The sequence below is a fragment of the Micromonospora sp. DT227 genome (genome assembly GCF_049841835.1).
Taxonomy (GTDB): Bacteria; Actinomycetota; Actinomycetes; order Mycobacteriales; family Micromonosporaceae; genus Micromonospora.
Map to the genome: position 1 here is coordinate 1,168,413 of NZ_JBNCLA010000001.1, position 52,756 is coordinate 1,221,168.

Below are 52,756 nucleotides of genomic sequence, written 5' to 3' on the forward strand. Positions count from 1 at the left end.
GGAGGAAGATCCTCTCGCCGCCGCCGATCGCCGCCCACTGCGTAACCATTTTGCCGGAGCTGCGCCCGTACCACACCGAAACCAGATCAGCCTGACCCCGCCGGTCGTCTTCGGCCCGCTCCCGCCGCTCGTCCTCTGCCCGTTGGTCACGTCCCGACTCGATCTTGTAGACGCGAAAGCTGACGACGCCCGCGAGTAGGGCCAGGCCGAGAGTGGCGATGTTCGCGAGGGAGCCGATCCAGGTCGCAAGGTCACCCAGCTCGGCTCGGGTCATCCAGACGGCCAGGCGCGCGGAGATCGGCAGCACAGGCGGCAGGTCAGGGAGCGGCAGCACAGGCTGAGGGTACGGAGCACACACCACCTCCGGGGTCTCTGTCAGCCGTAGCAGACGCACACCCGCCTGCCTGGCCACACGAACCGCCGTGGTCTGGGGGTGAGCGTGCCGACTGCTGACGGGAACCTCACGGCCGCCGAAGTCGCACAGCTCTACGCGCTGGTCGACACGCTTTCGAACATCCGGGAGCAGCTCACCATCCTCGCGGTGAGCGGAGCGCTCGCCCCGCTACGCGGCTTCACCGGCTGGTACGACCCCACCGCGGTCGACCTCGCCATGTTGCAGGTCCTCCGCGTCGTGCAACCCGCGCAGCGGCGCATGGCCGAGGTTACCGACGCGTACCTCGCCCGGGCCATGACGACGATGACGGGCCGCGCCCACCGGCCGGTCGGCGCCGTTGACGTCACGAAGCTGCGGCGCGCGCTGACTACTGAGCTGGCCGAGGTGCTGGACCGGCCGCCCGTCGAGTTGGTGCCCGACGGTGACCTTCCGCTGGACCGGGTGTTCCGGGACCCGGACCGCCCGACGCGCGGCCAGGGCGACCAAGAGCCGGCCGGGGACGGTCCTGCCCGGCCCGCCGGCGACCGCACTGTCAACACCGGCATGGTCCGCCCCGGTGACCCGCTCAGCCCAGCCCGGCAGCTCGCCGACCGGCGGCCCGCAGGACAGACCCCTGCGCCGGCGCCGACCTTGCGGGCCGTTGACCCGCTCGTCGCTTACAGCCGGGTGGCCGCGCAATACCGGTTCCGGGTGAGCGAGGGCGACTCCGAGGACGTCGCCCGTCGGCGAGCGCTGCAACGCGCGCAGGCCATGGCCCAGACCGACATCGCTCTGGCGCAGCGCGCGCAGGAGCACGAGGTGCTCGTCCAGTTCGACCCGAACGAGGTCATCGGATGGCGACGCATCCTGCGCCCGGAGCTTTCCGAATCCGGGCCGTGTGGTCTGTGCATCGTGGCGGCGGACCGCCGTTACCACCTGGCGGAGCTGAAGCCGCTGCACGACAACTGCAAGTGCGCGGTCCTGCCGATCCTGCGCATGAGCGACCCGGGCCTGAAGCTCAACGCCGACGACCTGGGCCGGCTGTACGCCGCGGCGGCGGGCGGAGATGGCCGGTCGACCGCCGGCCGTCGACTCAACCGTGTGCGGGCCATGATCACCGAAGACGGTGAGCTTGGGCCGATCCTCGTCAACGGGCCGAAGAACCCGCGAGGGAAGGGCCGCCGGGGACCTCGGGCAGCCGCCGCCGCGACGCGCCGGCAGGCGTACGAGCCGTTCACCCCGGACGATCTGCCCAGCCTGGAGATGGGTCTGGAAGACATGATCGACCGTTTCCAGGCAGGGGCCAGGCACTACGGCCCCCTCGTCGAGTACCGCCGCAAGCTGATCGCGGAACTACGGGCCGAAGCCGCCGCCGGCCGCTGAGCCCAATTCACAGACCAGGGTCGACCCGACGTGAGGGGATGCACGTCGGGTCGACCCTTCTGCATCCCCACGCATCCCCGGCTTGGAGTTGCCATGTCCCTCGTGGACCACGCGCGGCGGGAGCTGGAGTTGTCCGGCCAGTTCGCCGAAGACCCCGCGTTCGCCCAGACGATCGTCGCGGCTGTCGCCGCGTTCGCCTCCTACGGCCACTCCGGTGGATCCGCCGGCGTCGGTGTCGAGCAGCTACGGACCCTGCTCGGGTTCGGCACGCTCAGCGCGCTCACCGACGATCCCGACGAGTGGACGCTCGTGCCCACCGCTGAGCCGCTGTGGCAGTCGGTGCGCAACCCGGAGGCGTTCTCCACCGACCACGGCAAGACCCACTACCTGCTCAGCGAGCGGCAGAACGGCCGCGACGTGGTCCGTCGCAGCGTCATGTCCCGCGGCCAGGTCGAGAAGCTGCGGCTGCGAAGCCGAGGCATCGGTGCGCCCGGCGACGGTCCGGCGCCGACGCCCGTGCGATGGGCGGTGACCGACTGATGCGCGTCCAGATCCTCTCGCTGCCCGACGACTTCGTCGACGGCACCTCCGTCAACCGGTTCGCGCTCATCGTCGACGAGCACCCCGACGTGAGCGATGCGAGCGACCGCAAGCAGGTCGCCGAGGACTGGGCGGAGTTCGCGCGGGAGATCGGCGGCAAGGGCGCTTTCGTGACCCCGGCCCGCGTCGACGTCGTGGAGCACACGGCGACCGCGGACATGGTGACCGAGATCGTGCAGCAGCTCGACGAGATGATCGGCCGTCGCGTCGACGAACACGCGGAGGCCCGCAGGGCCGACGTCCAGTTCCGGCCCCCGGGCGGTATGACGAAGGCGCAGTACCTGCAAGCCCTCGCCGAGCGGGGCCCCCGGGAGGGCGGCCGGTGAGTATCTACGCCTTCACGATCAACCACCGTGACCGCGAGGATCCTGTGCCCGGCACGTGGGCACACCGCGGGTTCTGGCTGCACCGGGTACCCCGGCTGATGCTCGGCTGCCGGCTGCTCGGCCACCAGCCGGTGGTCGACGGCACGAAGACGGCCCACGGACGGCCTGGTTCCCGGTGGGTGGTGTGCGACCGATGCGGCGTGCGTCCCGACCCGCAGGGCAGCCTCGACCCGACCCGGTGGGACATCGGCGACCGCTACGCCGGCCCCTTCGGCGGCCCGCCGCCGGCCGATCCTGACGCGAAGTTCGCGTTCATCAAGACCGAACCGCGGATCCCCGGCCCGTTCCCGGCCGCGCCGACCGGCACCCTCGGCGGCGAGTTCTACGCCGGCCGGGGCGGGCTCCCGGACCTCGGGTTCTCCCTGAAGGTCGGCAACGGCGGCTCCGAACAGACCCTCGCCGTCAGCGTTCACCTCTGGTGGCTGTCGCTGTACCTGCACACCGAGCGGTTCGGCACCTGGGTGCAACGTCGCCTCAACCCGGTCGACTACGAGTCGAAGGTCATCTCGATCAAGGCGCACAGCGGACACCTGTGGTGGAAGCTGTGGGCCCGCCGCGACGGCTGGTCCGGCACCGACCCGGGTTGGCGCGACCGGTCGGTGCAGATCGACCCGCGGACCATCCTGCTCGGCCCGAAGCGGTACGCGTACACCAACCACGGCGCCCCGGTCACCGCCGCCGTGCACATGCCCCACGGCGACCAGCACACCGTGCAACTGCAACTCCAGCGGCAGGCGTACGGCCGCCGCCGGGGCCGCAAGCAGATGGCCTGGTCCGTTGACTGGGACGCCCCACGAGGCATCCCGACCCGGCACGAGGGGCGCGGCCGGATCACCGGCAGCGCCGTGCAGGTATCGGAGGCAGCCGTCGCCGGCGGCGTCTGGCCGGCCGTCGCCGCCGCCCGGATCGCCGAGCGGCTGACCACCGAACGCGCCCGCAACGACTGGCAACCGGCCGCTCAAGCCGCCTGACCAGGACGTTCGCGCCAGCCCCCCGCCCATCGAGGCGGGTTTTTTCATGCCCGCCACGGGCCTTCCGCCTACCCGCCATGGGGAGACCATGCACACCAACCTGCCCACCCACCCGCGTACCGGACTGACTGCGCTGGGCTTCCGCAAGCCCCGCGCCGGCGAGGACGGACCGCAGCCGATCTGGCCCGTCAGGGGCGGATCCCAGCCGACCGGCGAGCCCGCGCCGACGTCGACGCCGCCGGCCGCGCCCCCGGCCCCCGCGCCGCAGCCGATCCCCACGCCCTCGCAGGTCTTCCCACCAGCCGGGGCCGGGCAGCCGGCCGCCGCCGGGCAGCAGCCCGATCCATCCAAGGCGGCCACCAGCACGCCGTGGCGGGAGCTGCCCCTGGAGGAGCAGGTCGACTACTGGCGCGCGAAGGCCCGCCGCCACGAGGACCGGCAGCTCGCCGCCCTCGGTCTGCGCCCCGGCGAGCTGGACCAGCTTCGCGCCCAGGCCACCACCGGCCAGCAGAACTACCAGAGCGAGCTCGACGCCGCCGAGCAGCGCGGTCGAGCTGCCGCACAGGCCGACTTCGGTCTCCAACTCGCAGACGCCCGCCTCCGCATGGCAATCGGAGAGCGGATGACGACCGAGCAGGTCGATGGCCTGCTCACTCACCTCAACCTCGGTCAGTTCCTGACCGCGCAGCACCAGGTGGACGCCGACAAGGTGTCCCAGTTCGTCGCGCTGCTGCCCACCGCGCCGGCCGCCGCGCCCGCGCAGGAAACGAATCCCGCCCCCGCGCCCGCCACGGGCGCTCCCGCCGCCGCACCGCCCGCCACGGGCGCCCCCGGCCAGCGGGTCGACATGGGCCAGGGACGGACGAGCAGCGCCAAGCCGAGCGGCCTGGAGGCCGGCCGGCTCCTCGCCCAGCAGCGGTTCGGCACCGCCAAGCAGGCCTAACCCGCCCGCGCCGCTGGGACACCCAGCATTCGAAAGGACGACGTCCACCATGGACATCTCGCTCCGTACGACGGAGTTCTTCGTCGAGGACCAGTCGTGGCTCGGTAGCCGCGACGGCACCGACGTCACGCAGGGGATGACCCTGCACCTGCCCTCGTTCAACGCCAACATCCACTACCCGAAGGGCTACATCCCCTCGGGCATCGTCGTCGCCCGGATCACCTCCGGCCCCGGCGCCGGCATGCACGGCCCGTACGCCGGCAGCACCTCGGAGAGCCAGACGGTCACCGTCACCGGCGGCCCGACGGGCGGAACCTTCACCCTCACCTTCAACGGCGAGACCACCGGCGCAATCGCGTTCAACGCGACCGCCGACGCCGTCAAGGCCGCCCTCGCCGCGCTGCCGAGCGTGAACGCGAGCGATCTCGCGGTCAGCGGCGGGCCCGGCCCGAACACGCCGTACGTGGTCGCGTTCCGCGGCCAGTTCGCCGGCCAGAACGTGGCGCAGATGACCGCCTCCGGCGCCAGCCTCACCGGCGGCACCACTCCGAGCGTCACCGTCACCACCACCACGGCCGGTGGCTCGGCCGCCGCGAGCGGCCTGGACGTGCCCGACGGCTTCCTGCTCACCAGCAAGGCCGTCAAGACCGCCAACATCGGCGCCCCGCTGCACTGGCGCGGCGTCATCCGTGTCAGCCGGCTGCCCGCCGCCAGCGGGTTCGACGACAACGCCCGCCGCGCGCTGGGCGCCAAGTTCCGGTTCGAGGACTGAGGGAGGGCTGAATCATGATCGTTGACGACTACGTCGAGCCGGCCGTCCTGACCGGTTACGTGCGGGAGGTTCCCGCTCCCGCGTTCCTGACGCTGGACCGGTGGCTCCCGAACGTCTACATCGCCGACATCGAAGCGGCGATCACGCAGATGGAGCAGACCAACAGGGTCGCCAAGTTCCGCGCCTACGACGCTGAAACCGAAGTCGGCCAGCGCGATTCGTGGCGTCGGTCGGCCATCCGCATCCCCCCGCTCGGCTTGAAGCTGCCGATCATGGAGGAGGAGCGCCTGAAGCTGGAGCGCTCCCGGACGGGCGGCAACAACTACGACGCCTACGTGCAGGCGATCTACAACGACGGCGCGAACATCGCCCGCTACGTCTACAACCGCCTCGAACTGGCCCGTGGAGACGTGCTTTCCGACTGGGTTTTCCGGCTCCAGGGCGAGGGCCGGCAGTACCTGGAGGCCGACTTCGGCATGCCGGTCGGCCACAACAAGGCCGCGGGCGTGCCGTGGTCCAACCACGCCAGCTCCAGCCCGCTGACCGACCTCACCGCGTGGGTGAAGGACTACGTCGACGCCAACGGCTTCAGGCCCGCCTACATGCAGACCTCCAGCACGGTCATCAGCAACATGCTGCTGTCCGAGGAGATCCGCCGGCTGGTCGGCAGCCTCGCCGGCGTGCCGTCCATGGTCACCGAGGACCAGCTCAACCAGGTGCTGAAGGCCCACCGCCTGCCGCAGTTGGTCGAGTACGACACCCGCCTGTCGGTGGACGGCGTGGACACCCGGGTCATCGCCGAGGACGTGGTGATCTTCCTGCCGCCGGAGTCCGCGCCGCTCGGCCGGACCGTCTGGGGCATCACCGCCGAGGCGCTGGAGCTGACCCAGGGGCAGAACCCGTCCCTGGAGTTCGAGCAGCTCCCCGGCTTGGTCGGCGTCGTGCTCAAGGAGGGCGATCCGGTCCGTACGTGGACGAAGGTCGGCGCCACCGCCATGCCGCTGATCGACTTCCCGAAGCGGCTCATGGTCGCGGACGTCCTGTAGGAGGTGCCGTGACCGACAAGTCCCGCCGCCTCGCCGCGTACGTGCACGTCGACGGCAAGCGGTACGGCCCGGAGGACGACGTTCCGCCCGAGGTCGCCGAGAAGATCACCAACCCGAAGGTGTGGGCGGACGGCGACGAGCCGTCGGCCCACACCTCGGCGCGGCCCCGCCGCAGCTCGTCCGGGCCGCGGCTGGCCAGCTACGTCCACGTCGGTGGGCGCCGGTTCGGGCCGGAGGATGAGGTGCCGGCGGACGTCGCCGCCCTCATCACCAACCCGAAGGCGTGGGAGGGCGGCACGCTGCCCACCCATGTCGAGGGCGGCACCACGGCCCGCACCTCGGAGGCACCGGCCCCGGGGAACCCGCCGAGCCAGGCCGCCCGGGAGTCCGAGCTGACTCCCGACGAGGTCCAGGCCCACGCCGGCGACGACGCCAGCGACGACGCCAGCGAGGGCGACAGCGCAGCGGACGGCGACAAGCCCGCCCGGATCCCGGCCCCCCGCCGGTCCGGCAAGGGCTCCGGCGTCGACGCGTGGGCCGCGTTCGCCGCGACGCAGGGCGTCGAGGTCGAGGCCGACGCCAGCCGCGACGAGATCATCGCCGCCTGCGAGCAGGCCGGCGTGATCGAGGCCGACGGCAAGTGAGATCGCGCCACCCGGGCCCGCCACCGTGCGGGCCCGGGTGGTCTCCACCCAGCGAGCCGGTGAGGCCGCACGCGCTCCGCGGAGAGACCCATGGCAGAGACCGTTACCAACCGGGGCAAGTACCGGGCGCTGGCCGCCCTGCTCGCCAGCCTCGGCGCCAACGCCCAGATGATCGTGTTCACCGGAACCCAGACGGGCGTCAACAACCCGGACATCAACACCGTCGCGGACCTGGACGCCGTGGCCAGCGTCAACATCCACGGCGAGCGCCTGTCGCTCGCTGGCGGCGCGGTCGCCGAGGACGACGCCGCCGACCGCGCCTCGCTGGACTACGCGAACCTCACCTACGCGGCAGCTCCCGGCGTCACCGCCCAGGGCGTCGCGCTGATCGACGGCTCGGGCGCGAACGACTCCGCCCGCGACGTTCTGATCGTCTTCACGACCAGCTTCCCGCAGCCGATGGACGGCGGGCTCAACGTGAACATCGCCGACCTGCTGCGCGCGAGCTAACCGGCGGAGGCCGCCGTGGCTGTCTCGTTCGTCGCTGCGTCGTCGGGCACGAGCGCGGCATCCACCAGCACCGCGTTCGCCACCGCTCTGCCGGCCGGCTGGGCGGCAGGCGACGTCGCGGTCTTGGTGGGCCACGTGTCGGCCACCACCCTGACCATGGCCGCCCCCTCGGGGTGGAGCCCGGTGCCCGGCATCACCAACCCCGTCAACGAGGGCGCGAACTCGCGGATCTACGCCTGGTACCGGCTGCTGCAAACCGCCGACGCCGCGCCGACCATTACCAACAGCGGCGCGATGACCGGCGGCTGGGAGATGGCCGCGTACCGAGGTGCCGACCCGGTCTCTCCGATCGGCCAAGCCTCAGTGTCCACGGCCGCAGCGGCTACCTCGGCGGCGCTGCCCACGCTGGCCGGGGTCGCGGCGGGCGCGGCCCTGCACGGCTTCGCGCACGCCCGGGTCGCCGCTGGCAGCACGGGGCCGACCGGCCTGACCTGGAACGCCGCGTACACCGAGTCGACGGACACTGCGACGTCGCGGCCCACCACCAACGCGAACATCGCCGTCGCCAACGCGCGCCTTCTGGTCGCCGCCGGCGGCAGCTACGGTGGCGAAGCGGTGACGGTGGCCAACGCGGTCGCCTCGTCGATGATCGCCGGGCTGATCGAGATCAAGCCCGCCGTCACCCATGCGACGGTCGACCTCAGCCCGGCCGCGCTCACCCTGACGGCCCCGCCGGTCACGCCGGTCCCGCAACCGGTCACCGTCGCGCTCACACCGGCAGCACTGGCCCTGTCCGCGCCGCCGGTCACCCCCGTACCGCAGCCGGTCACCGTCACCCTCGCTCCCGCCGGGATCGCCCTCACCGCTGCACCGGTCACGCCGGCCCCGGGCCCGGTGACGGTCAACTTGGTCCCGGCCGGGCTGGTACTGACTGCCGCGCCAGTGTCACCGGCACCGGGCCGGGTGACTGTGGCCCTAACTCCGGCCAGCGTCGCCCTGACCGCGCCGCCGGTCAGCCCGGTTCCCGGGCCGGTCGCCGTGGCGCTCGCCCCCGCCGCGATCACGCTGACCGCCCCACCCGTCGACTCCGCGCCGCGCCCGGTGGCCGTCACCCTGACGCCGGCCACGATCACACTGGCCGCGCCGCCAGTGACGACGGGTTTGCCGGCCGCCACGGTGACGCTGGCACCAGCCGGCGTGACCCTGTCCGCGCCGCCGGTCACACCCATGCCCGGCCCGGTCACGGTCACGCTACGGCCGGCGGACCTCACCTTGACCGCGCCGCCGGTCGCCGCGCAGCCGCAGCCGGTCACGGTCGACCTGGCCCCGGTCGGCCTCGACCTGGCCGCCGTGCCGGTACGCGCTGAGCCTGTCGCCGTCACGGTCGTCCTCAACCCGGTGGCGGTCGACCTCACCGCCGTTCCCGTCGTCCCGACAACGGAGCAGATCCACGCCGGCCCGCACTCGGTAGCGGCCGTCGCGCCGTCGCGCCAGATCACCGCTCAGGAGCCGCCAACCTGGGTCACGGCCACCACCGCAGCGACGAGCGTGAGGAGGTCGGCATGAGCTTGGTGACCGTCGGCGACGCCCTGGAGTTGACTTTCACTACCACGCCCGGCGCCGACGTCACCGTCTGCTGGATCAACCCGGCCGGCGACATCGTGCAGCAGGACCTGCCCGTTTCCGAAGCGTCCGGCACGCCCGGCGCGTACCCGGTGACGCTCCTGCCATCCAGCCCGGGCGTGTGGGAAGCAAGGTTCACCGCCTCCGGCACCGTCACCGCCAGCGACTCCTACTACGTGCGGGCACGAGCGGTCGGCGGCCCGCCGCCGCTGGCCACGATCGGCGAGGTCCAGGGGATGTTCCGGCCGCTCACCGACGCGGAACAGGGACTGACGAAAGAACTGCTCCGTCGCGCCTCACACATGCTGCGCACCAACCTGCCGCGGTTCGCCGAACGCGTAGCCGCAGGCCAGCTCGACCCGGACACGCTGGGCCACGCCGTCATCAACATGGTGCTCAGGGTCCTGCGCAATCCGGGCGGACTGCGCGCCGAGACGGTCGGTCCGTTCTCGCGGACGTTCGACATCGGCTCGGCGGCCGGCTTGCTCGTCGTCACCGACGCCGAGGTGGCCATGCTCAGCCCGAACACGTCGCAGGCTGCGGCCGTCGCCGCCACAGCGGTCGGCACGATCCGCGCCAGCCCCGGCAGCCTCATGACCGGTTGGTTGCACGACGACCGGCGTGGTCGACGAGCCGGTGAACGGCTGTGACGTCCAGCGGCAACACCGAAACGGTGGTCATCATCCGGCCGCCGGCTCGGGACCAGTTCGGCGACCCGACTCCGGGGGAAACGGCGCGGTTCGCCGTCGCTGGCTGCCTGTTCGCGCCCGGGCCGAGCGTGGAAAACCTGACCGGCGCGAACCAGGTCACAGCCGACGGAACGATCTACGCCCCGCCGGCCACGGACGTACGCGCCAACGACCAGGTCCTCGTGCGCGGCGACCTCTACGAGGTGGACGGCAAGCCCCAGGACTGGGGGACCTCCGGCGTCGTGATCGTGCTCCGGCTCGTAACCGGCTGAAAGGCGGTGAGCCGATGCGCGTCCGCTTCAAGGGATTCCAGCTCAATAAGCCCGAGATCGCTCGGATGGCCGTCGGCCCCGAGGTGCACCGCGTGTGCCGACAGGTCGGCCAGTCCGGCAAGCGGTTCGCCGAGCGGATCGCGCCCCGCAGCGCCGAAACCAAGGACAAGGACCACGAGCACTACGCGGACCAGTTCGTGCTCATCGACGTGCTGGTCACCGACATCGGTGATCCGCCGATGGCCCGCCGCGGCGTGCACCTGGCGAACCTGTCGCCCAAGGCGAAACTCATCGAGGTTGGTGCCACCCACAGGGCCGGCGACGGCGAGGCGCGTGGCTTCTTGGTGCTGCACCGCACCGCCGAGCACCTCGGCAGCTTCGACGGCCGGCGTCACCCGAGGTCGATCGCCCGCCGAGCCGCGAGGCGTAGGCGGTCGCGGTGACGCAGCCGTGGAGCCGGTTCCCCGACGTGCAGGCCGCGCTGCTGCTGATCCTCGGATCCCTCGCCGGCGGGCCCGGCCACACCGGCATCGCGACACCCGAAGACCTGCTCGCCGCAGTGCCGTTCGTGCGCGTACGACGCCTGGGCGGCAACAGCGACCTGCTGCACGACTGGGCAACCGTCGAGGTCGACGTCTTCGACACCACCTACCGGGGCGGTGAGGAGTTGGCCGAGCGGGTCCGGCAGATGTTGACCGGCGCCAAGCACCGCGCCGGCCCTGCCGTTCTCGACTCCGTCACCTGCCAGGTCAGCCCGACCGAGCTGCCCTGGGGTCCCGGCGTCCGGCGCTTCAGCGCCACATACCGCGTCGTGTCCCGCCGCTACCGCGTCGCCGGGTAGCGCACCCGCGCCCAAGCCCACCCCCTCCCCGCTGGCCCTCGCCTGTCGGGGCTTTTCCCATGCCTCGACCTAGAAAGGGGTCGTTGTGTCCTACGCCGCGCTTCGCGACAAGAAGCAGGAGTTGGTGCGAAAGGCGAGGGACGGATCCGTCTTCGTCGCCGAGTCCACCGCCAATCCCATCACCGACCTGACCGCCGGCGCCACCGCCGACCTCGCCCCGCTGCCGACCGGCTACGAGGACCTCGGCTGGACCAGCACCGACGGATCCAGCTACGGCCGCGAGACCGAGTCCTCGCAGGTGCGCGCCTTCGGCAGCACCGAGCCCATCCGGGAGGACGTCACCAACGACACGGTGACCATGTCCTGCACGGCGCTGGAAACGAAGCTGTTGACCATCGGCATGTACACCGGCGCCGACATCGCCGGCCTGAAGGCCAAGGCCGTCACCGGTGAGCTGAGCATCGAGAAGCCCACCCTGCCGAACCCCCGCTACTACCACGTGCTGGGTTTGTTCGTCGACGAGTCGTCGGACGGCGAGATCTACATCGCCCGATACATGCCGAACGCCAGGATCACGGACTTCGCGGAGCAGTCCTACGGCGAAGGCGACGACCCGATCTCGTACGGCTTCACCTTCACCGGCTTCGAGTCGTCCGCCCTCGGCTACAGCCACCGCTGGATCTTCGCCGGGCCCGGCTGGCTCGCGCTTCTCGACCAGATGGGCATCGACCAGGCCACCGCCTGACCCCACCGCATGACCAGGGCCGCAGCGACGCCGCGGCCCTTCTTCGTGCCCGCGAAACGTCGGGGCGGCCCGCCTGGGGGTGGGCTCGGGCCGCCCCGATCTTCCTCAGCCCACCCGCCCGCAAGGAGACAGCCATGCCCAAGGCCACCACCGACTACGGCGTCTGGACCCGCAGGCACCCGACCTCCGGCGAGGAACAGCGGCGCACCGCCCACTCGCCCGCCGACGCCGTGCGGCTCAAGTTCGACGGCTGGGTCCAGGACACCGCCAAGAGCGCCAAGAGCAGCACGACGACGACGGCGACGAAGCCCGCCTCCAGCAGCAACTGACCGACCCGATCAGCACGAAGGAGCCCACCCCAGCCATGACCACCGACGACACCACCACGCCGAACCCCGCAGGCCCCGACGTCTCCCTCGACCTCGACTCCCTGGAGCGCGAGGGCACGAAGGCGCCATTCACCTTCCAGCACCTCGGCAAGCGGTACATGATGTCCGACCCGCAGGAGGTCGACTGGCAGCGACTCATGATCGCCATGAAGGACCCGGTCTACTTCATGTCGCTCGTCCTGCCGGCCGACGACCGTGAGCAGTTCTTCAACGCGGACCTGCCGACCTGGAAGCTCAACAAGCTGATGGCGGCCTACACCAAGCACTACGGGCTGCCCACCCCGGGGGAAGCCGCCGGCTCGCCAGCCTGATCTCCAGGTACGGGCGAGCCATCCGAGCCGACCTGCGTCGGGTCTACAAGGTCGACCTCACCACCGAGTGGCAGGCCCGCCGCTGGTCGGCGCTGCTCGACTACATCGACGCGCTGCCCCGCAACTCCGCGTACGTCGAGGCCATCAGCAACGACGAGGAATGGGCCGCCGAGGTGCTGCGCAGCGATGCGCTCAAGCGCAAGCCGCAGCAGCGGATGGCCGACTACTCCGCTGAGGTGGAGCGACTGTCCGACCTGGTCGACCTGATCCGGGAACTGATCAACGCCACGATCGCCGCCCGGGGAGTTCCTCCGCGCAAGTTCGCCCCGACGCCGCGTCCAGTCACCGCCATCGACCGCGTGCGCCGCCGGCAGCGCGACGTGCAGCACCGCAGCCTCGTGGCCCGGCTGCTGCCCCACAAGGCCACCACGGGCACCTCACCGGCCGCGTAGCCCTCACCCCCCAACAGCGCGAAGGGGGTGACTGGTGTACGAGGTCGGCAACGCGTTCATCCAGATCATCCCGTCCTTCGAAAACATCGAGAAGTACCTCGCCAAGGGCGCGAAGGACATCGCCGACCAGATCGGCAAGGCCGTCGGCGATGCCCTGCCCGAGGGGTTCGAGGACGGGGCGAAGAAGGGCGCCGAGCAAGCCGAGAAGCAGGCCCGCACCGGCGGGCGGAAGGCCGCCGAGTCGTACGCCGGCCACTTCTCCGACATCCTTCAGAAGCGGATGCAGGCCGTCGCCAAGGCCCTGCCCGTGCTGAACATCGACGGCGACGTCACCCCGTTCGAGCAGCGGCTGTCCGAGGCCCGCAAGCGGGTCGTCGATCTGGCCAGCAAGCCGCTTCCGCTCGACATCGACGCCGCCGACGCGCTGCGGGACGTCGAGCGGCTGCGCGACGAGCTGCGGCAGTTGCGCGCCCAGACCAACGACAACCGGCTCCGGCTGGACTTGGACGTCGCCACCGCGCAGGTCGACAAGTTCCTCGCCGAGGCGCACACGGTCACCGAGCGGCTCGGCCGGGACTTCTCCGGCGCCTTCGACCGCATCCTGCAAGACGGCCTCGGCAAGGCGATCAAGCACCTGCCCGAAGCCGAGATCCGCGTCGATGTCGAGACCGACGAGGGACGGCTGGCCGAGCTGCGCCAGATCCTGCGGGGCCTGTCCCAGCAGACCGTCGGCATCGACATCAGCGAGCAGGACGCCATGACCGTCTTGCGTGGCGTCCGCCGCGAGCTGGAAGACCTGTCCCGCTACGCGGAGAGCATCCGGCTGCGTGTCAACGCCGACCAGGCGCTGAGCGCGGTCGACGCGACCATGGCGAAGCTGGTCACCGAGGCGGAGAAGCAGGCCGCCAAGGAAGCCGAGGAAGAGCGGAAGCGCCGCGAGAAGCAGGCCGAGCAGGAACGCAAGGAACGCATCAAGGCCGCCGAGCGGGAACGCGCCGAGCTGGCCCGGGCCGACCGGGAGGACGCCCAGCGTCGCGAGCGTGAGGCCGAGCGGTACTGGCGGGAGCAGACCCGCCTCGCCGAGCAGTACCTGCGGGAGCGGCGCCGACTCCAGGACAAGGCCGCCCAGGACGAGAAGCGGACCGCCGACGCGGCCCATCGGGAGCAGCAACGCCGCGACCGCGAAGCCGCGCGCGTGGCCGAGGAAGAGTTCTCCAGGACCTTCGCCGGCCGGATCAGTAAGCACCTGGAGAAGGCGTACTCGTCCCTGCCGGACATCGACCTCAACGTCAACGCCTCGAACGCCGACTTCGCACTGAAGTCGATCCGCGACGAGCTGCGTGACCTGAGCCAGGCCCGCATCGGCGTCGACATCGACGCCGCCGAAGCGCAGGCGCGGATCGCGTTCATCAAGAACGAGCTGATCGAGCTGGCCAGGTCGAACCCGACGATCGACGTGCACGCCGACGCCGTCGCCGCAGCCACCGAACTCGCCGCGGTCGAGCGCATCGCCACGCGACTCGACGGCGACGACGTGACCGTCAGGGTCCACTCCACCGGTGCCGACGAGGTGCGGCGAGTGGGTCAGGAGGCTTCGGTCTCCCTGTCGCGCCTCGAACAGCTTATTGCTGTCGGTGTCTCGCTCGGTACCTCACTGGTACCGGCCGCCGCCGCGGTGGCCAGCGCGATCGGTTTCATCGGCACGGCCGCGGCGAGCAGCGCGATCGGCGTCGGCGTCATGGCGCTGGGCTTCAGCGGCATCGGCGACGCCGTCAAGGCGATGCAGCAGCTCGACCAGGACCAGCAGAAGTCCGAAGCGTCCCTCTCGCGGGCCAACGCCCAGCGCGTCAACGCCGTTGAGGCCATCGAATCCGCCGAGCGGTCGTTGGCCAACACCCGGGCGAACAACGCCGAAGCGGCACGTCGCGCCGCCCGCGCCGTGGCCGAGGCCGAGGCTGCCGTCGGGGAAGCCCGCAGGCAGGCCGCCGAGTCGGTCAGGCAGGCCGTCGAGCGGGAGGACGACTCCGAACGGGCCTACATCCGCACGCAGGTCGACGCGCGGGAGGCGCGGGAAGGGCTGACGCGCGCGTACCGCGACGCGGTCAACGCGCTCGCCGAGCTGGACTCCGCCGTCAAGCGGAATGCGATCGAGCAGCGGCAGGCCAACCTCGACGTCACCAAGGCGAAGAAGGAACTCGACGCTGTCTTGGCCAACCCGAGGGCGTCGGAAGCCGAGCGCGAGCAGGCGCAGATCACCTACGACCGGCGGATCCAGCAGATCCAGGACCTCCAGCGGGAGGGCCGCCGGCTCGCCGCCGAGCAGGCCGAGGCCAACAAGAAGGGAGTCGAAGGCTCCGACCAGGTCGTGGCCGCGCGCCGCCGCATCGCCGACGCGGACGAGCGGGTCGCCACCGCGCAGCGCGCGCTGGAGCGGGCTCGCGATGACGTCGTTCGGGCGCAGGTCGACGGACAACGGCGCATCGCCGACGCGCAGGGGCGCGTCAGCGAGGCGCAGGCGGCCCAGCAGAACCAGGCCCGTCAGGCGGCGAATTCTCTCGCCGAGGCGCAGCGGTCCCTGGCCGCCGCGCACCGGCAAGCGGAGCAGGCGGCCGTGCGGCAAGGCGTTGCCGGCGGTGAGGCGCTGGACAACCTCAACGACGCGATGCGGATGCTGTCGCCCGAGGCCCAGAATTTCGCGAAGTTCCTGTTCGGGCTGCGGGACGAAGTCCTGTCGCTGCGCAACGCCGCCAGCGCCAACATGCTGCCCGGCGTCCAGCGGTCCATCGAGACGTTGCTGCCGTACCTGCCCAGGGCCGAGGACTTCATCGGTCGGGTGGCCGCGGCGATCGGCGGCATGTTCGAGGAGACCACCCGTTTCCTCTCGACGGACGCCACCTGGCGTCGGTTCTTCGGCTTCCTGGACAAGGAGACCGTTCCGACGCTGGAGCGGCTGTACCGGATGGGCCGCAACGTCGCGACGGGCCTGGCCGGGCTGTTCCTGGCCTTCACCCCGTTCAACGACGACATCGGTGGGGGACTCGAACGGCTGACACAGCGGTTCGCGGCGTGGGCGACCACCCTGGAGCACAACCAGGGATTTCAGCAGTTCCTGGCCTACATCCGGGAAAACGGGCCGCGGGTCGTCGAGCTGATCGGTCAGCTCGTCGAGTTCGCCGCCCGGTTCGTGGCGGCAGCCGCCCCTACGGGCACCCTGGTCGTGGCGGCATTCACGACGCTCGCCCGGGTGCTCAACACGCTCCCGACCTGGGCCTTGGAGATCCTGGTCGGCCTGATGGCGGCCTGGAGCGCCGGACTGCTGCTGCTGAACGCTCGTACGCGGCTGCTCGCGATCAACGCCTCGCTCACCAACAGGGTGCTCGGGGAAACCGCCAAGACCACGGCCGCGAGCCAGGCGGCCACAGCGGCGCTGAGTGGCACCACGTTGAAGGCGACGGACCACACCGGACGCTTCGGGCAGGCTCTCAACCGGGCCAAGACGGCGGCCGGCTCCATGCGAGTTGGCGTCGGCAACCTTGCAGGGCTGCTCGGCGGGCCGTGGGGGCTGGCGATCGCCGGTGCCACGATCGCGGCTTCCTACTTCTCCCAGAAGTCGGCGGAACAGCAGCAGCGCGTTGACGACCTGACGCAGGCGCTGCATCTTCTCGGTCGGGCCTACCGGGAGACGAAGGACCTGTCCAGCGATGCTGTCCGGTCCGTTATCGATCAGAGTGCCGAGCTTCAGCGGCTCATCAACCGCTCGCAGGAATACGGCATCAGCGTCGAGTCGATCGCCCGCGCCACCGCAGGTGAGCGGGACGCCCAGCGGCAGGTCATCGAGGCGCTCCGGGAGAAGTCGAAAGCACTGATCCCGCTGGCCGACGACACATCTACGGGCATCAAGTTCACGGACAAGGCCACCGAGGCTCAGATCCGGCAGGGCATGGAGCTGCGTCGGTTCGCCGCCGCGCTGGAGAAGCAATTCGGTGAGCTGGCCGCGTCCACCGAGGCCCAGAAGGCGCTGGCCGATGCGCAGGAACGGGCTGCTCGGGCGACGCCACGGCTGACAGCCGAGCAGTTCGCGCTCAACGAGAAGCTCGGGGCCAACCAGGAGCGGATCGCCGTCCTGAAGCGGCTCGTCGACACCTTCGGCGACTCGCAGGCTACGGCTGCGGCGAAGGCCGACGCGTTGCGCGCAGCCATCGAAAACCAGACCGGCGCCGCGAAGAACTCGATCGAGGCGCAGGAGGCTCTCAACCGAGCGAACCTCAACCTCCGCAACACGGTCGAAGCAGGGCGGAAGGCGGGCCTGGCGAACAAGGACGCCCTCAGCGCCCAGACGCAGGAGGCGTTCAACAACCGGGACGCGCTCGAAGAGGCTGCCACTGCCGTCCGCGAGCGCTACCTGGCGGACATCGCCGGTGGCGTCGAGATGAAGAAGGCCACCTCCGACTACCAGAAGCGGATCGAGAAGCTGTACGCCGACGTCAAGGCGATGGGCCTGGACGAGAAGCAGGCCCGCGATCTGATCAAGGTCTACGGCGAGGTCGATCCCAAGGTCACCACCATCTACGAGACCAAGGGCTTCGACCAGGTCTTCGACGAGTTGGAGAAGCTGCAAGTCGCCCAGTTCGCGCTGAAGAACGGCCTCGATCCGAAGCGGGCGTGGAAGGACTACACCCAGAACAAGGCCCAGGCCGCAGCCAAGGGCTGGGGCGATGGCTACGGCGTCAACGTGTCCGCCTTCGCTCGCGGCGGCGGCGTGTGGGGGCCTGGCACGGGAACGTCCGACTCCATTCCTGCCTGGCTGTCCAACGGCGAGTTCGTCCAGCCGGCCGCGTCGGTCGACTACTACGGCCAAGGCCTGATGGAGGCCATGCGCCGGCGGCTGTTGCCCCGGGACATGTTCCCGGGGTTCGCCAAGGGCGGGGCTGTGTACCCGTTCACGGTCGAGACGCGGATGACCCACATCCCGACCATGGATGAGGTTCGAGCCGTCGCCCTGTCGGCGGCGACCGCCGGAGGCGCCCGGAGCAGCGGCGGCATCGGCTCGGCCGACATGATGCGGATCCTGCGCCGGGTGTTCCCGGGACTGCCGCTCTACAGCGGCTACCGGCCCGGTTCGCGGACTGCATCGGGCAACCGGTCGTACCACTCCATGATCGCGGCCGACGGCGACGAAGGTCGTGCGGTGGACCTGCCTCCGAGGCAGGACGTCTTCAACTACATCCACGACCACTTCTTCGACGGCACCCGCGAGCTGATCTGGCTCGGCGACAAGTACAGGAACATCTGGAACGGCCAGCACCACACGTACAGCGACTCGCTGCTACGCAACCACGGTGTCGACGGTATGCCCAACGCGCACCTGCACTGGGCATACGACCAGGGCGGATACCTGCCGCCCGGAGTCACGACGGTCTACAACGGGACCGGCCGGCCAGAGCCCGTCTTCACCGACAGCCAGTGGTCGCAGATCAGCCAGCTCCTGGCCGGCAGGGGCAGCGACACGGCAGCTCGATCGGAGATCCACAACCACTTCGAGTTCGCCAACAGCACCCTCGACGAATCGCGGCTGACCGCGATGAACCGGCGGCAAGACGCGCTGAACCGCCTCGACCGCCCGAACTGGTAGGAAGCCCCGCCCCGCACGTCGGGGCGGGGCTTCCCGCATCCACGCCCGAAGGGTGGTGAGCGGTGCCGATCCTTGCTGCGGCCGGACAGGTCATCGTCCCGGATGTCGTCGAGTCACCGCGGCCTCCGACGTCGGCGCGCGCCAGCGTCGGAACGGTCCGGATGACGTGGATCGACTCGACCGGCCGCGAGTGGGCGTTGACCAACACCTCCGAGGAGCTGGGCTGGTTCACCATGCCCGGCCCGGCCGGATGGGGTGCCACGCCGATCGAACTGGTCACCGACCCACGGCCGCGCGGCGGCGAGATGGTCCGGTTCATCCGCTCGAAGCCGCGGCGTCTGCAATGGCCGCTGTACATCGGCGGACGCAACCAGATCGAGTACACCGAACGGCGCCGCCGAATCACCCGCGCGATCACCATGACCACCCAGCGGATGGTTCCCGGCTGGATCAAGGTCGCCCGATCCGACGGCAGCGCCCGCCTCATCGCCTGCTTCTACGAATCCGGCCTGGAAGGGGAAGCCGGCCAGGACTGGCTGTCCAGCCGCAACATCGTCCAGCTCTACTGCCCGGACGGCTACTGGCAGGACGCCGAGTCGGTCACGGTCGAGCGCACGTTCGCCCCCCAGAACAGCGCGTTCCTCAGCCCGTTCTTCAACATCACCTCGTCGCGCGTCATCTCCGGCAACGAGGGTGCGCCGCCGACGACGATCGACAACGCGGGCGACGTCGAGGCGTGGCCGGTCTGGACCCTGACAGGCCCGCTGACGAAGATCACCGCCACGAACTTCACGGTCGGGTCCCGGTTCGCATTGACCTACAGCCTGGCCGCCGGCCAACAGGCCACCATCACCACCGAGCCACCCACGGTGCGCGGGCCAGGAGATAGCAACCTCGCCCGCTACATCGACTGGTTTAACGAGGACGGCACGGAGCTGTGGCCCTTGCTCGACGGGCCCAACGAAATCTCCTTCGTCGTCTCCGGCGCCGGGGACGGCACCAAGGTAGAGCTGTCGTTCACCCCGCGGTACGAGACCGCTTGACCGGCCGGGCGGGGGTGACCGCCTGTGACCTACCGCGTCGGCGCGACGCCGCCGAAGAACGCGTTCCCCGCCTGGGAGCCACGCGTGCCGGTCAACCAGTGGCTGAGGATCTTCCCGAACTCCGACGGGACTCTGCCGGCCTGGGACGACTTTCGCTTCGACTACTGCCGGCGCCGCGACGCGATCCCGTTCTGCTCCACGAAAATCGACGGCGACTCGACCAAGCTGTCGGCGCTGCGGCAACGGCTGATCAACATGCCGTCGTGGATGACCGTGCTCTACCTGACCGACCGCCACGAGCCCGAGGGCGACCTGTCGCCGTCGGCGTACAAGGCGAACTTCAACGCCTTCGCCGACATGGTCGAAGGGCTGCCCGCCGGCGTCCGCTCCCGAGTGCGGTATGGGCACGTACTGACCAGGCAATGGGCTGAGAACGTGTCCGGTCGCAGCTACAGCGTCCACGACACCGGACGCGGCGACTACCTCGGCATCGACATGTACACCAACGCCTACGGCGCGGACGGGAAGGTCGCCACCTCCTACCCGGACCCGGCCGCGTTCCTCAGCGGCGTCAAGGCATACCGCTTCAACTCCGGCGACACCCGGCCGCGGGTCTTCCCGGAGATGGGCGCCGTGGGCCTGCCATGGGACACCACCGGCAGCGCCCGGGCCGGCTGGCTGCAAGGCGTCGCCGACCAGCTCGACACCTGGTCGAAGGCCGCCCAGGGCTGGCGATTCGACGGCTTCATCTGGTGGAACCAGGACTGGAACGGCACGTCGATCTCCGGGATCGGCACGCTACGCGCCTTCCAACTCGACCACCGGCACGGCGGCAGCGGCACGAACGGCGACCCGTACAAGTACGTCGTCCTGGCCGGCAACCCACCGCCGCCCCTGGCCACCTTCAACTCGATCGCCGCTACCCACTACTCCAGTCAGGTGCCGCCCCCGGCCAACGATCCCGCGCCGGCGCCGGAAACACCGCCCCCGGCCGACACCGGGCAGCCGCCACCGCCACCGCCGCCATCGAGCTTGCCCGTCACCGGGCCCGCTGCGGCACGCTTGCTGCGGGCCGACTACACGATCCTGGTCACCGACGCCAACTGCCAGGTCATCGGTGACCCGCTGCACGGCTGGACCAGCCTCCAAGCCACCAAGCGGTGGAAAGAACCGGGATCCGGGCAGGTCACCATCCCCGCGTACCGGTACGTCCGCGAGCAGCTTGTGCCGGGGTGCCGCATCGTCATCCTCCGCCGCGTCCTCGGACGCCAGCACGTCCTGATCGCCGGCCCGATGGAAAGCAAGCTGCGCGAACGGGCAGACGATGGCGAGAAGGGGGGCGTCGGGGTCCTGACGATCAGCTTCGCCGAGGACATGGCGTGGCTCGGCGCGCGGCTGGCCTACCCGGATCCGTCCAAGACGCCGGAGCAGCAGACCACCGACTACTGGACCTACACCGGCAACCCTGAGCTGGGGATGCTGCAACTGGTCGCCACGCAGGCCGGACCGAACGCGCTGCCCGCGCGGCGCGTGCCGCGGCTCGTCGTGGCGACCTTCTCGGGCATCAGCGGCACCGGCACCGTGAAGCTCGGCCCTACCTCCGACGTCGCTCCCCGCGAGCGGCTGGAGAAGGTAACCGACGTCCTGCGCCGCATGGCCACCCTCGGCAACGGGGCGGGCCAGCCGGACGACTCGCTGGGCTTCCGCACCAGGCAGGTCGGCGACCAGGTGCTGTTCGAGGTGGTCCGTTCCCGGGACCTCTCCCGTGAGGCGTTCTTCTCCTTCGGCAAGGGCAACCTCAAGTTCTACAGCTTCGAAGAGGCAGCGCCGAAGTTGACCCACCCCATCGTCGGCGGGCAGGCCGACGCGGACGCCGGCGCCGACCGGTTCATCCGGGAGCTGCCCACCACGGACTCGGCGCAGCTCGCCTGGGGACGCTTCGAGGGCTACGTCCCTCGGCCCGGCACCACACCCCTCGCCGAGATGCAGGACGCCGCGACGCAGGCGCTGGAGGAGAACGGCCAGTCGGGGCGGCTGGCGTCGAACGCCGCCGACACCGTCGACCAGCGATACGGAATCCACTACGACGTCGGCGACCTGGTGTCCATCGAGCTGGACCTCGGCGAGTACGTCACCGCGCCCGTGCAAACGGTCTCCCTTCAGGCATGGCCGACCGCCGGCGAGGTTGTCGGCACAACCATCGGCGACCAGTCCGCTCGCTACGACTCCGCCTGGATCCGACGCATGCGCGAGCTGGACCGCCGCGTGGGCTACCTGGAGCGCCGCGGGCTCACCCGATAGCCACTACGTACGACATGGGGGTGGCCCGTCGTGGCCGAGACTTCCTACCCGGTCGCTGGCGGCGGAGCCGTCACCGACGCCGCCTACGAACTGCTCATGGCCGAGATCACGGGCTCCGGCCTGCTCGGTTCCCCGTCGGTCAGCTCGTTGATGTACGCGGACTCCACCGGCCGGCAGATCAAGCTGCGCGCGTTGCGGCAGGCGATCATCCGCGGCTTCCGCTGGCAGACCGACGCCAACGGACTGACCGTGCCGGTGCCCGCGAACACGAGCGGATTCCCTCGGCTGGACCTGGGCGTCCTCCGGCTCGACCGATCCGACTTCAGCGCCCGGTTCCTGCTGAAGCAGGGTGCGCCATCGGCCAACCCGGTACCGCCGTCGGTGGAGCAGAACACCCTCGCCGACGGCGTCTGGGAGATTCCGGTCGGCACTGTCCGGGTGGCGTCGACCAACTCGACGCAGGCCAACAGCGGCCTGCCGTCGATCGCCGCAGCGGACGTGACACCGCTGGACTACTTCATCGCGCCGCCAGGGATCGTCACGCACTCGACGCGGATGCCGCCGCCGAAGCCTGGGCAGATCGTCACGCAGTGGGACAAGGGCCGAACGCTGGCCGCGTACGGCGAGAAGTACCACCTCATCGGAGAGGACGGCGCTGAGCTGTCCGTCACGGTCAAGTCCGGCTGGGACAACGCCCGGGTGATGCTGACGCGCCGCAACGGATTCGTCTACATGCAGGCCATCCTCTACCGCAACACACCCGGCAGGTCGACGGCGGCCAGCACCGACATCGTGCTGTTCAACCTCCCGACCGACTACCGGCCGCCGAACGGGGTCATCGCCTACCTGTCCGGCGCCCACCAGGACTCATTCGCGCGGTTCTATCTCAATCCGTCGACCGGCGACGTGGGCATCCTCGGCTACGCCAACGCGCTGCTGGACAACCAGTTCGTGATCATCCACCCGGTCAGCTGGCCCGCTCGGTACTGACCAGCAGCTGCTGACCCGCGGACCACCCCGACATCCCCTTCCTCAGCCCGGACCGCTCGCCGGTCCGGGCTTTTCCATGCGCTCCTTACGAGAGGGATGCACTGAATGACCCGCTTCTGGTTCGGCGGCAGCTTGACCGACTGGACCTTCACCTCCCAGGACAGCATCGAGGGCATTCCCGGCCTGGTCCAGGCAGCCGGCGGCATCCAGGTGACGTTCTGGGACCAGGAGACCAACGGCACCCGGTACGAGGACCTGGTCGACGCCGCGAACAACCCGATCACCTTCGTGGTCTCGTCCGACGGCACCGACGGCCGCGCCGCCGGCACCATCGCCCCATTCCTCGGCCCGGACAACGTGCCCGCCATGTGGGCCGAGGCCGCGGGCGGACCGCGCCTGCTCATCAACGGCTGGACCGGCGCCGCACTGATGGACGTCATCGCCCGCGCCGGCGGCATCGAATCCGCGCTCGCGGCCCACGTCGCCGCGAACAACCCCCACCGCACAGGGCTGGCCGACGCCGCCGACATGGCGGTCCCGGCACCGGACGCCCGGGTCGTCGGCCAGGTCGTCGGCGTGGTCCCCGGAGGCGGCTTCGGACTGCTCACCCCCGCCCAGACCTCCGGCGCGATCCTGCTGAACCCGCCCAAGAGCGGCGGCACCTACGTCGGCAACGTGGCACAGCCGCCGGACCCCGCGCAGGGCCAGAACGGCAACCCGTGGCTGCGGATGCAGGCGATCTACTCGGGCGACGACAACCTGCCCGACATGGTGCAGTGGGGGTCCACGACCCCCGGCGGCGTGTGGGTCAAGACCGGCTGGCAGAACGGCAACGGAGAAGGCCGCGACGCGCCCAGCACCGCCAACCGCGTGGCCCGCCGAGTCTTCGAGTACGCCCAGGGCTCGGGTGGACCGAGCACCGGCCGCTTCTTCGAGCTGAGCACCAACCCGAGCCAAGCCGCTCAGCGCGAGGCGCTGTTCGGCGCGTACGGCACCGGCCACGCGTCGCAGCCCGGCTGGATGGTCGCCACCCGGGTCCTGGCAGGTATGCAGGGCGTCCGGGCCGGCGGGAACTACAACGGCCTGTCGCCGATCAACTTCCGCGGCGTACGGACCAGCGCCGGCGCGCCCACCACCGGTACGTGGATCACCAACGACGCCGTCATCGACTCCAACGGCGCGCTGTGGGTGTGCACCGAGGCCGGCGCCCCCGGTACCTGGGTCACCGCCGCAGGCGGCGCGGGCGGGGCGCCGACGATCACGAACACCTGGTACCAGGAGACCGGCGCGGTCGGAACCGGCCAGTACCGGTTCTACAACCCGACCACCTCGACGCTCACCCTGCGGAGCTTCGTCGCCAGCGCCGGCGGCACCGCCCCAGCGGGCGGCGACTTCGTGATCAACCCGCGTCTCGACGGCGCCGCCGTCTACGCCAGCGCCAACCGGCCGCGGATCACCTCCGGCTCCCGCACCTCCGGCCTGGCCACCACGCTCGCCACGACCGCGTGGCCGGCGGGCTCTTACCTCACGGTCGACATCGACGCCGTCGGCAGCACCGCGCCCACCAAGGTGTCCATCCAGATGGTGGCGAGCTGATGCCCATCTCCAGGGTCGACGACCAGGAAATCATGCCGCCCGGCGCTCAGTCCGGCTGCACCGTTCCCGGGTTGAGCGGCGTCGTCGACGGCGACTTCGTCGTGCACCTGTTCGCGATGCTTCACACCTCGGCCACGGTCACCGAACCGGTGCCCGGGCTGGCCACGCGCGGCGACGCCTCCAGCGGCAGCAACCTGTCCGCCCGGCTCCGCTCCCGCAGGGCCGCGTCCGAGCCTGCCAGCTACGACTGGCTCACCAACGCCACACCGAAGCAAGGCGCGTGGGCCGGCGCGTACCGCGGCGTCGACCCGACCGCACCGGTCGCCGCGGCGCAGATGGTCGCCGGCGTGGCCGGCACCGTCCAGACCACCCCGCCCGTGGACGTCCCCGCCGGCGGCTGGTTGGTCTACGGCGTGGCCAGCCGCCACATTCCCGGCGCCGCCGGGATCGCGAACTGGTCCAGCAGCACGGTGGGCGAAGCTCGGCGAGCGAGCCTGGCCACCAACGCGGGCTCCGCCGACCTCACCATGTCCGTCTTCGACTCCGCCGGATCCCTGTCGGCGGCCACCGGGCTCACCCGCACGCTGACCAGCTCCATGACCGAACAGAACGCCGTGGTGTTCGCGATCGTCTTGCGCCCGGCCGCGGCCCTGGCCACGCCGTTCGCCGAGCCCACACCGGGCATGCCCGTCTTCTGACCGCCCGCCACGGAAGTCACCACCATGCCTCTTTCCACCGGTACGACAGGAGTTCCCGTGACCGTCCGCGTCGAGTTCGACAAGACCAGCTACTCGCCCATCGAGCCGATCAAGTTCCAGGTCGTCATCGAGGGCGAGCCGACGATGGTGACCAAGACCGTCACCGTCAACGGCACCGTCACGCTGCCGGGGGCGACCACCCAGGACGTCTCGGGCATCACCACCGTCGTCGACAAGACGGTCTACGGCCCGTTCACCGCCGACGGATATGACGTCGTCCAGGACCCGGCTGACCCGTCCCGCTACACGGCGACGCCCGTCGCCCGCTGACCGACCCCGTCCACCAGGCCGTCCACCCACTCGGGTGGGCGGCCCTTTTCGTACCCATCGGAAGGAGCCTGCCGTGTCCGAGCAGGAGCTTGACGAGCCGAACATCGTCATCACGGCCGGCGTCGAGGAGGACCCCGAGACCGTCACCGGCGAGCCGGTCGACGAGGCGCAGGTGCTCGGCGACGCCGTCCACCTCGCCGACCCGGCCGAGCACCAGGAGGTGGCCTGAGATGGCCACGCCGTGGGTGCTGGTCGGGTGGGCAGAGCAATTCCGCGTCGAGCTGAACGCGGTCGCTCCACGTCGAGACAAGGCCAGCGACGGGTCCGTGGGAAACCTCGCCCACCAGCAGTACCCGTCCGGCCACAACCCGGACGAATCGGGGAACGCCGAGCGTGGCGACGCCGACAACATCAACGAGGTCCGGGCCATCGACGTCGACGTCGACCTGCGGGTGCCCCGCCTCACGGCCGCGATGATCGTCGCCTACCTGGTCGGCCGCTGCCGCGCCGGCAAGGAGAAGCGGCTGATCTACATCATCTACAACCGGACGATCTGGTCGGCGGCGTCCGGCTGGGCCGCCCGCAAGTACAGCGGCAGCAACCCCCACGACAAGCACTTCCACTTGTCCGGACACCCCGACGGCGACGACGATCGCCGTCCGTTCGGCCTGGCCACCATCGTGGGCAAGACGCCCACTCCGCCGGCCGCCCCGCCCAAGCCGGCCGCACTCGGCTCGCGGCTGCTCTCGCAGGGCACCCGGGGCCAGGACGTCAAGGACGCCCAGGAACTGCTCAACCGGCGCGGCGCGAAGCTCACCGTCGACGGCGACTTCGGCCCCGCCACGGACAAGGCGCTGCGTGCGTTCCAGCGCAGCCACTGGCTCACGGCCGACGGGGTCATCGGCCCGGCCACCCTCGGCGCGCTGCGCACCAACCTGGGCGGCCGGACGCTCAAGCGCGGCATGTCCGGCGCCGACGTCGGCGAACTCCAGCGGCTGCTCACCAAGCGGGGCGCGAAGCTGACCGTCGACAACGACTTCGGCGCCAAGACCGAGGCGGCCGTCCGGTCCTTCCAGAAGACCCGCCGGCTGGGTGCCGACGGGCAGGCCGGACCGAAGACGGTCGGCGCGCTGAGGGGCTGACGGGCGTGGTCTCGATCGACTGGCCGCGCCTGCCCACCGTCCCCGCGATCCGCTGGCGCACCATCGTGACCGTTCTGCTGGCCAAGGCCGCCTGGGACGTGGTGGGTCTACTCGCCGGGGACATCGCCTACCAGGCCCCGAGCTACGACGTACTGCGCAGCCTCCCGCCCGTCGGCGGCATGAGGCTGCGCGGCGTCGTGCTCGGCGCCTTGACCGTCATGGCGTTCACAGCCGCGTACCGCATCGGCCGCACCAGCAATGGCCGCTCCCTGCGTATCTGCCTATGGCTGCTCGCGATCTGGTACATGACCTGGGCCGCTGGCTTGGTGTCCTCCTGGATCTACCACTCGCGGATCCTGTCGTGGAGCGCACCAGCTTCCGTGCTCGTCGTCGCGCTGCTGGCCATCATCGCGGCACGAGCCACCCCTCGGCAGGTTGGAGGTGACTGAGTGTGGAACGCCCTCGTCGCCGCGCGGACGTACGGCGATGCCGGCGCCGCGCTGGTGATCGCCGCAGTCGCGGCAGAGGCGGCCGGGTCACAACCACCGGTCGAGCTGCTGTGGGTAGGTCAGGCCGTGACGCTGCTCGTCGCGCTGGCAACGGGCTGGTTCGCGTTGCGTTCGAAGAAGACCGAGGTCACCGACGGCCGGCAGGCCCGATTCGAACAGCGGATCGACGACGAGCTGGATGACCAGCGGGCTCTGACCCGCCAGTGGCAGGACGCCTGGGACGTCGAGCACCGCAAGGTGCTGCGGTACGAGTCCTACCTCCTGCGCCACGGGATCGACCTGGACACCGGGCAGAGGGGGACCAGCAATGCTCCATGAGGGCAAGCGGAGGCGGCTGTCGCCCGTCCTGGCCGACGAACCGATCATCGGCCAGGACCTCACCCGCCGCGTGCGTGTGATCCTCCTCGCCGTGGTCACCGCGTTCGTACTGACCAACATCACCTCCTACCTGATCGGGCAGGCGGTCAGGGCCGACGCCGACAGAGACAGCCGGGCGCGCCTCGCCGCCCTGGAGCGGGACTTCGCGGCCGACCTCGAATCCCGACGCAAGGCCAGGGACAAGGACGTCGCCCGGCAGGACGCCGAGTTGCGGCAGCTCCGCGCTGACGCCTGCACCCTCGCCGACCGGATCAACCCGCGCGACGCCGCGGTGCAGGACCTGCGCCGACGCTACGGCTGCGCCGGCGGCGGACGGCCCGCGAGCACCGCAAGCGCGACACCGAACACGCCCCGTGCCACACCGGGACCCCGTCGGACCGGCGGCAACCGCCCCGGCCAGCCCGGCGCGCAGCCCGGCCCCGCGCCCCGGCCGCCCGCCGGCACGACCGCGCCCCGCCCGCCGGCCTCGTCCACTCCGAAGCCGCCACCACCGCCGTCCACGTCGCCGCCTCCGGCACCGGACGGCGGACTGATCTGCCTGCCGCTGCTCGGCTGCCTGCTGTAGCGCACGAGCGGCCGGCGCAAACCTCTCTCTCTTCGGCCCGGCCGCACACGGCGCGGGCCGTTCTTCTTGACTCCTGGAGGCCCTATGGCCGCGCCCGTGATCACCTCCACCTCCCTCAACAAGACCGTCTACCCGCCCGGCGAGACGATCGTCGCCTCGATCGCCACCACCGGCACCGAGTCGGCGCAGATGGAACTCGTCGTCAGCCTGCGCAACAAGGCGACGGGGGAGACCTCCTTGCCGGCCCGCGTCGGCTTCGCCCTTCACGCTCCCCGCGTCGGCATGTCCACCGCACCCGGCAAGCCGACCGAGAAGATGCTGACCACGTACCCGCGCGTGCGCTACATGCGCGACTTCGGCAAGGACACCGACCGGGACAAGCTCCCCGAGCTGCCCGCCCACGGCTCGGGCAAGATGGCCGCCCCCGCGGACTGCGCGGTGCACGTCAGTTGGAAGGACAACGTCGAGCAGCTCACCGGCTGGCTCGACGCGCTGACGCGACCGGTGTACCTGACCTGGTACCACGAGCCCATGGGCGACGTCGCGCCGGCGACGTATCGGGTGACCGCCGCCCGTGTGTCGAAGATCGTCGCCGCGCACCGCAACCGGCAGTTGGTGCTCGGCCACGGCCCGATCGTCACCCGCTACTGGCTGGACGAGGGCCGCGGCAACCCCACCGACTGGTGGTACCCGGGTGCCACGCACTACGGCATCGACTGCTACTCGCGTGACACCGCCACCTACTGGGGCCCGGACCGCATGTTCGGCGTCGCCTTCGGCAAGGTCCGCGCGGCGCTGCCCGGAGTCCGGCTGCTCGTTCCCGAGTACGGCCTGACCCGGACCGTCTCCGACACCACCGGCGCCGGCCGGGCCACCGCGATCCGCGAGCACGTCACGTGGCTGCGCCAGCAGCCCGACGTGGACGCGGTCGCCTACTGGAACAACTGGGCCGAGTACGAGATCAGCAGCTACCCGCTGGAGTCGAAGGCCTGGCGCGACAGCCAGATGGCCTAGCCGCCGTCCCGGAACCACTCGCCGCCGCGGCGGACCCACCCCGGCTGTTGGGGCTGCTGGTCGGGGCCGAGCACTGCGGGGACCTCCCGCCATCCATCGCGGTCAGCCATCAGGTTGCCGGCCACCGTCCGGGCGTCCGCCTCATCCGGGTAGGCGCGGGCCACGCCCGCGCGGTCGGCGTACCACCGGCCGTCCGGCAGCTCGCCGACCTCGATGTGCACGCAGTCCGATCCCGACGCGTGCCCCCACCGCCACCGCTGGACCCGGCGCAGCCCGGGGTGCTCCCACGTCCGGATCGGCTCGCCGCGCTCCACGTCCACGCCACCAACGTACGTCGAGAGGAACCCATGACCCCGACCGTCGGCCGCATCGTCCACTACGTCAGCTACGGCACCCCGGGTGGTGAGTACAAGAGCGAATGCCGCGCCGCCGTCGTCACCGAGGTCAACGGCGACACCGTCGGGTTGGCCGTGCTCAACCCGGGTGGTCTCTTCTTCCACCCCCTCGCCAGCGGCGGCTGCGAACGCCACGACGGCGACCCGTCCGCCACCCCCGGTGCCCCCAAGACGCCCTCGTACAACGGCGGCACCTGGCACTGGCCCGAACGAGCCTGACCCTAACGCGACCCGCCCCGCCCCGCCTCAACCCTCATCGACAAGGAGCACCGTGCCCAGGATCTTCGGTCGCGACCCCGCGATCTTCCTCGCGGTCATCGCCGCGGCGATCAAGCTGATCGCCGCGTTCTTCATCAACCTGACCGCCGATCAGCAGGCGGTCCTCAACACCGTAGCGGCGGCGGCCGTCGGCGTCGCGGTGGCGTTCATGGCCCGCCGCGACGGCCAGGTGGCGGCTCTGCTCGGATTCGCCCAGGCGGCGCTCGCGGCGGCGGTCGGCTTCGGCCTCGACCTGAGCGCGGAGAAGCAGGCCATCCTGCTGTCCTTCGTCGGGGTCGTCCTCGGCATGTTCGAGCGGACCCAGATCACGGCGCCCACACCGGCCGCCGGCCCCGGGCCGATCGGTGCGAACGTCGCCGTTCCGGCGGAGGACACCGCGCTGCACGAATGACCGGAATACGACTGTTCTTCGAGTAGAAGGCGGTTGATGCCGGCGGGTACGGTGCCCCGCATGACCACTCCGCCCCCCGCCGACTTCCCTGACCCTCCCGCAGTTCCGCCCCCCGCCGAAGCACCTCCGCTGGAGCCCACGCCGACGCCGACGAAGAGCAAGCTGCCGATCATCCTGGCCGCCGTGTTCGGCGCTCTCCTGCTCGTCGCCATCGCCATCGGCGGCACGCTCTACTTCGTCGGGGACCGCGACGGCCTGACGCGGGAGCAGGCCGAGCGGGAGTGCCGCACCGCGCTGGAGCGCGAGGCGCACCGGCGCACCTCGAATCTGAACGGCAGCGATCTCGGGGTGCTGAACTCGGTGACGGGGGTCGACCTCCAGGACGTCTGGGAGACCGACGAGGGATGGTCGGTCAACGGCTCGGTCAACGTCACCATGACCACGCCGATTCTGGGCCAGACGCCCACCTCGTTCGGCCTGACCTGCGACGCCGTCGCCACCGACAACGGTGTCCGCACCACGGTCAAGAACCGAGTCTGACAAACCCGCAAAGAGGCCGCTGCGTCCACCCGCCTTCGAGCGGGTGGACGCAGCGGCCTCTTTCTGTGTTTCCCGGCCGCGCTACGTCGAAAGGTGGTGCGGGCCCAGCAGCCGGCGCGTCTCACGGGCACCGACCAGTGCGAGATTGTCGATCGCCCCCGTCACCGGCGCGGTCACCTGGAACTCCAGGACGACATCGCGTCCGAAGCCAACGTAGGACATGTGGTCGTTCCAGTCGAAGGTCCAGATCTCCACGTCGTGATCGCCGTACGTGTCGTACTTGGCCATGAAGCCGTCCAACGTCACATGGGCGTTGACCTCGGCGGTGCCGACCTGAGTGCCGTCCTCGTAGCGCTCGGCGGGCGTCCAGACCAGGGTGTCCAGGTCAAGGTCGACCGCGCTGAGAGAGATCTCGTCGACGTTCCGTGGGAGTTCGACCTCGGCGAAGTCCAGGCCCGGAACATGGTAGTTGTCCTCGCCCGGCACTTCGATCTGCTCGCCCACCAACCCGTCGCAGGTCTGAGGGAGCATTTCGCGTAACAGCTCCTCCATCGACGGCGTGGTGTTGGTCAGCTCGTCGACCTCGTGGCTGATCTCCAGCTCCGAGCGGACCTCGGCCAGCGCTGTGCGGAACGAGACCTCATCGCGGTCGGCGCGCTCTCGTGCCTCGGCGTACTGCTTGTGGATCTGGCGCTCAGCCTCGGCGAGCGAGATTCCCCGCTTGGTGGCCATCGCGTGGGCGAGCCCGGAATCCTCGCGGATGACGGCCAACGCTTCCGCGTACCGGAGCCTGTATGTGGCCGCGAGCCGACTTGCCTTGGGGTTTTTGCTCATGACGGTGTCCATCCCTCCCGGGGTAGCGCCCACGCAACCACCGCCGGGCGAATAGAGGTACACCCGTCGTTGGTGATTCTTGGTCTGCGACGAGCCTTGCGAGCCCTTGTCTCTCGATGTCGCGCTGGGGCGTGGGCCACGGGCAACAGGAGGAACGGGTGGCGCAGCGCCACCGATGCCTCCAGTATAGCCGGCCGGCCGGACAGTCGCCCCGGCCGCGAGATCGGCTCGGGGGCGGCCCCTGTGAAGAGACCGCCCCCGACCGAACCCCCGGTGGGTGCGGGCGCGGCCAGCGCCCACCCGATCGAGCTCTACTCGCGCAGGAACCGGGTGACGGGCGGAGCCGCCGGCTCCTTCACCGACTCGTGGAGCATCACCTTGACCGGGTCGCCGAGCTGCGGGACGGGCACCGCTGCGCGCGGGTACGTCCAGTACCGCCGGAGGTCCACCACCGCGGTGGCCTCCAGCTCGTGCTCGTCGACAAGTTGCCGTACCGACCACCGGCGCCAGCGCATCCACCACCGGCCGCGGTAGGTGGCTTTCCAGTGGTCCCACCAGGTCGCGAACCGGGCGGTCTGGATGACCTCCCGACGGTGCCCGCGTACCCGCTCGGTGGGCAACTGCTCGGCGAGCACGCTCATCGACAACGTCATCCGCATGCCGTCGATCTGCTCGACCAGCTCCGTCCGGCCGGCGGCGTACGGGCCGAGGTCCTCGCTGATCTGGCTGCGCACCTCGTCCAGCACGATCACCTTGAAGTTGCTGGGCGTGAACGGCGTGTCCCACGGGCTCATGCCGTGTCACTCTCCGTCGGCCAGGTGCGCCAGTGCTGCCAGGCGCGAGACGGGGTGGGGCCGCGCTGCCCCTGGTAGCGCGAGCCGTACACAGCGGAGCCGTACGGGTGCTCGGACGGCGAGGACAGCCGGAAGATGCACAGCTGACCGATCTTCATGCCCGGCCAGAGCGTTATCGGCAGGTTCGCCACGTTCGACAGTTCGAGAGTGATGTGCCCGGAGAAGCCGGGGTCGATGAACCCGGCGGTGGAGTGGGTCAGCAGGCCGAGCCGGCCCAGGCTCGACTTGCCTTCCAGCCTGCCGGCGAGCGTGTGGGCGAGGGTGATGACTTCGAGCGTGGATGCCAGCACGAACTCGCCCGGATGCAGCACGAACGGCTGACCTTCCGGCACCTCCACCATCGAGGTCAGGTCGTCCTGCTGCACCGACGGGTCGATGTGCGTGTACAGGTGGTTGTTGAAGACCCGGAACAGCCGGTCCAGGCGCACGTCGATCGAGGACGGCTGCACCAGCGTGGGCTCGAACGGCTCCAGCGCGAGCGCGCCCGCCTTGATCTCGGCCATCAGGTCACGGTCAGATAGCAGCATCGGTGCTCACTCGGCGTGCGGGGTCGAGGCGACCTCGGTGCTGTCCGGCAGCGTCGAGATCACGAAGTCGGCGAAGACGTTCGGCGCGACCCGGGAGAGCTGCCGCAGGCACTCCACGGCCAGCTCGCGGATCTCCACGTCGGCGTGCTCGGTGGCGCGCATCTTCACGAAGTGCCGCCACGCCCGGTAGTTCCCGGTCACCACGATCCGGGTCTCGGTCGCGTTCGGCAACACGGCCCGGGCCGCCTGCCGGGCCTGCTTGCGACGCAGCGTCGGGTTGGGCTCGTCGGTGAAGCGGGCCTCCAACCCCTCCAGCAGATCGGTGTACGCGCGCACCGCCGCCTCGGACGCCTCGACGAACTTCTTGTGCAGCTCCGGGTCCTCGGCGATCACCGCCGGCTCGACCATGGCGGCGTCCCGCTCGGGCACGTAGCGCTGGGAGAGCTGCGAGTAGGAGAAGTGCCGGTGCCGGATCAGCTCGTGCGTGAACGACCGGGAGACGCCGCTGAAGTAGAAGCTCACCGAGCCGTGCTCCAGCACGGACAGGTGACCCACCTCCAGGATGTGCGCCAGGTAGCCGGCGTTCGTCGCGGTGACCGGGTTCGGCTTCTTCCAGCTCTGGTAGCAGGCCCGGCCGGCGAACTCGGCGAGCGCCTGCCCACCATCGGCGTCGGTCGACCAGGGCACGTCATCGGGCGGGCTGAAGTGGGTCCATGCGATGAGCTGGACGTGGGGGTGGGCGGTAAGCACGGTTCTCCTTCAGGCGGCGGAAGCGGTGGTCTTCGTCTGGACAGCTCGGGCGAGGCGAGCAGTCCAGTCGTGGTATTCGGCCTCGGTGTAGAGGCGGCCACACACGTCACACTCGATGTACGAGCTGCCGTCATGGCGCATGAGCTGGGAGACCTCGTCGCAGCCCTCCGTCTTGCACAGTGAGCCCAGGATCGCCCGGGGCAGGGGTTCGGTCTCGCCGAGCGCGCGGCGCAGCGCGGAACGCAGCTCGCGGATGTCCTGAGCGTTGTCGGCGATGCCGGGGTGTCGGTCGCATGCCTCGTCGGCGCGGTTGCGCATCCAGACCACGAGATGGGGGACGGCCGCGGCCGGGAGTCGCTGGTCGGGCCACAGAGTGTCGCGCCAGTCCCGGACGATCTCGTCCAGCACGGTGGCGGCCGACAAGTAGCCGATCTGGTCGCCGGCGGCGACCAGGATCGGGTTGCCGCCGGGGTCGAGGACTGGCCGGGCGATGTTCACGGCGTGCTCGACCTCGCGGATGTGCGTGCCGCCGGCGTCGACCACGACCTCTCGGCTGCGGACGATGACGCGCTCGGTGGTCGTCTTGGGTACGAGGGTGTCGCGAATCGTGCCGGCCCGCGCTGGCGCGAGCAAGTCGACCAGGTCTTCGTCGATCGGCAGGGTCCGCTCGCGGCTGCCGGACACCAACGGCTGACGGGACCGGGCCCGGACTGGCCCGGCGCCGCCGAGCGCGGCGAGAGGATCACCCGTCCGCCGATCGATCGGCTCGGTGAGGTCGATGTTCAGCAGCGCGTCCGTCATCTCGTCGATGTCGTCGAGGTGCCGGTCAAGGCGGTGGCGGCAGGCATCGTCGACGGGCATGCGGTGGGGCCGGCGTGGTGCAGCGTCAGGGCGGTAGACGCGGCACAGAACACAGTCGTCGGTCATTCGGATGATCTCCGTTCCCGCTGATCCGCGGTTACTGTTGCTGGAGATCAACCGCTGGGGGCGGGAGATCGCAGGGGGGAGCGATGGGCCCGGATGTCAGTCCGGGCCCGTCTCCGTTTCTGCCGGCGCGCAGGCTGGTGGTCAGGGGATCAGGTCGTCCAGGACCCGCATGATCAGCTCGAAAGTAACTGCGGTCGAGTCGCGGAGCCATCGGCCTGCCCGGCACCGGCGCGTCTGGCGAGGCCTCACCGGTGGACGCGGTTTCACCGCGCGCCCCGGGGCTGGATCGTCTTCGGCGCGCGACGGCGCGGTGCTGGGCCGGTGTTGCGGTTGCGCCGTAGCCACAGTGCCCGCTGCATCGGGTCGGTGGGCGGCTGCTCCGGATGCTCCTGCTCTTCACTGAAGCGCCGGATCAGCGCCACGAACTCGGCGTACTGGCGGCGGCTCTGCGCGCGGGTGAGTTGGTCGTGGAGTCGGCGCATCGCCCCTGCGGCCCCGCGCGCGTGCCGGTCCAGCTCGAATACGCGCGCGAGCAGCTCCGCTTGCTGGGGGGTGAGGTGGACGACCTCGGTGGAGTGGGTGCTCACCCAAGCCAGGAGGACCTGTCTGGTGGGCATGCTGTTGTCGTGCTGCGTCGAGTCCATCAGCGCTCCTCCTCCGCCTCGACTTCGGTGTGGCAGGGACGGCCCTGATGGTCCGCCCGGACGCATCGCCACGGCCGCTTGTCGGCGCGCACGACGCACTCGTCGGGATGCAGCCGGATCGGCACGAGCGAGGTGGGCAGGTAGCCGCCCCGGTTGTAGTTGGGCCGGTCAGGCACTGCGAGCCACCTCGTCGGGGAAGAAGGTGCCGCACGAGCAGAGGTGGTCGGTGCCGAACGTGCCGTCTTGCCGTTCGACGTGGCCGGCCGCCTCGATGCACAGGCAGATGCCGCCCAGCTCCCACATCAGCGGGCAGCGCGCACCGCACAACGACGGCGGTTCGACATGCTGCTCTACGTCCGGGGCGGGGCGGGCACCGCTGGCCGGTTCTGGGGCGTTGCTCACGGCTCCGACCTTCCCCGCATGACCGACTTCGGCGGGGCGATCTCGTCGGCGGCGAGACGCAACACGCCGGCGGCCAGGGCCGGTAGAACGGTGCACGAGACCACCTCGATCGGCTTGGTGGCGTCCCCTTCGACGTAGTCGCGGGGGTGCTTCTCGTGCCTGACGACGGTGACGGTGTACCAGGACTGCGTCATCGGTTCCTCTTTCGGATCGCGGCGGCGAGCAGGGCCGCGCGGGCGGAGCGGTTGCGGCCGTTGCGGATCAGCAGCGGCACCATGTAGCGGATGAAGTCGGCGAGCGCCTCGGGGCGGGTCATGCCGGCACCAGCCCTTTCCGAACGAGCGCGCGGGTGACGAAGTCCGCCCGCTCGGTGTCGACGTGCGTTCGCAGTTCGTCGTCCGGGTCGGGGCCGTCGCTGTCGGGCGTCCAGCCGCAGACGCAGACCTCGCCCGCAGCGCCGTTACCCGGGTCCGTGGGGCAGTGCGCGTAGGTGGCGAGCCACTCAACGATGCGGCGGTCGGTGGTGATGACGTACTGCTGGCCCTCGATCGTCACCTCGCTGCCCTGTACTTCCCGGACCTCGCTGGCGAGGTCCTGCAACCAGGCGGCCCGACTCTGTCCGGATGTCGCCGCCGCCGGGCCCGCTGGGACGTGGGGGATGGGTCCGGGCATCGGTGCTCCTCCGGGGAGAGTCAGGGCCAACGTGGGCTGCTCGGGCGCAGGGCTGTGGCCTGCTGCCCGGGTGGGTAGGAGCCCCGCGTCCTTCGCGCATTCAGGTCCGTAGCCGCGCGCCCGCGACTCCGGGTCGCTGAGCGGCCGATCGCACCCCCGGCAGCGCACCTCACGGGGCGCGGCCGGGGTCGGCATCAGGGGCAGCGGCTGCACGGGTCAGGCAGCCGCCTGGTTCGCTGGGGCGGTCAGGTCGACGTGGACGGTGACCCCGCCGACCTGGACCGGCTCGCCGCCGGACCGGGCGAGCTGCTCGGCGAGTTTCGGCGGGATGCCGATCGCAGTGAGGCGCACCATCGCCTCGATGACGGGCAGCTCGGTTGCTGGCCAATCTCGCCGGTTGCCGGTTCCACGGGATCCGGCAGTGGGCCGCAGCAGGCCACCGGTGGTCCAGGTGTCGAGCTTACGAGCGGTGAGCCCGGGGGTCCGTTGCAGGATCTGACTGCGGTCCATCCCGATTCCTCCTTTTACGGGGTTGTCAGAGGTCACCAGTCGGTGACGAGGTTGCGGATGGGCGGCCCGTCGAACATGACGATGCCGCCGCCGTCGAAGAGCCGTTCCACGACCGGGTCGTCGTACCGGTCGAGCAGTTCGTTGTAGGCCAGGCCCGGATCGGTCGAGGTGTTCGCGGTGACGATCGAGCGCCGCTGCTCCCGGTCCCGGATGTCGAGCAGTTCCTGGACCTGGGACCGCCACCAGTCGCTGACGTTTTCGCGGCCCAGGTCGTCCAGCAGCAGCAGGTCGCACATCGCGGCTCGCTGGAAGGCATCCGGGTCGCGCCGCGACGGCACGTGCTGGCTCGCTGGTACGTCCCGGTCCCGGTCGGCCGGCCGGCATGCCTCGTTCAGCGCCACGGCGGTGATGGACACGACCCATGCCCGCTCGGAGTGGGCGTGGTTGCAGATGGCGTATGCCGCCGTGCTCTTTCCGGTCCGCGACGATCCGGCGAGCACCAGCACCCGAGGGCCACGGTCCCACCAGGCTGACACCAGGCCGCGCGGGTTCTGCTGCGGCCGGAGCATGTCGTAGCTTGCCTTTGCGTGCTTCGACGGTCGGGCCTTCAGGTAGGCGGCGTGCCGGTTGGCGCTCTGCAACTGCTGGCGGGCCTCCGCCTCGGCGCAGTCGGTCTCGGCGTAGAGGCGGTCGCTCGCCGCGATGACCTCCGGGTCGGTGAGAGGGAGGCCAGCGAGGGCACCACGCAGGTACGGGCTCGGCTTGCTGGCTCCTTCCTTGCTGGCCACTGCCCGCAGCGCGTCAACGGCGGCAGCGCGAAGGGCTCGTCGAGGCGCGAGTTCGTCCGTCGAGCCGTCAGACCAGTTACGGGCAGCGGCTTCCATGTCGGTGCGCTGCTCGGTGGTGAGCCCGGCCAGCGGGTCCAAGGGGGCGGGGGCGGTCATGCTGCACCTTCCACGATGGGGTTGGCGACGTCGCTGGAGCGGGCGGCACGGCGGAACGGGTTCCGTGCGTCGCGTTCCTCTGGCGTTGTCGTGTCGATGTGCCGGTTCGTGCTGCGGCGCTGGCCGCGCTGCTGGGATGCCTGCCGCGCTCCTCTGACCTCGGCGAGGGCACGCTCGATCTCCCGGTGGCTCGGGATGCCGGTGTCGCAGAGCGTCAGGGCGTGTCGGATCTCGATGTCGGTGTAGTCGACTTCGAGGTACGTCTTGATCAGGTTGCCGAGCTTCACCAGGGGGTGGGTGCCGCCGACCGGTGTCCGGTTGGCGGCGCGGTAGTCGATCCACCGGCGAGCTATCCCCATCGCCTCGTCGTGGGTCGTCGGGTTTCGGCCCTCGGCCTCCGGTACTTCGCCGTCGAGCGTCGGCTGGGCCGGCCGGCCCTTCGAGGTGCTGACCCGCTTGCCCCGAGGGGTGCGCCGGGGGCCGGTCGAGCCAGCCTCGCCGTTGGCGCCGGGCCGGTCATCCGAAGGATGATCGGAATCTGTGTAACCCCTCTGAGGTAACCCCTCTTTAAAGGGCAGGCCCTCTCCGGCGGTCGGCTCTCCGGTGGCCGGAAGGCCGGACCTCGGGGCCCCGGACGCCGGATTTCCGGACGCCGGTTTCTGCTGTCCGGAAATGCCCGAATCGGTGTCGGGTGCCTCGTGGAAGTCCTCGGGATGCAGGGAGCCGTCCGGGTAGCGCAGCAGGAAGGAGCCGTCCTGCTGCTCGAACAGCGGCACGCCGGCTGCCGCCCCTCGGAAGATCTGGTACTGCTCCGCCCAAGCGGCAACCGGCGTCTCGGAGATGGCGGTACTCATTACGAACTTGCCGTCGAGAAGGCGGCACCGCTCCAGCCGGTAGTAGCCGGCGGCTGCCAACTCCCGCAGCGCGGTGCGGACGGCCGCCTCACCCTCCCGCTCAGAGTCATGGTCCTCGCCGACCTTGCCGTGGCTGGCGATCTGGGTGGACCGCACGTCCCACCCATCGGGCTTGTTCAGGAGGAAGGCCAGGATGCCAAGGGCCCGGAAGCTGATGCGGTGGTCTTCGACCGTCCGCGAGTCGATCTGGACGAAGGGGTCCTTGCGTCGCTTGCGGAGGCCACCCCGCCGGGGGTTGGTGCTCAACAGGCTCTCCTAGGTGCTGGTTCTAGGGCTGGTCAGGGCGGAATCGGCGCGGCCGGTCAGGTCGGCACCGCTCCCCGGGTTCGTTTCCGCCGCTCACGGCGGTTTTTCCCTGACTCCCCCGGGGGGAGATACATCGCTGTGTCTAGACGAAAGCTAGCACGCCGTATAGACGTGATCAAGTCAGGGTGTCTATACCGGGCCAGGTCTTCATGTCTATCCAGACGTCGATCCGGTATCCTGCCCGCTGTATAGACGGTTTGGAGGACGGCAGAATGGCCGAGCGCCGAAAGCAGCAGCCAGGCCCGGCCGAAGCAAGCCGGGCCGTGCGCGACAAGCTGGGGACGTTCAAGCTGCCCCGCGTCGAGTGGGAGCTGTTCGGCGCAAACACTGATGCCCTCGGCACCGACCGCTCCGCCGAGCTGCTCAACTTCACCCGTTGGGCCAGCCGCCACCCCGCCGGCACCACGCCGCGTCGCCCCGACCGCAGCGCCCCCACGCCGACGGTCGACCCGGACCTCCCGCCGACTCAGCTCGGCACCTTCCGCCTCACCACAGATGAGTGGACCGCCTTGCGGGACGCGGCCGACAGCCTCGACAGCAACCGGTCCGCCGAGCTGCTGAACTTCGTCCGCTGGTTTAACCACGACCCGGACGCACGCCGACTTCGCCGTACACCGACAAGAAAGGCCACAGCGTCGGACGCGCCACCAGCAGCCAGCAGCCGCCCGGCGCGCGCTGAGCAGCCGTCGACCGTCGAGGAACCGAAGGACGCCCTCGGAACGTTTCGGCTGCCCGAGCCCGAGTGGCGGCACTTCAGCGTCAGCACCAGGAGACTCGGCAGCAACCGGTCGGCTGAGCTGTTGAACCTCGTCCGCTGGGTCAACCGCGACCCGCGGGGAAGGGCACCACGCCGGCCGCCGGCCGAACCGAGCTGAGGATCCGGCCCACCGCCTCGTCGTCCAGGCCGTCATGCGACCAGCCCCCACCCGGCGTGCCGAGGGCTGTGCTGGTTCGTGCCGAGCGGGACCCCACTACCGATGCCGTTCTGCTGCCGGATCCGCAGAACGTGCCGAGCGCTCACGCCGATGCGGTCGGCGATCTCCCGGTCGTTCCACCGCAGGGCGACCCCGAGTCGTACCGCGACGATCTTCTCGGCGATGCTCAACGGTCGCGTCCCGTCCCCGTCGAGGGCCCGCTCCACCGCGACCTCGTCGACATCCGTCAGTGAACCGGTCCCGTAACAGCGGCGGACCGGTCGACGCCGCGGCGGCCGGCGCACGCACACCTGGCCACCGGGCGTACGCCACGGCGTCTGCGTCGGGCGCAGAACACCCGCCGGCGAGACCGGCAACAGCAAGCTGTCTCGGATCAGCCGACTCACCTGCCGCTGCACGGGCGCCCACGAGCGCCGCCGCAGCACCACGGCGAGCTGCCGCACGGTCGGCGGCACACCACACTCGTTGACGTGATGATCGACGGCGCAGAGGACGTCGAGGGCCAGCCGGTCTCCGGGGCTCATGCAGCGCCGAGCCGGGAGCCGAGCTGGCCCTGGGCGAGCCGTGCGGTCTTGCGCGCGATGATCAGGGCAGCGGCGGGGCCGTCGCGAGCGGTCGCGTCGTGCGGGTCCAGGTTCTCGATCAGCTTCACGCCGTCGGCCCCGCAGCGGGCATCCGGCGACCATCTTCGACACCACAGAGGGTGCACTGTTCGTTGCGGGCGAGGTGTCGGCGGCGGGCGGAGTCGGTGCCGCAGGGCAGCAGGTCGTTCGGGCCAGGCGCGTCAGTGGTGGCTGTCTTCTGGTCGGTGGCCAGGTCGGTCTGCATGGACGCTCCTATCGGCTTCGCGAATCAAGGGAGGGAATCGCGGCGGCGCGGCCCGCCGTGGTGGCCGGGCCGCGCCAGTGGTGCAGTCGGGCCGCGACTACGCGGCGATGGTGGTGTGTTCGGCCTTGCGTCGCTGGCGGACGCTGGTGGCGACGGACAGGCCGATGAAGACCAGGCCCAGGGAGCCGGTGACCCACTCCGGTGGGTGGACGCCGTACAGCTTGAGCAGCATCACGACGCCGAGGAACAGGATCGCCCAGTGGGCGCCGTGCTCCAGGTAGCGGTACTTCCCCAGCGTTCCGGCCCGGACCAGGTGCACGGTCATCGACCGCACGAACATCGCGCCGGCGCCGAGCCCGGCCATGATGACCAGCACCGACGAGGTGATCGCGAACGCACCGATCACTCCGTCGAAGGAGAAGCTCGCGTCGAGGATCTCCAGCCGGAGGAACATCACCGCGGCGGCCCCGCCGGCGAGGACGGTCATCTTCGCCTTGCCGTCCTCGCCGCCTTCGAACGCCGTCCCGAACAGGTCCAGGCCGACGTGCAGGGCGATGCCCATGATCGCGGCGGCCAGCACCATCGATCGTTGTTCGAGCGTGCCTCCGACCGTGAAGTACGCGGCGATGGCGGCGATGACCATGACGAAGATGGTCAGGTTGTCGAACCTGCCGAGCGGCGCGAGCCGCCGCTCCAGCCAGCCGATCCAGTGCACGTCCTTCTCGGCGTCCATGAAGTAGGCGATGCCGATCATCAGGAGGAACGTTCCGCCGAACGCGTCGATCATCGGGCCGGCCGCTTCGAGGTGGTGGGCGTACTCCTCGGGGTGGCTGACCGCGAGGTCGATGACCTCCACGAAGCCCAGCCCGGCGGCGAGCTGCACGATCACGATCGGCAGCACGAAGCGCACGACGAACACGGCCACGAAGATCCCGACGGTCAGGAACAGCTTCTGCCAGAACGGCGACAGGCGCGTGACGAGCTTGCTGTTGACCACCGCGTTGTCGAAGCTGAACGTGATCTCCAGGGCCGTCAGAACGACCGCCGTGAACATCGCGGCCAGGCCGGCGCCGAAGGCAACGGCACCCCACGCCACGGCGGTGACGAGCAGCGAGAACCAGTAGATGCGCAACAGCGACACCTTCGCCGGCTGCACCGCGGCCGGCTGATCGAGGACGGTGCTGGCCATCGGTGGTCAGGCCTCCCGCACCACGCCGGCGCGCTTCGCGGCCTCGATCCAGGTGTCCCACTCGTCGGCGAGCGCGTCGGCGAACTCCAGGTCGCTGACGGCAGCCGGGTCGTTGAAGAACTTCGCGTCGACGTTGTCCAGCAGCCGCCGGCCGGCGGGCAGGTCGTCCAGCTCCTGGAGGTACGGGACCTGCCGGATCGCGACGAACTTGAGGAACACGGGGTAGCGGGCCAGGTCGACCACGATATCGGTGGTCGCCGGCCGGGAGTCCGGGTTGCCGTCGGTGACGATCGTGCAGAACAGCGGCGTGTCGGTGAGGGTGGCCATGTCCCGGACGACGCGCAGCGCCTCGTGCAGCCGGGTGGTGCCCATGTCGTGCATGCCGCGCCAGATGCTGCGGTTGACCACGTCGCGGTAGGTGTCGACGGTGACCTCGACGGTGGGCAGCACACGGTGGTCGAAGGGGATGACGGGCACGGTGCCGTCGACGTCGATCTGGAGGCTGAACCCGAGCACCCGCTCGACCAGCGTCTGGACCTTGCCGTTGGAGTAGTCGTTGAGCATGGACCCGGAGTGGTCGAGCACGAGCACCGCCTGGGCGCGGATGCCGTTGAGGCCCTTCTTCGACAGGGCGAGCCCCGCCTTGTCCGCCCGCTTGGCCAGGTCGATGTGGCCGGCCTCGCGGACCTTGGAGATGTCGATCGCCGGAGCCCCGGCGGGGTCCTTGGTGAGCTTGACGGGGTGGGCGGGTGCCGGGCGGTTGGTGCGGTTCGATCCGAACAACGTGGTCTCCGATGTGGGGATGAGGTGTAACCGGGTGGGGATGGCGGGGCCGAGCCGATGCCCGGCCCCGCCGGTCAGGAGAAAGGTCAGGCGATCTTGAAGGCGTTGACGAGGCCCTCGATCTCGTTCGCGAAGCCCTCACCGAGCGCGCGGAAGTTCCACGCCCCGTTGTGGCGGTAGAGCTTGCCGAAGATCAGCGCGTTGACGCCGTTGTCGGCGTCCTCGGTGAGGTCGAACCGGGCCAGCTCGGTGCCGGTGGACTCGTCGATGACGCGCACGAAGGCGTTCTCGACCACGCCGAAGGACTGGCCACCCCGCTTGCCGGCCTCGTAGATCGTCACCGCGATCCGCAGGTCGGTGGCTTCGACGGGGAGCTTCGTCACGTCGATGAGGATCTGCTCGTCGTCGCCCGCCGACGCGCCGGTCAGCTCGTCGCCCTGGTGGACGATCGCGTCGCCGGCGGACTTGAGGTTGCCGTAGTAGACGAACCACTCCCGGCCGATGCTCACGCCGGCGTCGTTGAGGGCGATGATGCTGGCGTCGAGGTCGTAGTCCGGGCCGTCGGTCTTGCGGACGTCCCAGCCCAGGCCGACCCGGACCCGGGTGAGGGCGCCGCCGGCCTCCTTGTCGAGGTTGACCTTGCCGCCCTTGGTGAGGTTCACGGTCATTGGGTTCTCCTTCTTAGGCTCGCCGCTGATGACGAGCCCGGTGGGGGTGGTGGACAGCTGCACGCCGATGGCTTGCAGCCACTGATTCGCGGGTGTGTCCCGCAGGGGGGTCAGCTCGCACGTGTCGGCGAACTGATCTGCTCGGGAGGCGTGCACGATGCCGGCGGCCACGACCGCCGTGCCGTTGAACCGGCCGACCTGCAACCAGTCGTCGAGGCCGGCGACGGTGATCGCGTCGCCCCACTGGTTGGCCAGCCGGGCGCTGACGTACGCGTCCCGGCCGGCCATCAGCTCGACGCGGCGGGCACCGGCGGTCGCCAGGAACCGGTGCAGGAAGTACCAGCGCCGGTTGGTGACCACGAACGGCGCCGCCGGGAGGTCACCGTCGCGCAGACCGAGGTCCGCGCGTCGGGCCGGCCGCCACCACGTCGACATCTCGTGCCCCTACCGGCCGCAACTGGTGGGGTTGATCCGGCACGCCGACTCGGCGGCGATGCGCCGTTGCAGTTCGGCGAACTCCTCGTTCGACATGCCGCGCAGGTCGCCGCTCGGCGCGGGCCCGGTGCTGCTCGGCGTTCCGGGCGCACCCGGGGTGCCGGTCGGACCGTACTGGGTGCCGACGCCGTTGCCGGCGACTCCGGCGACGGTGCCGCAGCGCCAGACGCTGCCGTCGGCGCGCAGCAGGCAGGTCGGCTTGTCGCCCTTGAGGTTCCCGGTGCCGGTGGCCCGGTAGAGGATGTTCTGGCCGGTGCCGAGGGTGGCCACCCAGGAGCTTCCGCCCGTGGGAACGACCTCGTAGACGCGGAACGTCTGCCAGTTCGGGATGTCCTGGTAGTCGGCCTTGATCTTGTCGAGGATCGCGCCGGGGGACACCCACACCGGGTTCAGCTTGTGCACCGTGAGCGGGGCGAGCCCGAGCCCGGAGTGCCGGGCCGGCACGGTGGTGACCACGGAGATCGCGGTGGCCGACCCACGTCCGGTCAGCGGGGTGACGTACGTGGGCTGGCCGCTGGCGTCGAGGGTGAACTCGCTGTCGTTGCCGGAGTTGGTGTCGTCGTCCGGGGTCTCCCAACCGGCGCGGTTGAACACCCAGTCGGGGAACGAGCCGCTGCCGGCCGTCGCCTCCCGCTGCTGGGCGGCGAGGCTGAGCGGGTACGACGGGCCCGGGACCGTCGACGTGTCGGTGGTGATGGTCACCGCGCCGGTCTTGCCGTTGTAGAGCGCGACCCCGGCCGGCTTCTCGGTGACGACGAGGATGCCGACCTGCCGCTTCAGGGGCACCACCACGATCGGGGTGTCCCCGTCGCAGTAGGCGTAGGCGTCCTCGCTGGCGAACCGGACCCACCGCTGCTTCTTGGAGATCTGCCGGCCGAGGTTGTGGCTGAAGTTCCCGCTGATCCGGGCGTCCGCCCGGTCGCGGTCGAAGGAGCACTTCTTGTCGGCCTCGCCCCGGCCCTGCAACGGGATCTGCTGCGTCAGCGCCACCTCGTAGCCCGACAGCCACCCGCGCCGCTCGACCAGGGTCGCGTACCGGTCCTGGCCGGGAACGTAGGTGGTGTCGGCGATGTCGCCGGTGCTGTCGCCGAGGTTCGGCCGTGCCTGCGCCTGACCGACCTGGTACGGCGCGCGGCCGGAGAGGGCCGGCACCGGCTCGCCGGTGACCTTCATGGTCGCGATGAGGGTGCGGTCCTGGTCGTATAGGGTGTGGGCGAGCCACAGCAGGGCGACGGCGCTGCCGATGAAGCAGCCGAGCACGGCCATGCCGATCGCGGTGCGGTCGCTGGCGCCCTTGCTCATCGCGCCGCCGACGAGGGCGAAGCCGGCGGTGATGACCGCGAACACGGCGATGGCGAGCAGGGCCGGCAGGACCGGCCGCAGCTCCCACCACAGGATGGTGGTGTAGTACGGGGCCAGCCCGACGCACGCGGCGAGCAGCAGCATCACGCCGCCGAGGGTCAACCCGATCTTCGCGCGCTGGCTCACTTCGACCTCCGGGTGCCGCCGCTGGCGGGCTTCTTCGGCTTGGGCTGGGCGGGCGCGGTGTTCGTCCGGGGCACGGTCGCGCCGCTGGTCCGGGTCGACCGCGGCGCGGCGGTCGTGGCGGTGCGCAGCTCGCTGGCCTTGGTCCAGCCGCGCGGCGGGGTGCGCTGGCCCCGGCTGACCCAGGACCAGGGGACGAAGACGCCGTTGACGTAGCGACCGCAGTCGTCTTCGCGCTTGGCCAGGTCTTCGGCGTCGCAGTCCTCGGCCTGCGCGGGCGGGGCGGCGGGTTGGGGGTCCGGCGTGCCGCAGGCGACGAGCGCCGCGAGCGTGCCGGCGGCGATGAGCCGCTTCAGGGTGGGAATGGTCTGCATGGGGATGCTCTCCTCGGCGATCCGATGCGGTGCCGTCTGTATAGACAGCAAGCTAGCACATTGTCTATACAAATGACACGCTTGCGATCTATACGCAGGTCAGGGGTTGGAATGCATTCGCGAAGCTCAGAAGGCCGCGCCGGCGTCCGACCGCGACGCCATCGGCGTACGCACCGACGCGGGCCGGACCGCGCCGACGAACCGCTCCCCGATGGCGATGCGGGTCATGCCCGTGCGGCCCGAGAAGCCCAGCTCCAGCGGGCCGCGCTGGCGCACGGCGGAGCAGAAGTCGGCCAGGTTCGCGCCGGCGTAGGAGATCTCCCCGACGGCCTCCACCCGATCGTGCTCGGAGAGCTGCCGGCGCAGGTCGGGGAACTCCTCCAAGCTGCCCTCGACGTCGGCGCGCAGCGCGAGCATCCCGCCGATGCGCGGCCGGACCACCTTCAGGTGGCCGTGATCGCACTCGACCGCCAGCGGCGTGAGGCCCCGCTTCGTCGGCAGCTTGAACACCTGGACCAGCTTCTCGGCGTCCGGTCGCGGCAGCACCACCGCCCACGGCCGGTCCTTGCCGCCCCACGGGTCGACCGGCAGGCGTCCCTGGTCGCGGTCGTCGCCGGCTTCGGTGTCGTCGTGCGGGTGCCAGGAGGAGATCGCGATGCGGTTCAGGTCGGTGGACAGGGCGTGCAGCATCTTCCCGTCCCACTCCAGCCGCACGCAGTGCAGCGTCGGCAGATCGTCCTCCGGGTACGAGAACGGGATGGTGTCGGTCAGCAGGCCGGTGAAGTCGAACGTCGAGATCTGGATGACCATCGTCAGGTGCTCCCTCGTTGGGCGGGGCGGGCAGGGGACCGCGGATCAGAACGGGGGCTCTTCGTCGAAGCCCGCGCCGCCGCGGGGAGCGCTCTGCGACCACGGGTCGTCGCCGGTGCCGCCGCGTGCACCTCCGGAGCGCGACATCTTCTGCACCTTCGCCGTGGCGTGCTTCAGGCTCGGGCCGACCTCGTCGACCTCCAGCTCGATGACGGTGCGCTTCTCGCCCTCACGGGTCTCGTACGACCGCTGCCGCAGCCGGCCGGACACGATCACCCGCGCGCCGCGCTGAAGGGACTCGGCGACGTTCTCGGCCATCTGCCGCCAGGCGGTGCAGGCGAGGAACAGCGGCTCCCCGTCTTTCCACTCGTTCGCGGCCTTGTCGAAGAACCGCGGGGTTGACGCGACGCGGAACTTCGCCACGGCCGCGCCCTGCGGCGTGAAGCGCAGCTCCGGGTCGTCGGTGAGGTTGCCGATCACGGTGATCGTGGTGTCTCCGGCCATTGCGGGGTGAACTCCTTGGTGCTGGTCAGCGGCTGACGCGGATGGGCATGAGCAGGTAGCGGAAGGTGGAATCGGCAGTGCCATCGGCGTCGACGGGCCTCAACACAGCCGGCTTGAACGCGTCGACGAAGGACAGTGCCGTGGTGGGCGACCCGAGGTGACCCAGTCCGTCCAGAAGCAGGTGGGGGTTGAAACCGACGGTCAGCTCCTCGCCGGCCAGGTCGGCTTCCATGGCCTCGCTGGCACGGGCGGCTTCCGCCCCGCCGGCCTCGACGATCAGACCGCGTTCGTTGAAGGTGAGCAGGACCGGCGCAGTGCGCTCGGCGACCAGCGCCACCCGCTTGACCACCTCGATCAGCGTCGCGGTGTCGACCCGGACCTCACGGGTGGGGGACGTGGGGAACAGCGTCAGCACGGGCGGATAGTTCGCCGCGTCGAGCAACCGGCTCGTGGTCTGCCGGCCGCCGGCGGACAGACCGAGCAGCCCTTCACCGGACGTTGCGTCGGCCAACGCGAGCGCGAGCCGCCCACCGAGCGGGCCGAGCGCCTTGGCGGTGTCGTGCAAGGCCCGGGCCGGCACCAGCGCCGTCGGGTCAGTGTCAACGACCGGTTCCCAGGGCAGCTCACGCACGGCGACCCGATACCGGTCTGTCGCGAACAGCCGTAGGACCGGCCCGTCGGTCTCGACCCGCACACCGGTCAGCAGGGGAAGGGTGTCGTCACGGCCAGCCGCGACCGCGACCTGCGCGACCCCGGCCGCGAACGCCGCGGCGTTGACGTGCCCGACGGTGCCGGGCAGCGCGGGAAGCTTCGGGTAGTCCTCCGCCGGCATGGTCGGCAGCGTGAACACCGACGCCCCGCACACCAGCTTCAGTCGCGTGCCGGCCGCCGACAGCTCCACCGGCTTGCCGGGCAGCGACTTGGTGATCTCGGCGAGCAGCCGGCCCGACACCAGCGCCGTCCCGTCGGACTGCACGCTCGCGTCCATCGTCTGGCGGTTCGCGGTCTCGTAGTCGTAGCCGCACACGGTCAACTCGCCACCCTCGGCGTGCAGGAGAACACCGGCGACGACGGGAATGTGCGGACGGGCAGGAAGAGCCTTCGCCGTCCACGCGACAGCGTCGGCGAGCACGTCCCGCTCGACTCGCAGCTTCATGCGTGACTCCAATCCGGGGTGGGGCATCGACGGGCGCGCGGCCAGCGGGCATCCGCTACGGGCGACGTCGGCGAGCCGCCCGGGCGGCTCGTGTGCCGACGCAGACCAGCAGCACGGCGCAGAACTCCGGCCTGCTTCACCGACACCCGCAGCTCGGCGGCGATCACCTCGTCGGTGGCATCGGCGGCGATCAGCAGCCGCACCGCCCGGGCCCGCACCTGCGCCCGATCCGGGATCGGCACATCGGGCACCACGCACCGAGGGCACGGTCCGACCGTCCCGCCCGCGTACGCGACCTGCGGGTAGCCGCACTCGCATAGCGGCAGAGCGATGCCCCGGTCGTTGTAGGCCACGCCGGCGCGGATAACCCCGGCCGGTTCGTCGTCGGGCCGCCCGGCGACACACTCGGCGCCGCGGCGCTCAGGGCAGGATCGGCAGATCGCCAGGGCCAGCCGGCTACCGTCATCGTCGGTGTCCCACCACTCCGACGGCAGGCTGCGGCACGCCCCGACCCCCCACACGGGCACCCGCCGCACCCGCGGGCGCACGGGCATCACGCCGCCACCCCCACGAGTCGTCGCGGCTGGGGGAACGCGTCGTGCAGCTCGCCGTCGAGCAGCCGCCCGGCCGCCTTCTTGCCAACGCGGATGACGTGCGCCCACGCCCGGTCATCGGTGCCGGTGTACTCGCCGAACGACCTGGTGCTGCCCGTCACCGGGTCGACCCAACGATGCCGGTTCGGGTTCGTCCACGCATCGCCCCACGGCCACCCCACCGGGGTCTTGTGGTGCCACTCGCCGTTCTGCTTGTGGTGAAACGCCACACCCATCGCGGCGGACTGGTCCCGCAGCGACCGAAACCAGTCCGGGTGCGACGGGCGGGCCCTCGGCCCCGACTCTCCCTCGGTGATGACCCAGTCGACGCCGGGCCGCGGCTCGTCCAAGTGCCGGCGCAGGATCTCGGTGTACTGCCGGCTCTCGATGCCGTGCGCGACGGCCACCTCGGCGACCTGCTGACTTGAAGGGCGCGGCGGGGCCAGGTAGCGGCGCAGGTTGACCGGAGCGAGCAGCGGCGCGGCGGAGACGAAACGGACCGCCGCCGGGTAGCGCAGGAGCACGGGGAGCCGCTCGTCGGCGAACCTCTGCGTCTCGGCGGACACGCCCAGCCACACGTTCGCAGGCCACGCGTTGTCCCACGGCACCATCCGGCCGATGTTCTGGGGCCGCTTGGTCAGCAACATCCAGGTCAGCGCGGGGGTTTGCTCGATCAGCTCCCACAGCCGGACCCGGGCGTCGACCACAGCCGGGTGGTCCTCGAAGACGTCCGCCATCGACGCGCAGAACACCCGCACCTGCTCGCCGCTGGCCAGGGCCTTGCGGTTCCAGGTCAGCGGCCGGTGCCAGTACGCCTCGGACATCATCCGGCGCTCGCCCTTCGAGCCCCACGCGTGGATGCCCCACCGGTTGCTGTCGCGCTCGGCGTAGCAGAACCGGCACGCCAGCGACACCTTCCGGCACCCCCACCAGCAGTTGAAGGTGTGGTGCGCCCAGGAGATCGCGGTGAACTCAGCCACGTCCGGCCGCCTGGTGCGCCTCGCGAGGCCGACCGCACTGGTCAGCCTCGTCGCCCACACCCAGCCACACCGCGCACCAGGTGCCTCGGCCGCCGAACGTCGCGTCATCGCCGCCAGGCACGAACTCGTGGGCGGCTGCGCTCACCTCCGGCCCGACCAAGCCGGCGAGGTCGAACAGCGTGCCGGCGTGCCACAGGCCGCCGAGCACATCGCGGTGCGCGGCGTCGTCGTGCGGGCGCAGCACGCACGGCAGGTCCGGCACGTCTTCCCGCACGGCGTGGCACCACCGGCCGGTGGCGGCCGGCACGAGCCGACGCACCGACAGGCGCACGCCCGGCCGGTCCAAGGCCTCCGGGTCCTCCCCGGGGAAGACCTTGGCCAGCCGGTCGAAATCGACCAGCCGGGCATCGTCGGCCAGCGCGCCGGCCGTCTTCAACGCGTCCTCGGTCGAGCGGAGCAACTTCGACGCGTCGGGGTAGGTGGTCGGCCAAATCTGGCGGCCCTTGGGCGCCGACGTCGGCTTGGCCATCGTGAACACCATCCGGCCGACCAGCGGCCCATCCAACGGAAACGCCATCCGCTGCTCGCGGGGCATCCGGTGGATCGCATCGCGCGCCGCGGCGTCGACCAGGGCCCGCCACGGCTTGACCTTCTTCGACGACTCGACCATGACGATCCGGCCGGTCTTCGGGTTGCGGCCCTTCGGCGTCTTGGAGCCCTGCGGACCCGGGATGCCGTACACCACGACTCGCAGGCACAGCATCCGGTCGACGGCCGGCGCGACTGGTTCAGTCATGGCTGTACTCAGTGAGGGTGATGCCGGTGCGCCGGATCCGGACGTGGCAGTGGTCGCCGAAGGCGTCCAGCAGCACGTCGTCGAAGTGCCCCGACTGGATCGCGATGGACAGGTCCCGCAGCCGGTCGTAACGGGCCTCGTCGGGACCCACGTACGCGCCGTACTCGTACTGGCTGCTCTGGCGGTTGTACCTGCTGGGCCGCTCACCCAGCGTCGGGTGGTTACTGAACTCCAGCTCGAAGGTGTCGTCCTCGGCGTCCCAGTCGTCATCGGCGGCCGGCGGATTGTCGCTGGTGGTGCGGAACCACGGCTCGCCCGCGCCGAACTCGCACTTGTCGCCGTCGTTGAAGTACGGGGTGTACTGCCGCCACCCGAACTCGACGACGGTCGGGTCGTCGACGACCGCGCGGATCAGCGGCTCCAGCGCGGCCAGCGGACGCTGCTCCTTGCGGTCGATGCTCCGGTTGATCTCCCCGTCGATCGGGATGCCGAGGAAGTTGTGGGTCGGGGTGGTCATGCGCTCTCGGCTCCTTCAGAGGCGGGGATGCTGGTCAGCAGGTGGGACAGGGGAACCTCGCGGCGGCGGGCGCCGGACATCCACGGCTGGATCGGCATGCCGCCGATGTAGTCGGCGGGGCTGGGTAGCCAGCCGAGGTCCTCCAGGACGTGCTGCTCGGCGATGAGCCGCACCGGCACGTCGACGGACCCGTGGGTGCGGGCGACGCTGATGGTGCGGCCGAACACCTGCTGGCACAGCCACACGCCGGTGGTGTGGTGGTACAGCGAGCGATGCCGGACGTCGCCGATGATCTGCTTGGACGAGTCGATGAACTCGTGGATGGCGATGTAGTCCTCGGGCCGGCCGCCCCACTTGCGGGCGGTGGAGACGGCGTGGTGCCAGCTGTTCATGCCGTCAGCCCCTCGGTGCCGTCGGGCCAGACGATGCGCGGCTCCACCCGGGTCACCCGCCCGTCGTGGACCTCGACCCGCCAGATGTCGCCGGGCTCGTCGCCCGTGCACGTGGGCCGTCCGGTGAAGGTGCGCCCGTCCCCGAAGAGGTCGACGATCTTCTGGACATGGTCGAGGAGGTTGTAGGCGGAGTACGGGTCCGGCATGGCCCCGGTGATCGCGACAGCGACGCGCCGCACGGTCGAGCCGTCGCCGGCCTCGGGGACCTGCTCGACCACGCGCAGCACGCAGTCCATGTCCACGACCCGCGGGTGCGGCGGACCGACGAAGCGGCTGCCGCCGAGGATCGACCACGGGATCGGCGGGCTGATCTGGATGGCCCCGGTGACGCGGGTGCTGTAGCCCATATCAGGCCGCCTCCGCGCACGGGACGGGCAGCGACCGCCACCCGCCGGCGTTGTCCAGCAGCACCAGCTCGGGCCGGTGCCGAGTCAGGACCGGGGTGGCCAGCGCGTCCTGGTTCTCGCGCAGCAGCCAGCCCACCGCCTCGACCTCGTTCCGGACCTCACCGACGGGGTTGGTGACCCGCTCGTGGTGGTGCCGGCACGCGCCGAGCAGCCACCCGGCCTGGTTGATGCGCTCCCGGGCGGTGCCGTGACGGCCGCCGTTCTTCCGGTTGAGCCGGTGATGGATGTCCACCGCGGCGCGCCGGCAGCCCGGCCACTCGCACCGGCCGCCGCACCGGGCCACGACCAGCGCCCGCACCTCCGGCGTCGGGCCGGTGTACTTCGGCCGGGCGGGGGTGCGTAGCGCCCGGCCGCCGGTGCGGCGGATCGCCGCGGAACGCCGCAGCGAGGACCCGCCGGTCAGCGGCGACCGGATGCCGAACGTGGACGTGACCGGCTGGCCGGTGGCTTCGAGTGCCGCCCGCCGCTTCGCCGAGATCGGCTTGGGGCCCTTACCGCGCTGCATCGCCGGTCCCGGTCTCGTCGTTGGGCACCCGCGCCGGGGTCGGCCAGTCCTCCGCGCTGCCGTCGGCTGCCGGCTGTGGCTCGTCCACCGGCCCGTCGACGATCTCGCCGGGCAGGGTGTCCGGGTCGACGATCCGCCCGTCCTCGAACGTGGCGAGGCCGCTGGCGTCGTAGGTCGCGCCGTCGATGGCCAGCGCCCGGCGCAGCTCGGTGGACTTCGGCGCGTACTTCTGGAGCTGCCGC

70 protein-coding genes and 1 pseudogene (2 of these 71 only partly in view) are annotated in these 52,756 nt (G+C 70.7%); 35 read left to right on the forward strand and 36 right to left on the reverse strand.

What is annotated here, in order from left to right; translation table 11 throughout:
- On the reverse strand, positions 1–334 hold the 5' end (the start) of the coding sequence (locus tag ACLQ2W_RS05990) for a hypothetical protein (protein WP_425785537.1). Its footprint begins 338 nt before the window's first position; only the first 334 of its 672 coding nucleotides appear in the window; its start codon is at positions 332–334; its stop codon lies beyond the left edge, outside the window.
- 105 nt (positions 335–439) lie between these two features.
- On the opposite strand from ACLQ2W_RS05990, the gene ACLQ2W_RS05995 reads away from it, so the two are divergent.
- The 31 genes from ACLQ2W_RS05995 to ACLQ2W_RS06145 all read left to right on the forward strand — a co-directional run bounded on the left by ACLQ2W_RS05995 (position 440) and on the right by ACLQ2W_RS06145 (position 29,148).
- Positions 440–1,756, forward strand: coding sequence for an STAS/SEC14 domain-containing protein (locus tag ACLQ2W_RS05995; RefSeq protein WP_425785538.1), 1,317 nt, complete (start codon positions 440–442; stop codon positions 1,754–1,756).
- Between the two features lie 93 nt (positions 1,757–1,849).
- A complete protein-coding gene (locus tag ACLQ2W_RS06000; RefSeq protein WP_425785539.1) occupies positions 1,850–2,296 on the forward strand; it encodes a hypothetical protein in 447 nt (148 codons plus the stop codon).
- Complete coding sequence (locus ACLQ2W_RS06005) at positions 2,296–2,682, forward strand: hypothetical protein (protein WP_425785540.1); 387 nt, start codon at positions 2,296–2,298, stop codon at positions 2,680–2,682. Before ACLQ2W_RS06000 ends, ACLQ2W_RS06005 begins: the two co-directional genes overlap by 1 nt.
- Entirely contained in the window at positions 2,679–3,713 is a 1,035-nt protein-coding gene (locus ACLQ2W_RS06010) for a hypothetical protein (RefSeq protein ID WP_425785541.1), read from the forward strand. The genes ACLQ2W_RS06005 and ACLQ2W_RS06010 overlap by 4 nt, the downstream gene beginning before the upstream one ends.
- A gap of 88 nt (positions 3,714–3,801) precedes the next feature.
- Complete coding sequence (locus ACLQ2W_RS06015; protein WP_425785542.1) at positions 3,802–4,656, forward strand: hypothetical protein; 855 nt, start codon at positions 3,802–3,804, stop codon at positions 4,654–4,656.
- A 49-nt stretch (positions 4,657–4,705) separates the two neighbouring features.
- Complete coding sequence (locus ACLQ2W_RS06020) at positions 4,706–5,428, forward strand: hypothetical protein (protein ID WP_425785543.1); 723 nt, start codon at positions 4,706–4,708, stop codon at positions 5,426–5,428.
- 14 nt (positions 5,429–5,442) lie between these two features.
- Positions 5,443–6,474, forward strand: a complete 1,032-nt coding sequence (locus tag ACLQ2W_RS06025; protein WP_425785544.1) for a major capsid protein — start codon at positions 5,443–5,445, stop codon at positions 6,472–6,474.
- Between the two features lie 8 nt (positions 6,475–6,482).
- Complete coding sequence (locus ACLQ2W_RS06030; RefSeq protein WP_425785545.1) at positions 6,483–7,118, forward strand: hypothetical protein; 636 nt, start codon at positions 6,483–6,485, stop codon at positions 7,116–7,118.
- 90 nt (positions 7,119–7,208) lie between these two features.
- On the forward strand, positions 7,209–7,628 hold the full coding sequence (locus ACLQ2W_RS06035; RefSeq protein WP_425785546.1) for a hypothetical protein: 420 nt from the start codon (positions 7,209–7,211) through the stop codon (positions 7,626–7,628).
- A gap of 15 nt (positions 7,629–7,643) precedes the next feature.
- Positions 7,644–9,194 carry a hypothetical protein gene (locus tag ACLQ2W_RS06040; RefSeq protein WP_425785547.1) on the forward strand — a complete coding sequence of 517 codons (1,551 nt, stop codon included), beginning with the start codon at positions 7,644–7,646 and terminating at the stop codon, positions 9,192–9,194.
- The gene (locus ACLQ2W_RS06045) at positions 9,191–9,901 is read left to right on the forward strand and encodes a hypothetical protein (RefSeq protein WP_425785548.1); all 711 of its coding nucleotides are present in this window, start codon (positions 9,191–9,193) and stop codon (positions 9,899–9,901) included. Before ACLQ2W_RS06040 ends, ACLQ2W_RS06045 begins: the two co-directional genes overlap by 4 nt.
- On the forward strand, positions 9,898–10,212 hold the full coding sequence (locus ACLQ2W_RS06050; protein WP_425785549.1) for a hypothetical protein: 315 nt from the start codon (positions 9,898–9,900) through the stop codon (positions 10,210–10,212). The genes ACLQ2W_RS06045 and ACLQ2W_RS06050 overlap by 4 nt, the downstream gene beginning before the upstream one ends.
- 14 nt (positions 10,213–10,226) lie before the next feature.
- On the forward strand, positions 10,227–10,655 hold the full coding sequence (locus ACLQ2W_RS06055; protein WP_425785550.1) for a hypothetical protein: 429 nt from the start codon (positions 10,227–10,229) through the stop codon (positions 10,653–10,655).
- Positions 10,652–11,053 (forward strand): hypothetical protein, encoded by a 402-nt coding sequence (locus tag ACLQ2W_RS06060; RefSeq protein ID WP_425785551.1) that lies wholly within the window; start codon positions 10,652–10,654, stop codon positions 11,051–11,053. The genes ACLQ2W_RS06055 and ACLQ2W_RS06060 overlap by 4 nt, the downstream gene beginning before the upstream one ends.
- Before the next feature lie 124 nt (positions 11,054–11,177).
- Positions 11,178–11,798: a hypothetical protein gene (locus tag ACLQ2W_RS06065; protein WP_425785552.1), complete on the forward strand. Its 621-nt coding sequence runs from the start codon at positions 11,178–11,180 to the stop codon at positions 11,796–11,798.
- 134 nt (positions 11,799–11,932) lie between these two features.
- Positions 11,933–12,127, forward strand: a complete 195-nt coding sequence (locus tag ACLQ2W_RS06070) for a hypothetical protein (RefSeq protein WP_425785553.1) — start codon at positions 11,933–11,935, stop codon at positions 12,125–12,127.
- 35 nt (positions 12,128–12,162) lie between these two features.
- Complete coding sequence (locus ACLQ2W_RS06075; RefSeq protein ID WP_425785554.1) at positions 12,163–12,498, forward strand: hypothetical protein; 336 nt, start codon at positions 12,163–12,165, stop codon at positions 12,496–12,498.
- Positions 12,499–12,671: 173 nt separating this feature from the next.
- Positions 12,672–12,950 (forward strand): hypothetical protein, encoded by a 279-nt coding sequence (locus ACLQ2W_RS06080; RefSeq protein WP_425785555.1) that lies wholly within the window; start codon positions 12,672–12,674, stop codon positions 12,948–12,950.
- A gap of 34 nt (positions 12,951–12,984) precedes the next feature.
- Positions 12,985–18,582 carry a hypothetical protein gene (locus ACLQ2W_RS06085; RefSeq protein ID WP_425785556.1) on the forward strand — a complete coding sequence of 1,866 codons (5,598 nt, stop codon included), beginning with the start codon at positions 12,985–12,987 and terminating at the stop codon, positions 18,580–18,582.
- Positions 18,583–18,743: 161 nt separating this feature from the next.
- Entirely contained in the window at positions 18,744–19,625 is an 882-nt protein-coding gene (locus ACLQ2W_RS06090) for a phage distal tail protein (RefSeq protein WP_425785557.1), read from the forward strand.
- A 24-nt stretch (positions 19,626–19,649) separates the two neighbouring features.
- Positions 19,650–21,926 carry a Gp37-like protein gene (locus ACLQ2W_RS06095; RefSeq protein WP_425785558.1) on the forward strand — a complete coding sequence of 759 codons (2,277 nt, stop codon included), beginning with the start codon at positions 19,650–19,652 and terminating at the stop codon, positions 21,924–21,926.
- 30 nt (positions 21,927–21,956) lie between these two features.
- Positions 21,957–22,916, forward strand: a complete 960-nt coding sequence (locus ACLQ2W_RS06100; protein ID WP_425785559.1) for a hypothetical protein — start codon at positions 21,957–21,959, stop codon at positions 22,914–22,916.
- Between the two features lie 105 nt (positions 22,917–23,021).
- Positions 23,022–24,512 carry a hypothetical protein gene (locus ACLQ2W_RS06105; protein WP_425785560.1) on the forward strand — a complete coding sequence of 497 codons (1,491 nt, stop codon included), beginning with the start codon at positions 23,022–23,024 and terminating at the stop codon, positions 24,510–24,512.
- Positions 24,512–25,210, forward strand: coding sequence for a hypothetical protein (locus ACLQ2W_RS06110; RefSeq protein WP_425785561.1), 699 nt, complete (start codon positions 24,512–24,514; stop codon positions 25,208–25,210). The genes ACLQ2W_RS06105 and ACLQ2W_RS06110 overlap by 1 nt, the downstream gene beginning before the upstream one ends.
- Positions 25,211–25,267: 57 nt before the next feature.
- Positions 25,268–25,540, forward strand: a complete 273-nt coding sequence (locus tag ACLQ2W_RS06115) for a hypothetical protein (RefSeq protein WP_425785562.1) — start codon at positions 25,268–25,270, stop codon at positions 25,538–25,540.
- Between the two features lie 73 nt (positions 25,541–25,613).
- On the forward strand, positions 25,614–25,769 hold the full coding sequence (locus tag ACLQ2W_RS06120; RefSeq protein ID WP_425785563.1) for a hypothetical protein: 156 nt from the start codon (positions 25,614–25,616) through the stop codon (positions 25,767–25,769).
- A gap of 1 nt (position 25,770) precedes the next feature.
- Positions 25,771–26,682 carry a peptidoglycan-binding domain-containing protein gene (locus tag ACLQ2W_RS06125; RefSeq protein ID WP_425785564.1) on the forward strand — a complete coding sequence of 304 codons (912 nt, stop codon included), beginning with the start codon at positions 25,771–25,773 and terminating at the stop codon, positions 26,680–26,682.
- 5 nt (positions 26,683–26,687) lie between these two features.
- Positions 26,688–27,131, forward strand: a complete 444-nt coding sequence (locus ACLQ2W_RS06130; protein WP_425785565.1) for a hypothetical protein — start codon at positions 26,688–26,690, stop codon at positions 27,129–27,131.
- Positions 27,132–27,509, forward strand: a complete 378-nt coding sequence (locus tag ACLQ2W_RS06135) for a hypothetical protein (RefSeq protein WP_425785566.1) — start codon at positions 27,132–27,134, stop codon at positions 27,507–27,509.
- Positions 27,499–28,134: a hypothetical protein gene (locus ACLQ2W_RS06140; RefSeq protein WP_425785567.1), complete on the forward strand. Its 636-nt coding sequence runs from the start codon at positions 27,499–27,501 to the stop codon at positions 28,132–28,134. The genes ACLQ2W_RS06135 and ACLQ2W_RS06140 overlap by 11 nt, the downstream gene beginning before the upstream one ends.
- Before the next feature lie 84 nt (positions 28,135–28,218).
- Positions 28,219–29,148, forward strand: a complete 930-nt coding sequence (locus ACLQ2W_RS06145) for a hypothetical protein (RefSeq protein WP_425785568.1) — start codon at positions 28,219–28,221, stop codon at positions 29,146–29,148.
- Here the strand turns inward: ACLQ2W_RS06145 and ACLQ2W_RS06150 are convergent.
- Positions 29,145–29,468: a hypothetical protein gene (locus ACLQ2W_RS06150; RefSeq protein ID WP_425785569.1), complete on the reverse strand. Its 324-nt coding sequence runs from the start codon at positions 29,466–29,468 to the stop codon at positions 29,145–29,147. The two genes, ACLQ2W_RS06145 and ACLQ2W_RS06150, sit on opposite strands and share 4 nt — an antisense overlap.
- Before the next feature lie 27 nt (positions 29,469–29,495).
- On the opposite strand from ACLQ2W_RS06150, the gene ACLQ2W_RS06155 reads away from it, so the two are divergent.
- The 3 genes from ACLQ2W_RS06155 to ACLQ2W_RS06165 are packed head-to-tail and all read left to right on the forward strand — an operon-like array spanning position 29,496 to position 30,753.
- On the forward strand, positions 29,496–29,762 hold the full coding sequence (locus ACLQ2W_RS06155) for a hypothetical protein (protein WP_425785570.1): 267 nt from the start codon (positions 29,496–29,498) through the stop codon (positions 29,760–29,762).
- A 52-nt stretch (positions 29,763–29,814) separates the two neighbouring features.
- A complete protein-coding gene (locus tag ACLQ2W_RS06160) occupies positions 29,815–30,213 on the forward strand; it encodes a hypothetical protein (protein ID WP_425785571.1) in 399 nt (132 codons plus the stop codon).
- Positions 30,214–30,273: 60 nt separating this feature from the next.
- Positions 30,274–30,753, forward strand: coding sequence for a hypothetical protein (locus tag ACLQ2W_RS06165; RefSeq protein ID WP_425785572.1), 480 nt, complete (start codon positions 30,274–30,276; stop codon positions 30,751–30,753).
- 81 nt (positions 30,754–30,834) lie between these two features.
- Here ACLQ2W_RS06165 and ACLQ2W_RS06170 read toward each other — a convergent pair whose 3' ends face one another.
- The 15 genes and pseudogenes from ACLQ2W_RS06170 to ACLQ2W_RS06240 form a co-directional block, all read right to left on the reverse strand.
- Entirely contained in the window at positions 30,835–31,599 is a 765-nt protein-coding gene (locus ACLQ2W_RS06170; RefSeq protein WP_425785573.1) for a hypothetical protein, read from the reverse strand.
- A gap of 299 nt (positions 31,600–31,898) precedes the next feature.
- The gene (locus ACLQ2W_RS06175) at positions 31,899–32,381 is read right to left on the reverse strand and encodes a hypothetical protein (protein WP_425785574.1); all 483 of its coding nucleotides are present in this window, start codon (positions 32,379–32,381) and stop codon (positions 31,899–31,901) included.
- On the reverse strand, positions 32,378–32,968 hold the full coding sequence (dcd, locus tag ACLQ2W_RS06180) for a dCTP deaminase (protein ID WP_425785575.1): 591 nt from the start codon (positions 32,966–32,968) through the stop codon (positions 32,378–32,380). The genes ACLQ2W_RS06175 and dcd overlap by 4 nt, the downstream gene beginning before the upstream one ends.
- A 6-nt stretch (positions 32,969–32,974) precedes the next feature.
- On the reverse strand, positions 32,975–33,718 hold the full coding sequence (gene thyX, locus ACLQ2W_RS06185; protein WP_425785576.1) for an FAD-dependent thymidylate synthase: 744 nt from the start codon (positions 33,716–33,718) through the stop codon (positions 32,975–32,977).
- Positions 33,719–33,727: 9 nt separating this feature from the next.
- Positions 33,728–34,696 (reverse strand): hypothetical protein, encoded by a 969-nt coding sequence (locus ACLQ2W_RS06190; protein WP_425785577.1) that lies wholly within the window; start codon positions 34,694–34,696, stop codon positions 33,728–33,730.
- Between the two features lie 212 nt (positions 34,697–34,908).
- Positions 34,909–35,289 carry a hypothetical protein gene (locus tag ACLQ2W_RS06195; RefSeq protein ID WP_425785578.1) on the reverse strand — a complete coding sequence of 127 codons (381 nt, stop codon included), beginning with the start codon at positions 35,287–35,289 and terminating at the stop codon, positions 34,909–34,911.
- Positions 35,289–35,465, reverse strand: coding sequence for a hypothetical protein (locus tag ACLQ2W_RS06200; protein ID WP_425785579.1), 177 nt, complete (start codon positions 35,463–35,465; stop codon positions 35,289–35,291). Before ACLQ2W_RS06200 ends, ACLQ2W_RS06195 begins: the two co-directional genes overlap by 1 nt.
- Complete coding sequence (locus ACLQ2W_RS06205; protein WP_425785580.1) at positions 35,458–35,691, reverse strand: hypothetical protein; 234 nt, start codon at positions 35,689–35,691, stop codon at positions 35,458–35,460. The genes ACLQ2W_RS06200 and ACLQ2W_RS06205 overlap by 8 nt, the downstream gene beginning before the upstream one ends.
- On the reverse strand, positions 35,688–35,885 hold the full coding sequence (locus ACLQ2W_RS06210) for a hypothetical protein (RefSeq protein ID WP_425785581.1): 198 nt from the start codon (positions 35,883–35,885) through the stop codon (positions 35,688–35,690). The genes ACLQ2W_RS06205 and ACLQ2W_RS06210 overlap by 4 nt, the downstream gene beginning before the upstream one ends.
- Positions 35,882–36,007, reverse strand: a complete 126-nt coding sequence (locus ACLQ2W_RS06215) for a hypothetical protein (protein ID WP_425785582.1) — start codon at positions 36,005–36,007, stop codon at positions 35,882–35,884. The genes ACLQ2W_RS06210 and ACLQ2W_RS06215 overlap by 4 nt, the downstream gene beginning before the upstream one ends.
- A complete protein-coding gene (locus ACLQ2W_RS06220) occupies positions 36,004–36,363 on the reverse strand; it encodes a hypothetical protein (RefSeq protein WP_425786043.1) in 360 nt (119 codons plus the stop codon). Before ACLQ2W_RS06220 ends, ACLQ2W_RS06215 begins: the two co-directional genes overlap by 4 nt.
- 99 nt (positions 36,364–36,462) lie before the next feature.
- A pseudogene (locus ACLQ2W_RS06225) lies at positions 36,463–36,558 on the reverse strand (DUF6011 domain-containing protein); the annotation flags it as partial.
- A 21-nt stretch (positions 36,559–36,579) separates the two neighbouring features.
- On the reverse strand, positions 36,580–36,873 hold the full coding sequence (locus tag ACLQ2W_RS06230; protein ID WP_425785583.1) for a hypothetical protein: 294 nt from the start codon (positions 36,871–36,873) through the stop codon (positions 36,580–36,582).
- Between the two features lie 32 nt (positions 36,874–36,905).
- Positions 36,906–37,817: an ATP-binding protein gene (locus ACLQ2W_RS06235; RefSeq protein ID WP_425785584.1), complete on the reverse strand. Its 912-nt coding sequence runs from the start codon at positions 37,815–37,817 to the stop codon at positions 36,906–36,908.
- A complete protein-coding gene (locus tag ACLQ2W_RS06240; protein ID WP_425785585.1) occupies positions 37,814–38,977 on the reverse strand; it encodes a hypothetical protein in 1,164 nt (387 codons plus the stop codon). The genes ACLQ2W_RS06235 and ACLQ2W_RS06240 overlap by 4 nt, the downstream gene beginning before the upstream one ends.
- A gap of 272 nt (positions 38,978–39,249) precedes the next feature.
- Here ACLQ2W_RS06240 and ACLQ2W_RS06245 point away from each other — a divergent pair, with 272 nt between their 5' ends.
- Positions 39,250–39,912, forward strand: coding sequence for a hypothetical protein (locus ACLQ2W_RS06245; protein ID WP_425785586.1), 663 nt, complete (start codon positions 39,250–39,252; stop codon positions 39,910–39,912).
- Between the two features lie 32 nt (positions 39,913–39,944).
- On the opposite strand, the gene ACLQ2W_RS06250 is transcribed toward ACLQ2W_RS06245, so the two are convergent.
- The 19 genes from ACLQ2W_RS06250 to ACLQ2W_RS06340 form a co-directional block, all read right to left on the reverse strand.
- Entirely contained in the window at positions 39,945–40,496 is a 552-nt protein-coding gene (locus tag ACLQ2W_RS06250) for a hypothetical protein (RefSeq protein ID WP_425785587.1), read from the reverse strand.
- Positions 40,493–40,624, reverse strand: coding sequence for a hypothetical protein (locus tag ACLQ2W_RS06255; protein WP_425785588.1), 132 nt, complete (start codon positions 40,622–40,624; stop codon positions 40,493–40,495). The genes ACLQ2W_RS06250 and ACLQ2W_RS06255 overlap by 4 nt, the downstream gene beginning before the upstream one ends.
- Positions 40,621–40,800, reverse strand: coding sequence for a hypothetical protein (locus tag ACLQ2W_RS06260; protein WP_425785589.1), 180 nt, complete (start codon positions 40,798–40,800; stop codon positions 40,621–40,623). Before ACLQ2W_RS06260 ends, ACLQ2W_RS06255 begins: the two co-directional genes overlap by 4 nt.
- 97 nt (positions 40,801–40,897) lie before the next feature.
- Positions 40,898–41,989 carry a DUF475 domain-containing protein gene (locus ACLQ2W_RS06265; RefSeq protein ID WP_425785590.1) on the reverse strand — a complete coding sequence of 364 codons (1,092 nt, stop codon included), beginning with the start codon at positions 41,987–41,989 and terminating at the stop codon, positions 40,898–40,900.
- Between the two features lie 6 nt (positions 41,990–41,995).
- Entirely contained in the window at positions 41,996–42,772 is a 777-nt protein-coding gene (locus tag ACLQ2W_RS06270) for a VWA domain-containing protein (RefSeq protein ID WP_425785591.1), read from the reverse strand.
- Positions 42,773–42,858: 86 nt separating this feature from the next.
- A complete protein-coding gene (locus ACLQ2W_RS06275; protein WP_425785592.1) occupies positions 42,859–43,875 on the reverse strand; it encodes a TerD family protein in 1,017 nt (338 codons plus the stop codon).
- Between the two features lie 9 nt (positions 43,876–43,884).
- A complete protein-coding gene (locus ACLQ2W_RS06280) occupies positions 43,885–45,423 on the reverse strand; it encodes a hypothetical protein (RefSeq protein WP_425785593.1) in 1,539 nt (512 codons plus the stop codon).
- Positions 45,420–45,794: a hypothetical protein gene (locus ACLQ2W_RS06285; RefSeq protein WP_425785594.1), complete on the reverse strand. Its 375-nt coding sequence runs from the start codon at positions 45,792–45,794 to the stop codon at positions 45,420–45,422. The genes ACLQ2W_RS06280 and ACLQ2W_RS06285 overlap by 4 nt, the downstream gene beginning before the upstream one ends.
- Before the next feature lie 126 nt (positions 45,795–45,920).
- Positions 45,921–46,604: a hypothetical protein gene (locus ACLQ2W_RS06290; RefSeq protein ID WP_425785595.1), complete on the reverse strand. Its 684-nt coding sequence runs from the start codon at positions 46,602–46,604 to the stop codon at positions 45,921–45,923.
- Between the two features lie 45 nt (positions 46,605–46,649).
- Positions 46,650–47,108, reverse strand: a complete 459-nt coding sequence (locus tag ACLQ2W_RS06295) for a single-stranded DNA-binding protein (protein ID WP_425785596.1) — start codon at positions 47,106–47,108, stop codon at positions 46,650–46,652.
- Between the two features lie 25 nt (positions 47,109–47,133).
- Complete coding sequence (dnaN, locus tag ACLQ2W_RS06300; protein WP_425785597.1) at positions 47,134–48,264, reverse strand: DNA polymerase III subunit beta; 1,131 nt, start codon at positions 48,262–48,264, stop codon at positions 47,134–47,136.
- On the reverse strand, positions 48,261–48,821 hold the full coding sequence (locus ACLQ2W_RS06305; protein ID WP_425785598.1) for a hypothetical protein: 561 nt from the start codon (positions 48,819–48,821) through the stop codon (positions 48,261–48,263). Before ACLQ2W_RS06305 ends, dnaN begins: the two co-directional genes overlap by 4 nt.
- Complete coding sequence (locus tag ACLQ2W_RS06310; protein ID WP_425785599.1) at positions 48,818–49,837, reverse strand: DUF5131 family protein; 1,020 nt, start codon at positions 49,835–49,837, stop codon at positions 48,818–48,820. Before ACLQ2W_RS06310 ends, ACLQ2W_RS06305 begins: the two co-directional genes overlap by 4 nt.
- Entirely contained in the window at positions 49,830–50,633 is an 804-nt protein-coding gene (locus tag ACLQ2W_RS06315) for a RusA family crossover junction endodeoxyribonuclease (RefSeq protein WP_425785600.1), read from the reverse strand. Before ACLQ2W_RS06315 ends, ACLQ2W_RS06310 begins: the two co-directional genes overlap by 8 nt.
- A complete protein-coding gene (locus ACLQ2W_RS06320; protein WP_425785601.1) occupies positions 50,626–51,150 on the reverse strand; it encodes a hypothetical protein in 525 nt (174 codons plus the stop codon). Before ACLQ2W_RS06320 ends, ACLQ2W_RS06315 begins: the two co-directional genes overlap by 8 nt.
- On the reverse strand, positions 51,147–51,542 hold the full coding sequence (locus ACLQ2W_RS06325; protein WP_425785602.1) for a DUF6915 family protein: 396 nt from the start codon (positions 51,540–51,542) through the stop codon (positions 51,147–51,149). The genes ACLQ2W_RS06320 and ACLQ2W_RS06325 overlap by 4 nt, the downstream gene beginning before the upstream one ends.
- Complete coding sequence (locus ACLQ2W_RS06330; protein ID WP_425785603.1) at positions 51,539–51,949, reverse strand: DUF6205 family protein; 411 nt, start codon at positions 51,947–51,949, stop codon at positions 51,539–51,541. Before ACLQ2W_RS06330 ends, ACLQ2W_RS06325 begins: the two co-directional genes overlap by 4 nt.
- A gap of 1 nt (position 51,950) precedes the next feature.
- Positions 51,951–52,514 (reverse strand): hypothetical protein, encoded by a 564-nt coding sequence (locus ACLQ2W_RS06335; protein WP_425785604.1) that lies wholly within the window; start codon positions 52,512–52,514, stop codon positions 51,951–51,953.
- Positions 52,501–52,756, reverse strand: partial view of a recombinase RecT gene (locus tag ACLQ2W_RS06340; RefSeq protein WP_425785605.1) — the 3' portion only. Its footprint extends 683 nt past the window's final position; 256 of the gene's 939 nt are visible here — the last part of the coding sequence; the start codon falls outside the window, past its right edge; its stop codon occupies positions 52,501–52,503. The genes ACLQ2W_RS06335 and ACLQ2W_RS06340 overlap by 14 nt, the downstream gene beginning before the upstream one ends.

Excerpts from the sequence above, each read along its gene's own strand:
- ACLQ2W_RS06000 (WP_425785539.1), top strand. The coding sequence starts at position 1,850 with ATGTCCCTCGTGGACCACGCGCGGCGGGAGCTGGAGTTGTCCGGCCAG.
- ACLQ2W_RS06005 (WP_425785540.1), top strand. The coding sequence starts at position 2,296 with ATGCGCGTCCAGATCCTCTCGCTGCCCGACGACTTCGTCGACGGCACC.
- ACLQ2W_RS06015 (WP_425785542.1), top strand. The coding sequence starts at position 3,802 with ATGCACACCAACCTGCCCACCCACCCGCGTACCGGACTGACTGCGCTG.
- ACLQ2W_RS06020 (WP_425785543.1), top strand. The coding sequence starts at position 4,706 with ATGGACATCTCGCTCCGTACGACGGAGTTCTTCGTCGAGGACCAGTCG.
- ACLQ2W_RS06025 (WP_425785544.1), top strand. The coding sequence starts at position 5,443 with ATGATCGTTGACGACTACGTCGAGCCGGCCGTCCTGACCGGTTACGTG.
- ACLQ2W_RS06035 (WP_425785546.1), top strand. The coding sequence starts at position 7,209 with ATGGCAGAGACCGTTACCAACCGGGGCAAGTACCGGGCGCTGGCCGCC.
- ACLQ2W_RS06045 (WP_425785548.1), top strand. The coding sequence starts at position 9,191 with ATGAGCTTGGTGACCGTCGGCGACGCCCTGGAGTTGACTTTCACTACC.
- ACLQ2W_RS06055 (WP_425785550.1), top strand. The coding sequence starts at position 10,227 with ATGCGCGTCCGCTTCAAGGGATTCCAGCTCAATAAGCCCGAGATCGCT.
- ACLQ2W_RS06070 (WP_425785553.1), top strand. The coding sequence starts at position 11,933 with ATGCCCAAGGCCACCACCGACTACGGCGTCTGGACCCGCAGGCACCCG.
- ACLQ2W_RS06075 (WP_425785554.1), top strand. The coding sequence starts at position 12,163 with ATGACCACCGACGACACCACCACGCCGAACCCCGCAGGCCCCGACGTC.
- ACLQ2W_RS06090 (WP_425785557.1), top strand. The coding sequence starts at position 18,744 with ATGACGTGGATCGACTCGACCGGCCGCGAGTGGGCGTTGACCAACACC.
- ACLQ2W_RS06105 (WP_425785560.1), top strand. The coding sequence starts at position 23,022 with ATGACCCGCTTCTGGTTCGGCGGCAGCTTGACCGACTGGACCTTCACC.
- ACLQ2W_RS06110 (WP_425785561.1), top strand. The coding sequence starts at position 24,512 with ATGCCCATCTCCAGGGTCGACGACCAGGAAATCATGCCGCCCGGCGCT.
- ACLQ2W_RS06125 (WP_425785564.1), top strand. The coding sequence starts at position 25,771 with ATGGCCACGCCGTGGGTGCTGGTCGGGTGGGCAGAGCAATTCCGCGTC.
- ACLQ2W_RS06140 (WP_425785567.1), top strand. The coding sequence starts at position 27,499 with ATGCTCCATGAGGGCAAGCGGAGGCGGCTGTCGCCCGTCCTGGCCGAC.
- ACLQ2W_RS06145 (WP_425785568.1), top strand. The coding sequence starts at position 28,219 with ATGGCCGCGCCCGTGATCACCTCCACCTCCCTCAACAAGACCGTCTAC.
- ACLQ2W_RS06155 (WP_425785570.1), top strand. The coding sequence starts at position 29,496 with ATGACCCCGACCGTCGGCCGCATCGTCCACTACGTCAGCTACGGCACC.
- ACLQ2W_RS06165 (WP_425785572.1), top strand. The coding sequence starts at position 30,274 with ATGACCACTCCGCCCCCCGCCGACTTCCCTGACCCTCCCGCAGTTCCG.
- ACLQ2W_RS06170 (WP_425785573.1), bottom strand. The coding sequence starts at position 31,599 with ATGGACACCGTCATGAGCAAAAACCCCAAGGCAAGTCGGCTCGCGGCC.
- ACLQ2W_RS06175 (WP_425785574.1), bottom strand. The coding sequence starts at position 32,381 with ATGAGCCCGTGGGACACGCCGTTCACGCCCAGCAACTTCAAGGTGATC.
- dcd (WP_425785575.1), bottom strand. The coding sequence starts at position 32,968 with ATGCTGCTATCTGACCGTGACCTGATGGCCGAGATCAAGGCGGGCGCG.
- ACLQ2W_RS06195 (WP_425785578.1), bottom strand. The coding sequence starts at position 35,289 with ATGGACTCGACGCAGCACGACAACAGCATGCCCACCAGACAGGTCCTC.
- ACLQ2W_RS06210 (WP_425785581.1), bottom strand. The coding sequence starts at position 35,885 with ATGACGCAGTCCTGGTACACCGTCACCGTCGTCAGGCACGAGAAGCAC.
- ACLQ2W_RS06215 (WP_425785582.1), bottom strand. The coding sequence starts at position 36,007 with ATGACCCGCCCCGAGGCGCTCGCCGACTTCATCCGCTACATGGTGCCG.
- ACLQ2W_RS06220 (WP_425786043.1), bottom strand. The coding sequence starts at position 36,363 with ATGCCCGGACCCATCCCCCACGTCCCAGCGGGCCCGGCGGCGGCGACA.
- ACLQ2W_RS06230 (WP_425785583.1), bottom strand. The coding sequence starts at position 36,873 with ATGGACCGCAGTCAGATCCTGCAACGGACCCCCGGGCTCACCGCTCGT.
- ACLQ2W_RS06235 (WP_425785584.1), bottom strand. The coding sequence starts at position 37,817 with ATGACCGCCCCCGCCCCCTTGGACCCGCTGGCCGGGCTCACCACCGAG.
- ACLQ2W_RS06245 (WP_425785586.1), top strand. The coding sequence starts at position 39,250 with ATGGCCGAGCGCCGAAAGCAGCAGCCAGGCCCGGCCGAAGCAAGCCGG.
- ACLQ2W_RS06250 (WP_425785587.1), bottom strand. The coding sequence starts at position 40,496 with ATGAGCCCCGGAGACCGGCTGGCCCTCGACGTCCTCTGCGCCGTCGAT.
- ACLQ2W_RS06260 (WP_425785589.1), bottom strand. The coding sequence starts at position 40,800 with ATGCAGACCGACCTGGCCACCGACCAGAAGACAGCCACCACTGACGCG.
- ACLQ2W_RS06265 (WP_425785590.1), bottom strand. The coding sequence starts at position 41,989 with ATGGCCAGCACCGTCCTCGATCAGCCGGCCGCGGTGCAGCCGGCGAAG.
- ACLQ2W_RS06275 (WP_425785592.1), bottom strand. The coding sequence starts at position 43,875 with ATGTCGACGTGGTGGCGGCCGGCCCGACGCGCGGACCTCGGTCTGCGC.
- ACLQ2W_RS06285 (WP_425785594.1), bottom strand. The coding sequence starts at position 45,794 with ATGCAGACCATTCCCACCCTGAAGCGGCTCATCGCCGCCGGCACGCTC.
- ACLQ2W_RS06290 (WP_425785595.1), bottom strand. The coding sequence starts at position 46,604 with ATGGTCATCCAGATCTCGACGTTCGACTTCACCGGCCTGCTGACCGAC.
- ACLQ2W_RS06295 (WP_425785596.1), bottom strand. The coding sequence starts at position 47,108 with ATGGCCGGAGACACCACGATCACCGTGATCGGCAACCTCACCGACGAC.
- dnaN (WP_425785597.1), bottom strand. The coding sequence starts at position 48,264 with ATGAAGCTGCGAGTCGAGCGGGACGTGCTCGCCGACGCTGTCGCGTGG.
- ACLQ2W_RS06315 (WP_425785600.1), bottom strand. The coding sequence starts at position 50,633 with ATGACTGAACCAGTCGCGCCGGCCGTCGACCGGATGCTGTGCCTGCGA.
- ACLQ2W_RS06320 (WP_425785601.1), bottom strand. The coding sequence starts at position 51,150 with ATGACCACCCCGACCCACAACTTCCTCGGCATCCCGATCGACGGGGAG.
- ACLQ2W_RS06325 (WP_425785602.1), bottom strand. The coding sequence starts at position 51,542 with ATGAACAGCTGGCACCACGCCGTCTCCACCGCCCGCAAGTGGGGCGGC.
- ACLQ2W_RS06330 (WP_425785603.1), bottom strand. The coding sequence starts at position 51,949 with ATGGGCTACAGCACCCGCGTCACCGGGGCCATCCAGATCAGCCCGCCG.
- ACLQ2W_RS06335 (WP_425785604.1), bottom strand. The coding sequence starts at position 52,514 with ATGCAGCGCGGTAAGGGCCCCAAGCCGATCTCGGCGAAGCGGCGGGCG.